Here is a 57,671-nt window from a genome sequence, read left to right on the forward strand (position 1 = left end):
CTCCAAAATAATAAGCAATATCAACCGAAGACCCCACTGATTTTGTGTAGTACGACATTCCTTTTTGAGCCTCATTCAACGTAAAGAACTCTCCATTTATATCAGATAGATTTATTAAAGCATCAACTCCTTTTAGTAACACACCTTCTTTATATTCAAATATATTTAATTCCGGTTTTTTGTTATGTAGAGCTTGGGCAAAAATTAAGAATGGATACATAGCATAACGTTGATAATATGGCCCTTCTGTATAATAACCATCTGGTGAAAATGGTTCATCTAAATTTGCGAAAAAGCCTACTTTTTGACCTTCTGTTTTAATGAACCCACCATCATTATCTTTCATTCCAACTTTAAGATTGTCAATTTTTAAACCATGTAAAGCTGTTTGTAATAAGTTATCGTCTTCCATTACCAGTGCAATCATACCTACTGCTACATTACCCCAAGTACTATGGTTATGTACTCTATTAAAAAATTGTGGGTTATCTATAGATATAAAATCTGCAAAAGGTCTAAATAAATTTGTTTCCAACTGTTCTCTTTCATTTTTACTTAGATATTCGTAAATGCAATCATAAGCCTGACTCGTATATACCAACCAATTTGACTCATTTAAACATTGCCAAAATAATTTACCCCTAGCATACGATCTTGTTTGTGGGTGTAAAGGCAATGTTGGATATAATTTTTCATAAGCAAATAGCATTTCTTTAACATATAAGGCATATTTTTCATTATCTAAAATCTGGTATAAAACACCAGCTTTTTGCATCATCGAATAATTCTTTTTATGACGTTCATGAGTATAACCCCCCGAGAAATCTTTTGGAATTGGCACATCAATTCCAACTAATATTTCAGCATCAATTTCTTCCTTAACTTTCGCTAGCGTTTCATCAAATAACGGAACATTTCCTAAATTTTCTCTAATGTTCTGAACACCTTTTTGAGTTAAAACAAGTTTTGGGTGATTACTATCATCATTTTTATCTGTATACTTAATTGTACTATTTTTACATGAAAACATAGATATTTGTGTAAAAATTAAAATCACAATTAAGAACTTATGTTGAGTTATTTTATACATATTAAATTGGTTAACCAGTTTGGTTTACCAAATATATATATATTTGTGTATTAAACAAAAGTTTTTTCAAAAAATAAAATATGCGTAAATTTGCAATTGAAACAAAAGACAAACTAAAATAGATTAGCATTCCTAGCATTGCAACTTATTTATTTACTAAAGAAGGGTTTATACAGATTACAAAACGAAAGAGGTACAAATAATCTATAATAAATTATCATCATTTAACAAAATGTTAAATGAAATAAAAGGATCAACACAAAATTGAATTATATAGAATGGAAATTTGATTTTTAGCAAAAACTAAGATTACATATATTTAATCAATTAATATCCTATTAAAAACAACTAAAATTCAATAACTCAGATACACCTTTCCCCTTCTAACCTACTATAAACAAAGAGAAATTACTTATTGTATCGGAAAGTAACTGATTATCAAAATTTTATATATCTTTTAACACATAATATTTAAATGTGAAATAAACTCATTATTATGGTTTATATCTTTAGATAAAGTATGCATTGATGCATTGGGAAGGGTTAGCAATGCTTTTCCAAATGTATTTTCTTTACAATTTACCAAATCACACATATCAGTTAAAGCTTCTTTAATTTGATATTCATTATCTAAGGATTTATAATTTGTTCTAGAGATACCAACTCTTCGTTTTCTGACATTACGTTCTATTCCAAGATCTTCAATTAAAAGACTATCAATATCTTCAATTCTAGCTACTATTAAAGGTGGACTTGCAACAAAAAGTCCATAACTTAAATACATTGTAACATATTCATAAAAAAGAAACCTTATAGCTTAACAACTATAAGGTTTCTTTATTAAAAAAATTTACTTTTTACAATTAACAATAGTAATGCTTAAGCAACTAAATACGTTTATAAATTAACTAATAGGAAGGGCAAGTTGTATTATAACTTGCACCTGCATCTTTTATCCATCCAGTATTTGGTGGTGTAAAACCTGCATCAATTTTTATACAAGTTAAGCCCGTATTGATATCCGCCATAAAATCCCATATGTTGGTATTATTTCCATTTGATATATCTAAACTCGTTAAGTTATTATCAAAACATCTAAGACGGGTTAATGCAGTATTATTTGAAACATCTAAACTTGTTAAGTTATTGATAGCACAATACAAAATTGATAATGCTGTATTATTTGATATATCTAAACTTGTTAAGTTATTGTCAGAGACACTCAATGTACTTAACGCTGTGTTTTTTGAGATATCTATACTCGTTAAGTTATTCTGATAAACTCTTAACTCTGTTAACAATGTATTATTTGAAACATCTAAACTTGTTAAACCATTACCATCACACTTCAATCCTGTTAAGTTTGTGTTTTTTGAAATATCAAAACTTGTTAAGTTATTGTTATCACAGTTAAGCGTTGTTAAATTAACAAAAGCTTCAATGCCTGTTAAATCACTGATGCCTTTATTACGAACATATATACTACCCGAAAAAGCAACCGCTTCTGTAAGTTGAATTTCACTATCATTATTTGTATTAATCGCAGTATTGGCTACCAATGCTGCTTTAAAATGAGCATCTGGTATATTAACCGAAACTCCTTCTGCAACATCAGTTACTGTAAGAATTACAATACCTGTAACACTAAAACCTCCATCTGATACCGCTACTGAAATAGAATGAGAGGTAGCAGTTTCATAATCCAGGGTTTTCCCAGGTGCTAAACTTATTTCTCCAGAGTTAGAAATAGTAAACATATCACTATTATTTGCTGCAGTTAAACTAAAGTTCAAGCCATTATTATCTGGGTCAGTAGCTTCTACTGTACCAATAACACTACTCGCTGCAATATCTTCTGCAGCTGTAAAAGATTGAGTTGTTTCTACAAAAACTGGAGCTTCATTAACATTTGTTACATTTATAATAACAGGTGTACTTACATTGTTTAAACCATCAAAAGCAGTGATTTGAATATTGTATTGTGTTTTTGTTTCGAAATCTAAATTACTTGTAGATTTTAAACTGATAGCACCACTATTAGTATCTATTTTAAAAAGACTACTAGAAGAGATAAGAAAATTTAGTGTATCACCATCTGCATCCGTAGCAGACATTGTTCCTATAATTGTTGTTTCATTTGCATCTTCTTCAACTGTAAAAGGTCCTGACTGGGTAAATACTGGGCCTTCAGAATTCACATAAACTACATTAATAGTTACTGTTGCTGAAGCTGTTGATTCCCCATCTGATACCTCAACTGTTATAAGATGACTTGTAGCTGTTTTGTAATCTAAAGAAAATCCAGCTGCAAGTTTTAAATCACCATTACTTGAAATTTCGAATATTAAAGGAGTCTCGGGTTTGGCTAATTGTACTATACTATAACTGAGCTCTGTACTTTCTGCATCTGTAGCAGTTACTTTTCCTATAATACTGCTTGATGTTATATCTTCAAGGGCATTAAAAGATTGTGCTTCAATTTCTGGAGCCGTATTTAGCACCTCATCTTTACTACATGCAAATATGATTAATAACGATAGCATTGTAATAACTTTAAAATAATTTTTCATTGTTTGTTTTTAATATTCTTCAACAAACATATAACACACTACTTGTTATAAAGCAAACCACTTTATGAATAGAAAATTGAGTTTGTGAACGGAATAAGTATTCACTAAATAGTATAAAACTCAGTCATTACAACTGAGCATTTTTTTAAACTAACTATTAAATTGGGAACTATGATCTAACGGTACTCAATTTTAGCATAGAAATTTCTAGAATAATAGTAATATTATTTGACGATTGGTTGTTTACTACTAGACTTATTCATGAATTACTAATATCAACTCCTTTTTCAATAGCTCCAATATCTATGTTTCCATTCGTTCGTAAAGTTCCTGTATCAATTGCTAGTTTTATGGATGGTAATTGGAGTTTGGAAATAGAAATAAATCTTAATTTTAGAAAAATCTAAAACTTTCTTTTAAAAGGCATTGTTACAACTACTTTGGTGCCTTTAGCTACTTCATTTTCATATAAATCAGTAATACTATAACCAATGTGTTCGTTATATTGCTTTTTAAAAATTTCTAATCTTTTTTCTATTGCTCCAAGAGCAAACGATTCGTGATGATTTCCTTGACGATTAGAAATTTCAGATGCCTTACACCTTCCAATTCCATTATCAGTAATTACACATTGCAAACTGTTGTCTATAAAAGTAAATTTAATATTAAGTTCTTTTTCACCTTTTTTATGCAATAAACCATGCACCAAAGCATTTTCAATAAAAGGTTGAATTAATAAGGACGGAATTTCTAAATTTTCTTTTGAACTAAAAGAAATAGTATACTTAAACTCATCTCCAAAACGAAGATTTTCTAATTGTAAATACACTTTTAAGAAATCTAACTCTTTATCTATAGAAATAAAATCTTGACTAGAGTAACTCAACGTGTTTCGTATGAGTTCTGCAAACAACACAATAGAATCATAAGAAGCTTCTGTATCTTGTTTTAATACTAAATCTTGTATAGAGTTTAAGGCATTAAAAATAAAGTGCGGATTCATCTGCGATCTTAATGCTGTTAAATTTATATTTATTAACTCTTTCTCTAAGGATAACTTTTCTAATAGCGCAATTCGTTCTTTTTCTTTGCTTTTTATTTTTTTAATAAAATACCAAATAGTGCTTCCAAAAATTAATATGGAAACACCTAAAATAAACCACCAAGTTTTCCAATATGGTTTATTTATTAAAAACGTAAGTTCAATTATTTTCTTTTTATTATTAGCAGTATTAGTTTGTACTTGAAACGTATAATTACCTGCCGATAAACTATTGTATTTAACAGCGTTTATACCTAAATCCGTAACTAACCAATTATCATTAAGTCCTTTTAATCGATATTTATAGTTCCCTTTTTGGTTATATAAAAAACCATTTACATTAAAACCTATTTTTATTGTATTCTGATTATGGTTCAATTTATAATTAGAGACAATTATGGTATCTTTTTCATTAATTTCTAAGTTATTAAAGTAAATTTCTGGGTTTTGTGTTTTAAACGCTTTTTCTTTATCTACTGAAAACAAACCAACGTTAGACGAGAAAAACACTTTGTTGTTTAATATTTCTATACCAGAAATGTCATAAGATAAAATACCTTCTCTTTTGGTTAATGTTTTTAATTGATCTGTTGTAACATCAAGTACTTGAATACTATTTTCTAAGGAAATCCATAATTCATTTTTGTCTGCTTTAATTTTCCCTATGTAATTAGATGATAAGCCATTTCTTGTTGTATAATGATGTATAACACTATCATTTTTAATTCCAAAAACACCATTTTTAAAAGTTGATACCCAGATAACACCATTAGCTGTTTCAGACATTGAGTTACCGTAAATAGATTTTCCCTCAAATTGAATTTTTTTTGGGTTCCAAATACTATCATATTTAACTAGGTCATCTACATATGCGACATAAACATCATTTTTAGTTTTATTATAATGTGATGCATATGTCCTTTTTCCATTAGAAATAAAAATTTCATCATTATTAATATTAGCATTTTCTAGTTTTATTACCGAACTATAACTCGTAAGAAGTAGGTCATTATTTTTCAGTAATGTTATACTTTTAGCAGTGTTAAATTTCTTTAACTTATTAATTTTACTTAATTGTTGCCTTTTGTAATTATAGGTATAAGATTCTAAATCTTTACTTATAAAAACTATATTTTTTTTTGGGTGATATTTAATTACTGATACTCTATCTTTTGAGGGCAAGACTATGTGCTTTTCTATGTTCGTTGCTACATTATAAAACCCTATACTTCCTGATTTAGTTCCAAAAACTAATGTATTATTATCTATTATATCTAAACTGCTTATGTTTTTGTTTTTTTCTGAAACACTACAAGTTTCAATATTAATATTTGGAATTACATAAACTCCATTGTTTAACGTTGTTAACCAATAGTTATCATCTTTATCTTTTAAAATTTTTGTGATATCTCTACCTTTTAAAATTCGTTTCTTTAAACGAAAATTATTTGATGTAAATTCATACACCCAAACTCCAGAGTTTGTGCCTATCCAAATTTCATTTTCATTTTCATTTTCAAATAAGGTATAAATTCGTTCTTTAGCTAAAGCTTCAAATCCTTTTATTTTGTTGATTTTTTCTTCTGAAATATTAAATTGAAAAAATATATTTATGCCACTTCTTTTCTCTTTTAAGAAAAAAGAGGAGCCTACCTTAAATATTTTAATTTTACCTTGAGATACAGAACGTCCGTTTTTATTTCTAAATAATAAGTTTGACGTCAATAATTTTTTAATATTATTTTCTGGAGTTATATTTAGTATAGAACCTGCATTTGATACATAAATCGTGTTATTTAATTTATATGGAACTCCAAATGATTGTTTGTTATTAAAACATTGTTCTATAATTTTTGTATTTAAATCTATTTTATAAATATGCCTTGAAGATACTACCCATAGATATTTCCTTTTAATTATAAACTCTGCTAACTCTCCTTTTAATAATTTATTTAAATCTGTAAATAAGTGTAATTTTCCGTTATCTGTATAAAAAAATTGACCTGAAATATTATTACACCAAATACGTCCTAAACTATCTTGTTTAGCTCCAAAAACAGATAACCCGCGTTGTTCTTCATTGCTATAATTCTTAAATGTTTTACCATCATATCTAAAGAGTCCTTTAGCTGCAGATAACCAAATAAAACCTTTGTCATCTTCCATGACACCATAAAATTCTTTATCAGGTAATCCATTTCTTTCTAAAATATGTATAGATACAGGCTCTTGTGCTTGTATTAAAAGTGAAGTACAAAAAATGAAAAATAAAAACAGTTTTTTTTTCATTATATTTTTTTTAAAATTTAATTATTCTCTCAAAATCATCAACTCTTGCTCTCGATATTTTAGCTTTTAAAACCCCATTAACAAGAGTAATGGTTAATGCTGTTTTATTTAAAAATTCTATATGTGATAAATTAACTATCCACGCTCTATGAGAACGAAAAAAAGAAGTTTCTTTTGGCAATACATTTTCAAAGTACTTTAAATTTTTACTAGTTGTAATCCTCTTGTTACCTTTTAAGTGTATTGTACTATATGCTCCATCAGCTTCTACTGCAATAATGTCTTCTAAATTAACAATTCTTCTATTACCTATCTCTGGAAGTACTATTTTTTTATAATTCTTATCTTTTATAGATTTTAACAAAGTTTGGTAATCAACTAATGCTAATTGTTTATTTAATTTATCTTCTAATTTTTGTAATGTTAGAGTTAATTTTTTTCTATCAATAGGTTTTACTAAATAATCAATGGCATTTAACTCAAAAGCTTTGATTGCATATTGATCATAAGCTGTCACAAAAATAATTTCAAACTCAATCTTATCGAAGAATTTTATAATTTCATAACCCGCGTAATTAGGCATCTGTACATCTAAAAAAACTACGTTTGGTTTTATTTTTTTAATTTGCTTAACTCCTTCTTCTAAATTATTACAAGTCGCAATAATTTCTATATTAGAAGAACTTCTTTCCAATAAATTGGTCAGTACATTTCTTGCACTTTGTTCATCGTCAATAAGTATTGCTTTAATATTAGTCATGAAAACAAAGGTAACAATAGATTCTTACTTACTGCAAAGAGTTTATGAATGGTAAATTGGGTTTGTAAGTTATAACACAAATATCTAAGAAGACATTCTTCTTAATAAGAAAACTAAGTTGAATATATTCATTTTATTTGATAAGATCAAACAAAAGAAAGAAAAACACTACACTTAGAATTCACATAACCTCTCGGCAACACCCGTTAAATAAAGAAAAGTTACATATTGTATTGGAAAGTGATTAATTATTTAAAACATTTTAATAACAACTCTTATTTTCATGAATTGGCGGGAAAGGTTCAGTACCAAAAGAACAGTACACACAGCAATCACTATCTTTAGTTTTTAAAACTGTTTTACAATTTTTGAATTCATAAAAAAAATATAATATTTTTCATACTAAATATTTAAATATAAATTGTCCATTTACACTTAATTTTGTAAGGTATCTCATTTTATTTTGACATAATATTTATACTAAAATCATTCACTAATGAAATTTAAACTTCCGCTAATAATATTATTATTTTTATCAGTTACAATTGCATCTGCTCAATTTAAAAATCCAAAAAAATTACCTTTTACTTGGAAAACTGACACTATAAATCGCTCTGTTGACCTTTCAGAAATACAGATAGCGCTTCCAAAAGGCTCATTTCCAACACTCGATAAACCAAAATTTGTGAATAAAGCTGAAGGACTAGAAATGTTTTTCCCAAAAGAACCTGTAATAGCGGTCGAAATTAATGGTATTGCAAAAGCATATTCCTTAAATATTTTAACGATGCACGAGATAGCAAATGATGAACTTGAAGGAGTACCAATTTTGGTAACTTACTGTCCATTATGTAATTCAGGAATTGTATATAACCGAAAAATAAACCATCAAGGAGTAAAAGAAATATTAGAATTTGAAGCTTCAGGCATGTTGCGAAATAGTGATATGGTAATGTTAGATAGAAAAACTGAAACTTTATGGCAACAACTATTAGGAGAGGCTATTGTTGGTGATTATAACGGAACTGAATTAGATATTATACCGTCATTAATAATTTCAGTTGAAGAATTTTTTAAACGTTACCCAGAAGGTAAAATACTATCTAAAAAAACTGGATTTGCATCCTCTGAAAAAAATTACGGTCATAATCCTTATAAAAAATATGATGAAAAAGAAAATCCAATTGAGTACTTTTTTAATAGTGACAAAGTAGATAAACGTCTACCGGCAATGGAGCGTATTGTAGATATTGAAAGTGATGGAGAATATAAAGTGTATACTTTTACAAGTGTTGCAAAAAGTGGTGTTATTAATGATACTTTTAAAAATAAAAATGTTGTATTATTTTATAAACATGGAACAATTTCAATTCTAGATGAAAATGATATTTCAGCGTCTAAAGATGTTGGTTCTGTAACTGTTTTTAATGCTATAATTGATAATGAACAATTATCGTTTAAAGGTGAAAATAACGTTTTTATTGACACTAAAACTGAGTCTAAATGGGATATAACTGGTTACTGTTATTCTGGAAAATTAAAAGGAAAACAATTAAAAATTGAACCTCATAGCAATCATTTTGCATTTGCTTGGTTAGCATTTAATCCTGAGAGTGAGATTTATAAAGAATAATTAGCACCGAAATTTAAAAGCTGTAATACTCAAATTTTATTAGTGAATAATTTTAAAAAGTAATTCTTTTAAAATATCGCCACTTGGTAAAGCATTAGCTCCAACTCCTTTGCTTTTCACATCTGCTTCACGCAAATAAGCAATAATTTGAGAAACTTTTCGCATGGGATAATTTTTTGCAGCAGTAATATAATCTGACACAAAAAATGGACTTACTTTTAATGCTCTAGCAACGCTATTTTTAGATTTATCACTTAAACTATGATAAGTAAGTAGTTGAGTAAACAAACTATTTAATAAAGAAATTGTAACAATAATTGGATTAGCTTTCTGGTTTTTAGCAAAATAATTAATTATCATATTTGCTTTGTACACATTACGTTCACCAACGGCTTTACGCAATTCAAAATTATTATAATCTTTACTTATTCCTATATTTTCTTCAATATGACTAGCGGTAATGGTAGAACCTTCAGGTAAAACAACCATTAACTTATCTAATTCGTTACTTATTTTGCTTAAATCGTCTCCCAAAAATTCAACTAGCATTACTGCTGCCTTAGATTCTATTAGATATTTTTTACCAGACAAAACTCGTCTAATCCACTCTCCTATTTGGTTTTCATATAGTTTTTTACTCTCATAAACTACACCACTTTTTTGAAGTGCTTTGTACAGTTTTTTACGTTTATCAATTGTTTTGTACTTATAACAAATAACTAAAACCGTTGATGGTTGTGGATTTTCTACATAAGTTACTAGTTTTTCAATAGATCTAGATAAATCTTGCGCTTCTTTTACAACAATAACTAATCGTTCAGCCATCATTGGAAAACGCTTGGCATTGTCTGAAATTTGTTCAATAGTAACATCTCTTCCATATAAAACTTGCTGATTAAAACCTTTTTCTTCTTCAGAGAGTATATTTTCTTCAATAAATTCTGAAATTTTATCAATATAATAAGGCTCATTGCCCATTAAAAAATAAACAGGTTTTATATTTCCACTTTTAATATCAGAAACTATTTTAGTAACGTCATTCATTTATAAAAAAAAATTAGCATTTTTGTTGAATGCATCCATTGAATTTACCAACATATAAATTCAAAATCAAAAGTAATGAAAATAAGTACTTTATTTTTGATATTGTTAGAAAAAAATATGTGAGTCTTACTCCTGAGGAATGGGTACGTCAACATATAGTCCGTTATTTGGTTGAAGAAAAAAAATATCCAATTTCATTAATCACCATCGAAAAAAAATTAACCATTAACAAGTTAACCAAACGCACAGATATTGTGGTTTTTAATACTGATGGCTTACCACATATTATTGTTGAATGTAAGGCTGCTTCTGTTAATATCAATCAAGATGCATTTGACCAAATTGCACGATACAATTTAAAATTAAAAGCCAATTACTTGTTTGTTAGCAACGGTTTGAATCATTATTATTGTAAAATGGATATTGAAAATGAAACCTATATTTTTTTAGAAACTATCCCAAAATACAATTCGTAAAATGAAAAAAAAATATTTTATTCGAACATTATTTGTGTTATTAATTTTAATAATTGGCAGCTATTTTATACCTGCTCCTCAGGCTGATTTTTTTGATTTATACACAAAAAATGACAAGCCAGCTTTAAGTTTAAAAGAATTTAAAAGTAGAGCAACAAAACAAATTACTGTAAATAATGTTAAATGGAACTATTTAACTAGTGGAAACGGAAAAGAAAGCATTTTATTTTTGCACGGAATGGGTGGTGCATATGATTTATGGTGGCAACAAGTAATTGAGTTTGAAAAAGATTATAAAATAATTACGTACACATTACCTGAAGAAATTAATTCATTGGAAAAAGCATCTGAAGGAATATTAAAAATTTTAGAAACTGAAAATATTAATAAATTCAATGTAGTTGGAACATCAATGGGCGGTTACATTACTCAATATTTAGTTTCTTCAATCCCAAATAGGATTGAAAAAGCTGTTTTTGCAAATACTTTCCCTCCAAATAATTTAATTGAAAAAGTAAACGCAACTAAAAGTAAAGTAATTCCCTATTTACCCGAAATACTACTTTCAAAACTAGGAGAAAAAAAATTAAATAATGAATTAATACCCGCAGCAAAAAACTCTGAATTATTAAACGCTTTTTTACCAAGTTTGCCTTTTAGTAAAAAACAATTTATGAATCGATTTTATGTTGTAATTGATAAATTTACTGCAACACCAGCAAAATATGAAATAAAACGAATTCCGAAATTAATTATTGAATCTGATAACGACCCTTTAATTCAGCCTCAATTAAGAACAAAAATTAAAGAATTGTATTTAGATGCTGAAATTTATACATTTAAAAACGAAGGACATTTTCCATATATAAATGCTTCACAACAATATAATACTGTGCTACGCAATTTTTTAACTAAAGAAAATGAATTTAAAGCCGTAGAAAAGACAATTTATAATTATTTTGAAGGCAGAAAAAATGCAAATTTAGAAATTTTACAAACTGCTTTTTCAAAAAATGCAAGTTTATATACTAGTTTGAACAATACCGAATTAATTATCCCTTTTGAAGCATTTTTAAAAAAAGTAAAAAGTGACGGTGTTCAACAAATTAACACATCAATTTTAAATGGCGATATTGAAGGTGATATTGCTAATTTTAAAACACAGTTTATATATTCTAATGCATCTTATTCAGATTATTTAACATTTCTAAAAGTACAAAAAGAGTGGGAAATTATTAGTAAAACATTTACTCAAAACTATTAATGGTTGCATTTTTTAATTTTTTAACTGTACACGCTACTAAAAGAAATATTAGAATAGGTGTTCTATTAATACTTCTCTTTAATATATTATTATTACCCGAATTTTCAAAATTATTTTCAGAAAACAACATTAAAATTAATGCTATTTTAGATTTAAAATTTTCTTATACAATTAACGAAGCTTACCTTTTAATTGAAAACTTAGGAGAAAACGGAAGAAATACATACAAATACAAAACATTATTTATAGATTTCCCGTACGCGCTTATGTATAGCTTTGTTTATGCATTTATTATTATAATGTTATTAAATACAACTACTTTAAAAAGAATAAACTATGTATGTTTAGCACCTTTTTTTATAAGTTGGTTTGATGTATTAGAAAATTCTGGAATTATTTTAATGCTCCTAAAATATCCAACAAAACTAACTGCTATTTGCAATTTAACTTCTATTTTTACATCTTTAAAATGGATTTTTGCCGCAATTACCTTTTTAATAATTGTAACTTTATTTATAAATTTAATTTATTCAAAAACACTTAAAAAAAATTGAAATTAGCCATTGTTATATTAAATTGGAATGGAAAACATTTACTAGAAAAATTTACACCTTCAATAGTTAAATTTAGTAAGTTGCCCAACGTTGAAATTGTTGTTGCAGATAATGCTTCATCTGATGATTCAATCAATTTTATTCAACAAAAACACCCTGAGATTAAAATTGTTCAAAATAGTGTAAATGGTGGTTATGCAAAAGGTTATAATGATGCTTTACAACATGTAAAAGCAGATATTTACGCTTTGGTAAACTCAGATATTGAAGTAACTGAAGGTTGGTTAAATCCAATTATTAAATTGTTTAAAAATGAACCTGAAACAGCCATTGTTCAACCAAAAATATTAGATTTTAAAAACAAAGATAAGTTTGAATATGCTGGTGCCGCAGGCGGATTTGTTGATAAATACGGTTATCCATATTGCAGAGGAAGAATTTTTGCAAATTTAGAAACTGACACGCAGCAATATAATGATGAAGCAGAGATTTTCTGGGCTTCAGGAGCTTGTTTTTTTATTCGTTCTGAGATTTTTCACAATCTAGATGGTTTTGATGAAGATTATTTTGCACATCAAGAAGAAATTGATTTATGTTGGAGAGCTTTTAATCTTCAAAAAACAATTAAATATGTAGGAACTTCAACAGTATATCATATTGGAGGCGCAACGTTAAAAGAAGCAAGTCCTAAAAAAACTTTTCTAAACTTTAGAAACAGTCTATTTACATTGGTTAAAAATTTACCAAAAAACAGTATCATTCCAATTATATTTTCAAGACTTATTTTAGATGGTATAGCTGGTGTTAAATTTTTAATAGAATTAAAACCAATACACACTTTTGCCATTATAAAAGCACATTTTAGTTTTTATTATTATGTACTAAAAATGATTAAAAAAAGAAAAGTACTTCAACAAAAAAATAACTATTTTTCATTAAAAAGTATCGTTTGGAGCCATTTTATTGAAGGAAAAAACACCTATAAAAAATTATAAAAAATCAATAGTTCCTTTACCTTCACGTATAATTGTAATTTCATCGTCAGATAAATCAATAATTGTAGAAGGAATATTTCCGCCAAAACCACCATCAATAACCGCCTCAACTCTATTTTTCCATTTTTCAAAAATTAATTCAGGATCGGTTGTGTATTCAATTAAATCATCTTCATCATAAATTGATGTTGAAACAATTGGATTTCCTAATTTTTTAACTAACTCTCTAATGATATTGCTATCTGGAATACGAATTCCTACAGTTTTTTTGTTTTTAAATGCTTTCGGCAAGTTATTATTTCCAGGTAAAATGAACGTATATGGCCCCGGAAATGATTTTTTTAAAATTTTATAAGTTGGCGTGTTTATTTGCTTTACATAATCTGAAAGGTTACTTAAATCGTAACATATAAAAGAGAAATTAGCTTTCTCTAATTTTACACCTTTAATTTTAGCCACTTTTTCCATAGCTTTTGCATTGGTTATATCACAACCAATACCATAAACTGTATCTGTAGGATAAATAATTAACCCTCCTTTTTTTAAAATAGCTACAATTTTTTCTATTTCACGCTCGTTAGGATTTTCTTCGTAAATTTTTATTAGCTTAGACATACTACAAATTTTATACAAATGTAGTTTTTAAACCATAAAAAAACCTGCACTAAGCAGGTTTAATTTTTCTTCTTATTTTTCAATAAGCCTAAATCCCTCTCCATGAATATTCAAAATTTCAACATCTTCATCTCTTTTTAAATATTTACGAAGTTTAGCTATATAAACATCCATACTACGTGAAGTAAAATAATTATCGTCTCGCCAAATTTTAGTTAAAGCTAACTCACGAGGCATTAAATCATTTTTATATATAGTAAGTAATTTTAATAATTTACTTTCTTTAGGTGATAATTTTTGAGCTTCACCATCATCAAATGATAAATGACGTAATTTTGAATTAAAATCAAACTTTCCAATTTTAAATTCAAACACTTCTTCTTCAACATCCTGTTCACTTTCTTTTCGCTGCATTATCGCTTTAATTTTATACAATAATACTTCAGAATCAAAAGGTTTATTTAAATAATCATCGGCTCCTGCTTGATAACCTTTCAGTACATCTTCTTTCATAGTTTTTGCCGTAAGAAATATAATTGGTACTTCAGAATTTGTACTTCTTATATCTTTAGCTAATGAAAAACCATCTTTTCTAGGCATCATTACATCTAAAATACATAAATCATAATCATCATTTTTAAACATAATAAGACCTTCCAAGCCATCTTTTGCTAGTGTTACATTATAATCGTTTAATGTAAGATAATCTTTTAAAACAGTTCCAAAATTTGGATCGTCTTCAACTAATAAAATTTTCTTGTTTTCCATATTTTATTTATTTATACCAATGGTAATTTTGCAGTAAAAGTGCTTCCAATTCCTTTTTCACTTTCAACAGAAATTTCCCCTTGATGAATTTCTATTATTTTTTTTACGTATGAAAGTCCTAAACCATGTCCTTTCACATTATGAATATTACCTCTTTCTTCTCTATAAAACTTTTTAAATATATTTTTTTGAACTACTTTACTCATTCCAATACCATTATCAGTTATTTTAACTATAATATTTTTTTCAGTATTACTTGTTGAAATATTAATTTTTGGTATTTCATTAGAATATTTAATTGCATTGTCTAACATATTAACAAAAATGTTGGTTAAATGGAATTGATTCGCTGTAATTTCAGCAAAACTAGCTTTAAAATCAATATTTATATCACCTCCTTTATCGTTAATTAATAATTGAATATGCGTTATAGCTTCCTCTATTATGTCGTGAGTATCAACAACTTCCTTACTAACATCTAATTGATTTTTTTCTAATTTAGATATTCTTAAAACATTTTCAACTTGTGTATGCATTCGCTTGTTTTCCTCCCTAATCATTTTCACATATCTTAACACCTTATCTTTGTCTTCTATAATCTTGGGATTTTTAATAGCATCTAAAGCTAAATTAATTGTTGCAATAGGTGTTTTAAACTCATGTGTCATGTTATTAATAAAATCTGTTTTAATTTCAGGAATTTGTTTTTGCCTAACTAACTGATATAAGGCACTTACAAAAGCAACAATAATAATTAACACAAAAAATGCTGATAAAAACAAAATTTTAAAAATTGAAGAAAGGATGAATTTCTTTTCATCAGGAAACGTAACAAATAATTGAAAGTTACTATTTCCATCAGTATCAGCAAACATTGGCACTTTATAACTTTTTCCAGCTTCTTTTCTAAAATAACCCGATTTTACTTGCGTTGCTAAACCATTACTGTAAATACCATATTTAAAATTGGTTGCAATTCCTCTACGCTCCAATTCATTATTAAGCCTATACGTAATTTCCTCATTACTTACCCTTTTATGTATTGGCATTCTAGAAGTAATTGCATCAAATGCAGGTTCTAATTTAGCTTTAATTGCCTTATCAAATCTACTTACTTTTATGTATTTTTCTTCAGGTGGATTTACTAAACTTCCTGAATTATCAATAATATCACCTTTTACAACTACAATTTCTTCTTTACTATAAATTTCTTTAAAATCAATAGAATCATTTTCAAAGAACTCAGTTGGTACTTTATAATTTTGTTCAATTATACTCTGAGAATATCTAAATCTTTCATTATTAGTTGTATCAATTTTTTCATAAATAAACTTACTAATATCTGAATAATCTAACTTACTACCACTAGGTACTCTTTCAGAAATATCATCATAAAAGTTTTCAAATTCTCTTTCTTTAATATCTTCTGAAACTTTTGCCAGAGCAAATCTCACATTAGAAGTAAACTGTTCTTCTGTAATTTGTATCGTGTTTTTAATCCAAAATACTTGTACCGAAATAATACCAATTAAGGCAATACTCATTAAAATAATAATAAGTACAAATATTCTTTTTCTCATTATTCAAAAATAAACTTTTAACAGTATAAATGTTAAATTTTAACGTAAGTTAACAAAAAATACAATTTTTTAACAATATATTAAGAAATTTTGTAAAGAAATTATTTTTCTACTAGTACTTTATAAAGTTTATCAACTTGTTTTTTTGTAGCTTCTAGTGTAGTATTTGTAATTATGAAATCTGATTTTTCAATTTTTATAACATCTGAAGTTTGATGTTGCATTCTTTCTAAAATTTGCTGTTTAGAAATTTTATCACGCTTAATAATTCTTTCTATTTTATCTTCAAAATTAGCAGTTACGGTTATCACATAATCGCATATTGTATTCGTACCACTTTCAAATAAAATAGCAGATTCATACATCACAACTTTAGTTGTTTGCTTTTCAATAAATTTTTTGAAATGCAATTTAACTTTTGGGTGCACTAATGTATTTAATGCTTTTAATTTTTCTTTATCATTAAAAACAACGTTAGCAATATAATTTCTACTTAGCTTATTATTTACATATGCTTTTTCACCAAAAAGTGTAGTTATATCTTGTATTAGTTGCTTATCAGAATTCATTAACTCTTTAGCTTCAACATCAGCAATATAAACTACAGCACCCAGTTCTTTAAATAACTGTAACACTGTGCTTTTACCGCTTCCAATACCACCTGTTAAACCTACTATTATCATCTTTGAATTAAAAATTCTATTTGACTTGGGTTAATTTTTAGTGTAGAAATAAATTCGCTTTGTTGTTGTATTGTTGGAGTTAAATACTTAATTAATGTATCGTTTTTATACTGATTAAAATCGTACACAATTAAAAAACTATTTTTGGTTATTTTGTTAAAGTTTGAAAGCCCTGCTTGATAAATAACTTCAATTTCTTTTGGAAAAGTGTTAATTTGCATATTCTCAGGCTTATTAATTAAAGTTATTGGTAACATAAATTTTCCTTCAGTAAATTTATCAACCTTACCTGTAACTATTATTTTAGTTGCTGAAAAAGTTAAATGCTCTTTTTGTAATGGAAGTTTTAAAGGTAAATCTTTATGAATAGACTCATAAACATCGCTTAATTTTAATACTGAAGTTGTTAACTCTTTTATTGAATCTACAAACTTTTCAGGACCTGTTATTAAAACAGAATCTGGCTTAATTATTATATTTTCAATAAAATTATAACCTAATTTAAATTTTATATCTAATGATGGGTTTACAGGTATCTTTTTAGATTTATTATTTCCTAACTCAATAAAAATTGTATCATTTAAAACATTCACAACTTCTGTTTCATTAGATAATTGAGCTTTTAAATACGTAATTTGTTGGTTAGGTAACATATAAAAACTTGAACCGTTTTTAATAGTGTTCTTTAAACTTAAAACAACCTTACTTTTTTTTACTTTGTATTTTAACAACGTAAAACCCGGAGCTTTTAAAGCTATTTTAATTTCAGAAACTGGTTGAGATTGTAGTAATTTTCCTGCAGGAATATCTTTATATGTTACTCTAAAAACGGCTAAACTAGTATATGTTTTAGATAATTCAATTAACAACCAAATTATTGAAGTTAATAACAATATAAATAAAAACACTTTAGCTTTTCTTTTATTGTTAATTGATAAGTTTGTTTGTTGTGTAGCTGTTTTCATTTACTAATAATAAGATTTAAATATACAAAAAAAGTGAGTTTAAAAACTCACTTTTAATTAAATATGTATTATTTCTTATTTAGCTACTTTTGGTGCTTGTAACTTTTTACTAAGTTCCATTGAAATTGATGAACGTTCAAATTTCATTTTTCCGGCTCCAGTTTCAATAATAACAGTATTGTCACTATCAACAATATCTAAAATTTTACCGTGAATACCACTTGTTGTTATTATTTTATTTCCTTTTGCAATTGATGCCTGAAAAGATTTTTCATTCTTTTGACGTTTCATTTGTGGACGAATCATAAAAAAATAAATGACTACAAACATTAGCAAAAATGGTAACATTCCTTGTAATGTGCTTGTTCCTACTTGTAAAAATATTGATGTGTACATTAATTATATTTTAAATTATTAATTTTCTTTTAAATTATTTTTTAAATGATGGCTTTTTAGTAGAACCATCTTTACCAATTACAATTCCTGAAATACGCAACATCTCAGTTCCTTTTTCAGTATTTGTTTTAAGTGTAATTGATTTACTTTGTTTACCTGTTCTTCCTCTTGAATTAAATGAGAATTTTAACTCAGCTGACTCACCTGGTTTAATAGCTTCTTTTGGCCATTCAGGTACTGTACAACCGCATGATGCTTTTGCATTTGTAATTATTAAATCTACTTTCCCTGTATTTGATATATTAAAAATACCTTCTATAACATCTCCTTCTTTAATATCACCAAAATTATATTCAGTTTTATCAAATTCAATAATTGGGGCTCCTAAATTAATGATTGCATCTCTTTCTTTTGCTGTTTCTAAATTTGTTTCTTTTATTTTAGAAGCTGCATTTTCTTTACAAGAAACTATTACTAAACTTAGGATAGCAATATAAATAATTTGAATTTTTTTCATTTTTAAAAGTTTTGTTTTATACTATTAAAGTAGTCCTCTTCCAATTTTATTCAACCTTTTTGAAGCTGTAAAATCTTTTAAAATTTTATCTAAAACTCCGTTAATAAAAAAGCTACTTTTATTGGTTGAATAATCTTTAGAAATCTCTATATATTCATTTATTGTAACGCGCGTTGGCATAGATGGGAATTTTAAAAATTCACAAATAGCCATTTTTATTAAAATCATATCTATATCTGCAATTCGTTCAGAATCCCAGTTAGGTGTTTTATCAATAATATCTTTTTCAAACTCCGTATGGTTTAACACTACTTTTCTAAATAAATCAACAACAAACTGTTTGTCATCAATATCTTTATACAAGTTCCCTAAATGAAAAGCATTATTTGGTTTTAATTGATTTAATGTTTTAACAACCCAAGTATTTACAAACGGAATATCATCAACCCAACTAATACTTTTATCTTCAAAATATTCAGAAAGTTTTTCATTTGGAGCAATAATTTCTTTAAATAGAGCTACTAAAAACTCTTTTTCTTCTTGAAATGAAGATTTTTCTGAACTCATAAACGCTTTATAAAGCTCACTTTCTTTAGTTAACTTTAGTATTTCATGAATATATTCATTGTCTAAAGTCCAATAATTTAATTTGTTAGTTTCTAAATGCGTATTTAATGAAACGCTTTCATCTAACAATTTAAAAATTTCAAGATCAATAAATTTACTGCTTGGTTTTAATTCTTCGGCAGTTGCCAAATGTTTCTTTTGAGAAATTCCAATATGCTTCTTTTCTAGATTTTTTACTTCAACAAACAAACGAAGTGTTAATGCATATAAATCATACATTTTATCTATACTTCCATATAAGAATTTTTCTTCCTTTGTTAAATTGTCACTTTTAGATTGTAATAACGCATATACAGATTGCATTACTTTAACTCTAATATGTCTTCTATTTATCATTTAAAGAACTTTGAAATTTTTAGTGTTTTAAAGCTGCAAAAATACTACTATTTTTTATAAATTTAATAGTGTTTTTTAATTTTTTAATCAAAGTTAAAACTATCATAAACAAATTAAAATAAAATTTAATTCATGTATCTTCGTGCTTTCAAAATTGAAGTACCCTTATTTTTTTTATGAAAGCATTACAATATTTAAATAAATACTTTTTTAAATACAAGTTTAGATTGCTTGTAGGGATTGTAATTACTATTTTTTCTAAAGTATTAATATTACAAGTTCCTCAACTTGTAGAAGAATCTATAAATTTAGCTGAAGATTATAAAAACGGACTTATTTATGATTTTGAATTTGTAAAATCTTCACTGCTTAACAATATACTTCTTATAATTGGTGTGGCTTTACTTTCTGGTTTTTTCACTTTTTTAATGAGACAAACCATTATTGTAACTTCTAGATTAATTGAATTTGATTTAAAAAATGAAATTTATCAACAATACCAGCGTCTTTCACTAAATTTTTACAAAAAAAACAAAACCGGTGATTTAATGAACCGAATTAGTGAAGATGTAAGTAAAGTTAGAATGTATGTTGGGCCGGCTGTTATGTATACTATGAATATGTTAGTGTTATTTGTAGTTGCAATTATAAAAATGTACGATATAGATCCTTTATTAACAAATTACACCTTATTACCACTACCCTTTTTATCTATCTCTATTTATTTTTTAAGTAGAATTATAAATAAACGAAGTACCATTGTACAGCAATATTTATCAAATTTAACAGCAAATGCACAAGAAACTTTTTCAGGAATTAGTATTTTAAAATCTTATGGCATTGAGCACAAAACAAGTGTTGAGTTTGAAGAGCTTGCTAATACTTCAAAAGAAAAAAATATAGATTTATTTAAAGCACAAGCTTTATTTTTTCCATTAATGATTTTATTAATAGGTTTAAGTAATATTTTAGTTATTTATATTGGAGGTTTAAGATATATTGAAGGCTCAATTACTTTAGGTGTTATTGCACAATTTATTATGTACGTAAATATGTTAACGTGGCCTGTTGCAGTAGTTGGCTGGGTAACATCAATGATACAACAAGCTGAGGCTTCTCAAAAGCGTATCAATGAATTTTTAAAACATCAACCAGAAATTGTTAATAACAACCAAAATTCCTCAAAAATTAATGGAGAAATTGAATTTAAAAACATTTCGTTTACTTATGATGATACAAATATTACAGCCTTAAAAAATGTAAGTTTTAAACTGGAAAAAGGAAAAACTTTAGCTATTTTAGGAAATACTGGTTCAGGAAAATCAACAATTATAAATTTAATTGCTCGTTTATACGATACTAATTTGGGTGAAATTTTAATTGATGGAACTACGATCAAACAACTTAATTTAAATAATTTAAGACAAAGTATTGGATTTGTACCACAAGAAGCTTTCTTGTTTTCAGATACTATAAAAAACAATATTAAATTTGGTGATGAAACTGCCTCAGACAGCAAAATAGAACAAGCTGCAAAAGATGCATATATCCATCATAATATTATTAATTTTAATGACGGCTACAATACTTATGTAGGTGAAAGAGGTGTTACCCTTTCTGGAGGTCAAAAACAACGAATATCTATTGCTAGAGCAATTATTAAAGATCCAAATATTTTAATTTTTGACGATTGTCTATCAGCTGTAGATACTGAAACTGAAGAGATAATTTTAAATAACTTATACAAAGTTAGTAAAAACAAAACAACCATTATTGTAAGCCATAGAATTTCATCAATTAAAAATGCTGACACTATAATTGTACTTGAAAATGGCGAAATAATTCAACAAGGATCACATTCTAAGTTGGTTCATATTAATGGGTATTATAAAGAACTATTTGAACAACAACTTTTAGAAAAAGAAATATAAAAATAGTGATATAAGTCAATTATTTTTATAGATTTGTGTAGAAATCTAATTATAGGATTAATTAAAAATAGAGAGTTAATTATGGAAAAAGAACATTTAGAGCAAGAGGAAATATTCTCACAGGTTCTGAGAGCAGGAAGAAGAACTTACTTTTTTGATGTAAGAGCTACGAAAGCTGAAGATTATTACTTAACAGTTACGGAAAGTAAAAAATTCACACACGATGATGGATCATTCCATTACAAAAAACACAAAATTTATTTATACAAAGAAGATTTTTCTGAATTTAATGAGATGCTAAAAGCAGCAACTGATTATATTTTAACTGAAAAAGGTGATGAAGTAATTTCTGAACGTCATCAAAAGGATTTTAAAAAACCTTCTGAATTAAAAAGTGAAACTGAAGAAGTTACAAGTACTGAAAGTTTTACTGATGTAAATTTTGAAGATATTTAAAATTACATCCATCTAAATTAAAAACACTTCTTTCGAAGTGTTTTTTTTTGCATAAAAAAAACCGACTTTATAAGTCGGTTTTTTAATTTTATAATTTAAGTTTTTTTAACTCGCTAAAACTTCTTTTACTTTATCTGCAGCTTCCTGAAATTCAGTAGCTGAAATTACATCTAATCCACTAGCGTCAATTAATTGTTTAGCCTCAATTGCGTTTGTACCTTGTAAACGTACAATAATTGGTACTTTAATAGCATCTCCCATATTAATAAAAGCATCAATAATACCTTGTGCTACTCTATCACAACGTACAATACCACCAAAAATATTAACTAAAATAGCTTTTACGTTATCATCTTGTAAAATAATTCTAAAAGCTGTTTCAACACGTTTAGCATCAGCGGTACCACCAACATCTAAAAAGTTAGCAGGCTCACCTCCAGATTGTTTAATTAAATCCATAGTACTCATTGCTAAACCAGCACCATTTACCATACATCCAACATTACCATCTAAATCTACATAATTTAAACCTGCAGCATTTGCTTCAACTTCAATATCGTTTTCTTCACGTAAATCACGTAATGCAGCTAAATCTTTATGACGGAACAACGCATTGTCATCTAAAGTTACTTTAGAATCAACAGCTAAAATTTTATCATCTGATGTTTTTAAAACAGGATTTATTTCAAATAACGAAGCATCCGATTTTACGAAAGCAGTATATAAAGAAGTAACAAATTTTATCATTTCTTTCAATGCTCCACCTGATAAACCTAAGTTAAAAGCAACTTTACGTGCTTGAAAAGGTTGTAATCCTATTAATGGATCTATTTCTTCAGTAAAAATTAAATGTGGTGTTTTTTCAGCAACAGCTTCAATATCCATTCCACCTTCAGTAGAATACATAATCATATTTTTACCTGTAGCTCTATTTAATAAAACAGACATGTAATATTCATCTGGTTCATTTTCACCTGGGTAATATACATCTTCAGCAACTAATACTTGGTGCACTTTTTTACCTTCAGCAGAAGTTTGTGGTGTTTTTAACATCATTCCAATCATGCTTTCAGAAATAGTTTCAATTTCAGCTAAACTTTTTGCAAGTTTAACTCCTCCACCTTTTCCACGACCACCTGCGTGAATTTGTGCTTTTACAACCCACCAACCTGTACCGGTTTCAGTAGCTAATTGTTTTGCAGCTTCCACTGCTTTTTTATGATTATCTGCAACAATTCCACGTTGTATTCTAACGCCAAAACTGTTTAATAATTCTTTTCCTTGATATTCGTGTAAATTCATTAGAAATAAAGGTTTTATTAAATATGGACAAATGTAATAATCATAACTTGAATTTTATGTTGAATTGCAAAAAAGTTTTTCGTTGTGTAACATAATGTTTTTTTTAAGGTCTTTAATATTATTAACATTTATTTAAGAGGGTATATTTTATAACTTAAATAATTTAGCGGCATCCTAAAAGCCTTAAAAAAACATGAAAACGTATTTCATCATATTTTGTTTATTAATAGTCTCCTATTCATATTCACAGTCTAGTGTTAAATCTATAAATGCTGTACGAGTCTCAAATTCACCTACTATTGATGGTGTTTTGGATGATGAAGCTTGGATTAATGCTGAAATAGCTAAAGATTTTACAATGTTTAGACCAGGTTCTGGAGATAAAGAACCTGAAAACAAAAAAACAGAGGTAAAAGTTATTTATGATGATGAAGCAATTTATTTTGGTGCTTTTTTATATGATGATGATGTTAATAGCATCCCCAAAGAATCTGCAACAAGAGATAATTTTGCACAAACAGATTGGTTTGGAGTTATTATAAATACACTTAATGATGGTCAAAACGATACTGAATTTTTTGTGCAAGTAACAGGAAACCAAGCTGATGCAAAAGTAAGTATTAACAATGAAGATTTTAGTTGGAATGCCGTATGGACTAGCGCAGCTAAAATTAATAGTAAAGGATGGGTAGCTGAAATTAAAATTCCCTATTCAGCATTACGATTTTCTAATGGAAATGTACAAACTTGGGGATTAAATTTTCACAGAAGAATTCAAAATAAAAAAGAACAATATACTTGGAATTTTATTGATAAAACGAACGGTAGTCTTGGTCAATACTCTGGAATTTTAGAAGGTTTAAAAAACATACAGCCTCCTACTCGTTTAAGTTTTTATCCGTATGCTTCTTCTTCATATGTAACATTTGATGGCAATAATGAATTTAATACCAATTATGGAGTTGATGTAAAATATGGAATTAATGAAAGTTTTACATTAGATGCTACTTTAATACCAGATTTTGGACAAACTGCCTTTGATGATGTCACCTTAAATTTAGGCCCTTTTGAACAACATTTTTCTGAAAAAAGATCGTTTTTCACTGAAGGAACAGAACTTTTTAGTAAAGGTGATTTATTTTATTCAAGAAGAATTGGAAATGCACCTACAGCCTATTATGACGAAGAAAATTTAGGTGAAAATGAAGAAATTATTGACAATCCTACAAGTGTAAATATGCTAAATGCTATTAAAATTTCTGGTAGAACAAAAAAAGGATTGGGAATAGGTGTTTTTAATGCAATTACAGAAAAAACTGAAGCTACAATTAAAAAAAATGAAATTGACCCTGTCTCATTTGAAGAAATAATTTCTTTTAGAAAAGTAGTTACAGAACCTTTTGCAAATTATAGTGTTGTTGTACTTGATCAACAATTTAACAAAAATTCATCAGTAAGTTTTGTAAATACAAATGTACTAAGAAATGGTTCTTTCAGAGACGCAAATGTTTCTGGACTGCTTTTTAATTTATCTAATAAAACTAATAAATATAATGTAAATGGTGGTGTTGGAATGAGCACTATTAATGAATTTGGAGAAAAATCTACCGGGTATATTTCAAGCATTGAAATAGGAAAAGTAAGTGGACACTGGCAATATGAAATAGAACATAACCTACAAGATACCAAGTTTGATAAAAACGATTTAGGGTTTCAAAGAAGAAATAATTTTAGCAATTTTGAAGGTAAAATATCATATCGCATCTTTGAACCTACCGAAAAGTTTGATGATTATAGAATTACTTTTTGGGGTGGTTTAAACTATCTCTATAAACCCAATACATACACAGGTAATTATATGGGTCTCAATTACTTTTTTCAAACTAAGAAAACGAAGACCGCTTTTGGTGGAAATGTTCAAAGTAATATTGGAAATCAATTTGATTATTATGAACCAAGGGTTGAAGGAAGATATTTTAAACAAGGAGGAAGGTTATCTTCTAACCAATGGTTTTCTACAGATTATAGAAAGAAATTTGCAATAGATGCTAATATATTCTACGCCAAAAGGTTGAATGATGACAATCATTTTATATTTACTGAAATAGCTCCAAGATATAGAGTGAATGATAATTTATCTTTTATATATAGTTTAAGATATACTAAAGACACAAATGATAAAGGTTATGTAAATGAATTAGAAAACGGTGCTATAATTTTTGGAAATAGAGATGCTAAATCTGTTACAAATTCAATTTCTGGAAAATATAATTTTAGCACAAAAGCTGCACTTTCACTTACCTTCAGACAATATTGGTCACCTGTTAAATATGACGATCAATATTATGTATTAAATAATGATGGTACATTATCTGAAGATAGCTATACAGCAAATCATGATATTAATTTCAACACTTGGAATTTCGACCTTAATTTCACGTGGGAATTTGCACCTGGAAGTCAATTAATTGCGCTGTACAGAAACTCTCTTTTTAATGAAGATGAATTTTCTGACTTAAACTTTAAAGACAATCTAAGCAACTTATTTAAAGAGCCAATGCTCCATAATTTTTCAGTTAGAATGGTTTATTATATAGACTATAACAATGCGAAAAAATGGTTTAGAAAAAGCTGATAATAATAATTAGGTATTTATTTTAACTTTTAGCTGTTTAACTTTATTATTTATTTATTTTTGAATTATGATAAAGGCAAAAAATATACATAAATTTTACGGTACTTTAGAAGTATTAAAGGATGTAAGTTTAACTATTAAAAAAGGAGAAATAGTTGCTATAGTTGGCCCTTCAGGAGCTGGTAAAACAACACTTTTACAATTATTAGGTACTTTAGATAAGCCTGCTGAAGTTATTGGCGCTGAAATAAAAATTAATAGTACCAACGTATTAACTTTAAAAGACACTTCTTTATCCAAATTTAGAAATCAACATATTGGATTTATTTTTCAATTTCATCAATTATTACCTGAGTTTACCGCAATTGAAAACGTGTGCATCCCTGCTTTTATAGGAAATACTTCAAAAAAAGAAGCCGAAAAAAAAGCTTCTGATTTACTAGATTTCTTAGGTCTTTCTGACAGAAAACAACATAAACCAAATGAACTTTCTGGTGGTGAACAACAACGTGTTGCTGTTGCAAGAGCATTAATTAACAATCCTGATGTTATTTTTGCCGATGAACCAAGTGGTAATTTAGATTCAGCCTCAGCAAAAAAACTACATGAATTATTTTTTGAACTTCGAAATAAATTTAACCAAACGTTTGTAATAGTAACGCATAATGAAGAATTAGCTGATATGGCAGATAGAAAATTAGAAATGAAAGATGGTGAAATTATCAACTAAACTACTTATAAAATGATTGGTATTATTAGTGCAATGCAAGAAGAAATGCAAGCCTTATTAAATGAACTTAAAAATGTTTCAACCTCTGAAAAAGGTATGAGAACTTATTACTCAGGTACTTTATTTAATAAAAATGTTGTACTTGTTTTTTCTCGTTGGGGAAAAGTAGCTTCGGCTGTTACCACTACTCAATTAATAAACGATTTTAATGTTAGTGAAATTATTTTTACAGGCGTTGCTGGTGGAATTATTAACGAACTTAATATTGGAGATATTGTTATTGGAAAAAATATGTATCAACACGATTTAAATGCGAGTCCGTTTTACGAGAAACTAGAAATTCCAATTCTAAAAAAGAAATTTTTAAAAACTACTGATGCTACAAAACTTTTAGAAGCTACTACTTCATTTTTATCCACCTATAACAAGTACATAGAAAACGCTGATGCTCAATTATTTGAAATAACAAACCCAAAAGTGATTTTTGGTGATATTGCTAGCGGTGATCAATTTATATCTAGTTTAAAAAAGATTAAAAAACTAAATAAATTAATACCAACTGCTACTTGTGTAGAAATGGAAGGAGCTTCAGTTGCGCAAGTTTGTTTTGAATATGATATGCCTTTTTCAATTATTAGAATTATTTCAGATAAAGCAAATGATAATGCAACTATTGATTTTCCAAAATTTGCAAATTCAATTGCAAGTAATTATGCTTTAGGAATTTTAAAAAACTATTTTGCATAAATACTATTGATTTTAATATCTTTGAAAAATCCTTTTAAACAATGCAATTTAAGCATCCTGAAATTTTATATGCACTTCTACTACTTATCATCCCGATATTAGTTCATTTATTTCAGTTACAACGTTTTATAAAAATACCTTTTACCAATGTTAAAATTTTAAAAACTATTGAAAAACAAACACGCAAAAGTGCACGTTTAAAAAAGTGGTTGGTGCTAATTACTAGATTATTAATTTTTACTTGTTTAATTATTGCTTTTTCTCAACCTTATTTTTCTAAAAATAGCATACACCAAAATTTTAATACTACTGTCTATTTAGACAACTCCTTTAGTATGCAGGCAAAAGGAAAAAGTGGAGAATTGTTAAAAAGTGCTGCACAAGAATTAATTGAAAATTATACAAATTCTAATCACTCAATTTCGTTACTAACAAATAACCAAAGTTTCAAAAATTTAACTCCTGAAGCTTTTAAAAATGAGCTAATAAAAGTTAAGTACCATCCAAATAAATTAGATTTAAACAGTATCTTATTAAAAGCTCAAAATTTAGAGTCAACTAAAGAAAATACCTTAAATAATTTAATAGTAATATCTGATTTTCAAGATTTTACAAACAATACTATTGTTAATTTTGAAACTTCTAAAGCTATCATTAACTTAGTTAAAGTAACGGCAAACAACACTCTAAATAGTTTTATTGATAGTGTTTTTATTGAAGACAATTCTTCAACTGAAATAACTATTCATGCCATTATTAAAACCGCTAAAAACACAACTTCAACAATTCCTATTTCGTTATTTAATAATGAAATTTTAATTGGAAAAACCACTTCAAAATTTAAAGATTCTAAGATTCATACTCTACAATTTACGATTCCAAAATCAACAAATTTTAACGGTAAAATATTATTAATTGATGATAGTTTAGAGTTTGATAACACCTTTTATTTTTCAATTTCAAAACCAGAGAAAATTAATGTATTAAGTATTGGAAGTACCGCTAAATTTCTAAACAAAATTTACACTAAAACTGAATTTAATTACACTACTACTCTACTTCAAAATTTAAATTACAACAATCTTCAAAATCAACATTTAATAGTACTAAATGAACTTAAAAAAATACCAACTGAACTTATAAATAGTTTACAAGATTTCACAAAAAAAGGAGGTAATTTAGTTATTATTCCTTCAGTAAATACTCATTTAGATTCTTATAATTTGCTTTTCAGAACTTTAGATTTAGAAAAAATTATTAATAAAATTGAAAGTGAACACAAAATTATGACGATTAATTATGAGCATCCTCTTTTAAATGATGTTTTTGAAAAAAGAGTAAATAATTTTCAATACCCAAAAACAACCACTTATTTTCAAACTAAAAATAGTGCAAACACTTCCATCATAAAATTAGACAATAATCAACCTTTTATTTCTTCAAAAGAAACAAGAAATGGAACTATCTATTTTATCTCTTCACCATTAAATCAAGAAATATCAGATTTCACACAATCGCCTTTAGTAGTTCCTGTCTTTTATAATTTTGCTAAAAACAGTTTAAAAACTTCTCAATTATACTATACCATAGCTAAAAACACGAATCTTGAAATTTCAACTTCTCTAGAAAAAGATCAAGTTTTAAAAATTTCAGCTAAAAATATTGAGTTTATTCCTTTGCAAACTAGTTCTCAAAATAGCGTATTACTAAACATACAAAATCAACTATTAGAAAGCGGTTTTTATACTATTTTAAATGGCAATACAAAAATTAAAACAGTAGCATTTAATTATAACAGAGAAGAAAGTAAGCAACAAATAGTAGATCTTAAAAGCCTTTTTGAAACAAAAAATAATATTTCTATTTCAACTTCAATTGCTGAATCTCTAGGTAAAATAAACAACCAACAAAAAATCAATTGGCTTTTTAAATGGTTTTTAGCATTTTCTGTACTATTTTTGTTAATTGAAATGCTGATACTAAAATATTTCAATAAATGACAATACTTCTAAAATCTGCAATAATTATTGATAATTCAAGTCCGTTTCATCTTCAAAAAAAGGATTTATTGATAAAAAACGGGATTATCACGAAAATTGCTAGTTCAATTAAAAATGATGATTCTATAAAAGAAATTAAACTTAAAAATCTACATATATCTCAAGGTTGGTTTGATACAAGTGTGTGTTTTGGTGAACCTGGTTTTGAAGAACGTGAAACTATAGAAAATGGTTTAATTACAGCAGCTAAAAGTGGCTTTACGGCAGTTGCAGTAAATCCAAATACATATCCAGTTGCTGACAATAAATCCGCTATTGAGTATCTTAAAAATAAAGCAAACGGTTTTGCTACTTCTTTATATCCAATAGGTAATCTAACAAAAAAAGGAGAAAGTAAAGATATTGCAGAACTATTTGATATGCAAAACTCTGGAGCAATTGCTTTTGGAGATTATAACAAACCTATAAGCAATGCCAATTTATTGAAAATTGGATTGTTATATGCTCAAAATTTTGATGGACTTGTTTTAAGTTTTCCTCAAGACAGTGCAATTGCTAGTAGTGGTTTAGTAAATGAAGAAAAAATTAGCACAAAATTAGGTTTAAAAGGAATTCCTGCGATGGCGGAAGAGCTACAAATTGTAAGAGATTTATTTATATTAGAATATACTGGTGGAAAATTACACATCCCTACAATTTCAACTCAAAAATCAGTTAAACTAATTAAAGAAGCCAAAAAGAAAGGCTTAAATGTAACGTGTAGCGTTGCTGCACATCATTTAGTGCTAACAGATGATGAATTAACAAAATTTGATTCAAACACAAAAATTTTACCACCTTTACGTACTTTGAAAGATACAAAAGCATTAATAAAAGGTTTAAATGAAGGCGTAATTGATATGATTACAAGTGACCATAACCCAATTGATATTGAACACAAAAAAGTTGAATATCAAAATGCAAAATTTGGAACAATTGGTTTAGAAAGCCTGTTTGGTGCTTTAAATAAAGTTGTTGAAACTGAAACATTAATTACTTGTTTAACAACAAATCCTAGAAATAGGTTTAATATTGAAAAAGTTTCAATTAATGAAGGTAAAAAAGCAAGTTTAACACTTTTTAATCCTGATTTTGAATATACATTTGCTGAAAACAACATTTATTCAACTTCAAAAAATTCGGTATTTCTAAATAAAAAATTAAATGGAAAAGTATATGGCATTATTGCAAATAACAACATTGAAATTTAATTAAACACACTACAACTAAAATCTAAATTTATGGAAAATCAAACAGTAACCGAAGGAAAAACAATAGCAATTATTAGTTATATTACTTGGTTTGGAACATTAATTGCTTTTATAATAAATAATGACAAAAGAAATTCATTTGCCGCTTTTCATATTAGACAAATGGTAGGTTTATCATTATTCTCATTAGCAAATATATTTGTAGTTGGGCTTTATGTTAATAGTGGTATTTCTGGTTTAATTAGCCTTATACTTTTTGTATTCTGGATTATTGGCTTTATTGGAGCTATACAAGGTGAAGAAAAAAAGATTCCTTTATTGGGAGACTTATTTCAAGAATGGTTTAAAGGAATTGCTTAATAATTATTAAAATAACACTTTTAAAGTCGTGCCTTAAAGCGCGACTTTTATTTTATACATATGAAAGAATTATCATTAAAATACATTGTAAGAGAACCAAATCAACAAACTGAAAATACTTCATTATTAATATTATTACACGGCTACGGTAGCAATGAAGAAGATTTATTCTCATTTGCAACTGAATTACCTGACAATTTATTAATTATAAGTGCAAGAGCACCACAAAGCCTAGGTTTTGGAAGTTACGCTTGGTACAGCATTAATTTTACAGCTGATGAAGGAAAATTCTCTGACATACCGGAAGCTATTGAAGCAAGAGAAACTATAGCTACTTTTATTGATGAAATTCAAGAAAAATATAAAATAGCACCAAATAAAACATTTTTATTAGGATTTAGTCAAGGAACAATTTTAAGTTATTCGGTAGCACTTAATTATCCTGAAAAAATTCAAAAAATTATTGCTTTAAGCGGCTATATAAATCCTGAATTATTATCTGAAAATTTAAAGAATAAAGATTATTCTAAGTTAGATTTCTTTATCTCACATGGAAGCGTAGATCAAGTAATTCCTGCAGATTGGGCTAAAAAAGCACCACTGTTTTTAGATCATATAAATGTTAAAAATTCATATAAAGAATATGGAGTTGGCCATGGTGTTGCACCTCAAAATTTTTTCGACTTTAAAAAATGGATTGAAGAGAGAATGTAAATTAACACCTAAACTGCTTTACTCTATTCATAATGAGAATTTTAAAAAAATATTTTTAATTAATGATTTATATCATTAATTTTCAATGAAGCAAGTTTTACCTTTAACATATAATTACCAAAAAGCTTTAGCTCTGATTATCCTAAGGCATTAGAACTAAACTTAAAAAGTAATTTAGCCACCTCAAAATTTGAGGTGGTTTTTTTATTATACTATAGTTATATTAAAAAAAAACAATAAAAGTAACAACTATCATTTTATATGTAATATATTTTCTATAACATTGTTCTTTTAAAACTTAAAATTTCATTTATAGAATATGGAAATACTAGGAATTGATGTTGGAGGAACTGGAATAAAAGGCGCATTAGTAAATGTAGAATCTGGAGTATTAACCACCGAAAGACATAGAATACCAACACCAAAACCTGCTACACCCGAAGCTGTTGCAGATACCATTCAACAATTAGTAAACCATTTTAATTGGAAAGGTTTAGTAGGCTGTGGTTTCCCAACTCCTTTACAACATGGAAAATGTTTAACAGGTGGAAATTTGCATGAAGATTGGAAAGGAACTCAAGTAGATAAATTATTTAAATCTAAAACTGGAAACGATTTTTCAATAGTAAATGATGCTGATGCTGCCGGGCTTGCTGAAATTAATTTTGGAGCTGGAAAAGGTGTAAAAGGAACCGTAATTATGATTACTTTAGGTACTGGAATTGGTTCTGGTTTATTTTTAGACGGTAAATTGTTACCAAACACTGAATTTGGGCATGTACTTTATAAAAATGGAGAAATTTTTGAAAAATATGCCTCAGACTCAGCAAGAAAAAGAGATGATTTAAGTCGTAAAGCTTGGGGAAAAAGATTACATAAATATTTTAAACATATTAATTTATTACTATCTCCCGATTTAATTATTATTGGTGGTGGAGCAAGTAAAAAGTTTGATAAATTTGAAGCAAAAATTGATATTGATGTGCCTATAATCCCTGCTGAAGCTGAAAATGAAGCTGGAATAATTGGTGCTGCAATGGCTGCTAAATATCAAATTAAATAAATCCTTTAGCTTTAAATTCTAGGTATTTATTAATCACATTTACAGTAAGTTTTTGTGGCTTTGTTAAAATTCCGTAAATACCTTTACTCTCTAATTCTTTAACTATTAATCTTTTTTCGTAGGCGAATTTTTCAGCAATTGTTTTATGATAAATAGTTTGTAAATCTTCTGCATTTTCATTTATTAAATCATCTAACTCAGTATTTTCAAAAAATACCACAACTAATAAATGCTGCTTTGCAATAGCCTTTAAAAATGGTATCTGACGCTTTAACGATGAAATATGCTCAAAATTTGTATATAAAATAAGTAAACTTCTTTGTGTAATTTTTCTTTTTATAAAGGCATATAAAAATCCATAATCAGAATCAGAATACTGAGTAGAAATTGAGTATAACGCTTCATTTATAGTATTTAAATGCGTTTTTTTATTACTTGCAGCAACTACTGTATCAACCTTTTTTGAAAAAGTTAACAAACCAGCTTTATCATTTTTACGAAGTGCAATATTTGAAAATGCTAACGTAGCATTTATTGAGTAATCCAATAATTTTAACTCTTCAAAAGGCATTTTCATGACTCTTCCTGTATCTATAATAGAATAGATTGGTTGCGATTTTTCATCTTGATATTGATTTACCATTAATTGTGAACGCTTTGCAGTAGCTTTCCAATTTATAGTTCGTACATCATCACCAATTATGTAATTTTTAATTTGTTCAAATTCTAACGTATGTCCAATTCTTCTAATTTTTTTTAACCCAAATTCAGTTAAGCGATTGCTCATTGCTAAAAATTCATACTTTTTCATTTGAATGTATGAAGGATAGACAGCAACCTTTTCATTCTCTTGAAATTGATACCTTTTTGAAACAATTTTTAAAAACGTTGAAACATACACATTCAATTTTCCAAAGTAATATTCGCCTCGTTCCACAGGTTTAACTGTATATTCAAATTCCCAAACATTTGAAGGATTAATAGATGAAACTTGTTCAAAATCTCTTTTTTGAAATTGCTCAGGTAATTCATCAATTACTTTAACTTCAATTTTAAAATTATAGTTATTTTTAATTGTTATTGGAATTGGGTTATTATCTGAATTTGAAAATTTTTGAGTTAAAATTCTTCTTGCAGAAATACCTTTTTTATCTTTAAAAAGTAAAAACACATCACTAACAAATAACACACCTAAAATTATAACTAAATACCAGGCTATAACATATAAAATTGGAAACCAAAAAGAAACCAAAAATGTTGCAGCAATAATAGTTATGTATGCATAAAAACGTTCGTGTATGTATAATTTTTTAATAAAATTCATTAAATATGATTTTATCTTGGAATTTCAACAGATTGCACAATAATATCAATCACTTTATCAGCTGTCATGCCTTCCATTTCACGTTCAGGAGTTACAATTATTCGATGTCTTAACACAGGTGAAATTACTTTTTTAATATCTTCTGGAACTACAAAATCACGACCATTAATTGCAGCAAAAGCTTTTGACGCATTTAAAACTGCAATACTCGCTCTTGGAGAACCTCCTAAATATAAATGCGGATGGTTTCTAGTTTTAGTGATTAATTGAGCAATGTATTTCATTATTTTTTCTTCAACTAAAACATCAAAAATTTTATTTTTATATGTTAGTAAATCTGCTTCAGAAATTAATGCTGAAATTAACGTTTGTGGTAAAACTCCTTTTCTTTCTTGATGTGTTTTTATAATTAAAATTTCTTCTTCTAAATTAGGGTAACCAACATCAATTTTAAATAAAAAACGATCTAATTGTGCTTCTGGCAATGCGTACGTTCCCTCCTGTTCTATTGGGTTTTGAGTTGCTAAAACCATAAACGGAGGTTTCATTTTGTACGTGCTACCATCAATTGTTATTTGACGTTCTTCCATCACTTCAAACAAAGCAGCTTGTGTTTTCGCTGGTGCTCGGTTAATCTCATCAATTAAAACTAAGTTTGAAAAAATAGGCCCTTTTTTAAATTCAAACTCTGAAGTTTTCATATTTAAAATTGAAGTTCCTAGAACATCACTTGGCATTAAATCTGGTGTAAATTGAAGTCTGCTAAAACCTGTATCAATTGTTTTAGACAATAATTTGGCTGTAATTGTTTTTGCAACACCTGGCACACCTTCAATTAATACATGTCCGTCAGCTAATAATGCAACAAGTAGTAAGTCAATAAAATTTTCTTGACCAACTATTATTTTTCCCAACTCAGTTTTTATTTGAGTTACAGCATTTTTCAAATTATCGAGATTCACTCTAGTATCAAAATTCAAATCGTTATTTTCCATATTGAATTGTTTTTTTAAAATTTTCTATCATTGAATTTAATTGCATAAGTTCATTCGTTGTTACGTCATTTTTTAAATGAATTTCATCACAATATTGAAATAATTTTTCAACACTTTCTAAAGAATTCCCACTTCTAGATGAAACATATTTATAAAAAGTAGTGTCTATGGTTGTTGTAGGGATATTCAATTTAGTTCTAATAAACGCCAATAAATAATTTATTTTATGTTCTGCAATATTTTTATGCTCTTGTTTTTCAAAATACATATTTGCTATAGTGCGTGTAAAAGCAACTGTTTGATTTTTTAAAGGTGTTAACACTGTAATTTTACGCTGCTTTCGTTTTCCTTCAAAAATAATAAAGAAAAATACGCCTATTAACACCATATAATAAGCCCATTTTAAGTATTTATTATTTAGCAAATAATAAATTGGAGATGTTATTTTACTTTTTCCTGTTTTATAATATGAATCCCACAAAATGGGTAAATCATCTCTTAAATAGGATAAAACATTTGCTGCGTGTTGATGATTTGAAGGTTTTAGTATTGAATAATTTGTAAAGACTTCAGGAAATGTATGAAAATAAAAATCGCCTTTCCCATAGGTAAACTTTACAAAATTCACACCTTCTTCTGTTCTTTCTTCATTATCATTTACATATCCTGTAATGCCCAAAATAGTTGAATTTAAAGTGTCTATTTTTGTAAAAACCTGATTTACAAAAGGTCTATCATAAGAATATTCTTTTCCTTTAAATACGTTGTTTTTAAATTTAAAAGTAACTTTTTCATCTAAATTTTTACTTACTAATTGTTTTGTCTCAAAATTTAAGGTGTCAATATTCATTCCATGAGTTGAAATAAAAACAGTATTGCCTCTTTCAACAAATTTCATTAAACGTAAAAACTCAGCATTTCCAAAATTTAAAGTTTCATCAACAAAAAAGTAAGTTCCAGCACGTGTAGTATCTTCCAAATAAATATAAGGTGGTATTTTTATAGTTGTTATTTCTTCAGAAGGAAATAAATTGAATAGTTCTTCTCGTAACACAAAAGTTCCATAAGGTATTTTATGTTTTGCAACATAACTTGGAAACCAATTTACAGGTGTTTTTTTAGTAGTTTCAAGGTAAATAAGCCCAAAAACTAACACTAAAAAAGCAATGCTGTATATAATTTTTTTTGTGTTCAACTTATTTTTTTTGAATTAAATGAGTTATTTGTGAAAAATCTGATGCTACTCGCATAAACTCGGTTTCGTTAATTGTGAAATTTCCGTACCAAATAAAATCGTACAGTCGTGTTAAACTCACAAAAGATTTTTGAATTACTTTAGGTTCAATTTCTTTGCTATAATCTTCATTTGTTTTTTGCTGTTCCCAAGTTATTAACCTCTTACTTTCAAGCTCTTTTAACATATTAATATAATAATAACGAACTGCTAAACGGTAGTTTTTTTGCGATATTGCCTTTTGAATTAGCATCAAAATATCTTTTGTTTTAATTAACTCTTCTTCTTCAGTAATTAAAACAACTGGTTTATTTTTTGCTGTTGTTATTATTGAATTTGAATTTACTTTTAAGAAAAATTTAAACAACAGAAACAGTACAATTCCTGCAATTATGTAAGGCAACGCTGTAAGAATATTTGCTAAAATTCCTTTTGCATATTTTACACCAAAAATCCATTCTAACAAACGAGAAAGCTGACGAATTATCCAATTAAAAACACGCTCAAAAAAAGATGGTTCAGCTTTCGCAGTATCTTTTTCATATATAAAATCTTTATTAGATTTGTAGTTCTCTAAATTGTTGGTGTTGAACTTTTTTTGTTGAATAGTACTTTTATCATTTTTCACCTTCAATGAATCAGTCTGCGCTAAAACACTAACTGAGAATAGTATAAAAAAGAAAAATAATAGTGTACGCATTGCTATTTACAAAGTTTTAATCGTTTCCTATATTTTCAATTTTTTCAAAAGTACCTGTAAAGTTTTTCTGCTCATTTAAATCAAAATAAATAAATGCTGAAGAAACTAAAGTAACTGAATAAAACAAAAACTTACCCAAATACGCTAACAAATTAAGGACTAGATAAATAGGATCTTCCAAAATTCCCAATATAGCTGTTGGATCTTCATTCATCATAGAAGTTCCCATAGAAACTAATTGATAGATTAATGATGGTATCGAAAAAATAAAACCTAACATGGCAACCAATAAGCCTATTACAAAAACAACTCCAAAAGTATTCCACCATTCATTTTTAATTAATGTAAAACAATGAGAAATAGTGTCACCTACACTTTTGTTTTCAAAAACCATAATTGGCATTGCTAGTGTTAGCACAATTGAAATATAAATAACTGGAAAAAAACAAAGTACGTAAGCTACAATCATCATTAAAATTGCTAACATTCCTAACCCTAAAAATTTCCAAACATTTGCATAGGTTTTTTCTTTAACTTCATCAAAATTAGCAACTCCATTATTTTTTATATAGGACTGAACATAATACAAAGAAACTTCAGCTAATAATGTATAAACAATACCAAAAACAGCAAACATTGCTAAAAGCCAACCAAACATACCAAACATATTTCCAAATACTGCTGAAGGATCTGGAGCAGATTGATTTACATTTACAATTCCTTTAATGGCACCTGAATAAGAAATCATTGCAAAAACCAATAGTGCAGCACCAATTAATAATACGGGTCCAATAATTTTAAATACCGTTAAAAAGTAATCTTTCCAATTTTCACGTATAAAAGTAAAAGTATCTGTTATAATTGCTCCTAAATCACGTTCTTTTTTAAATTCAATGAAATTGCTCATCTTTTTGTTGTTTAAGTTTGGTTAATTTTATGGGGTATATTACATAATAATATACAATTGAAATAAATGATGTTATTATAATAAATAATGCCAACCAATTTGGCATTTCTGTATGACGCGTTATAAATCCTTCTAAAAACCCTGCAATTATAAAAAAAGGTATGGTACTCACCATAATTTTTAAACCGGCTTTAAAACTATTTGTGAAAGATGTTAATCGTGAATATGTTTTAGGGAATAACAGTCCATTACCTAACACTAAACCTGCACAACCTGCAATTATTATTACAGAAATTTCTATAGTTCCGTGTATCCAAATGGTTCTAGACGATTCCCAAAGCAATCCTTTTTCATAAAAAAAGTATAAAAACGAGCCTAACATAATTCCGTTACGCATCATTATAAATAAGGTGCCAACTGAAAAAAGCATGCCAAAAACAAAAGCTGTCATAGCTACTTTAATATTATTTAAAGTAATTAAAATAAACATATTTGTTTCGTCCATTTTTTTGTAAACCGCCATTGGATCACCCTTTTCAATGTTTTCTAAAGTTGTGTTTACATAATCATCACCTAAAATTAAACGAACAAAATCTCCATCATTAGCGGCTGAATAAGCGCCAATTATTGTGAAAAATAAAAAAGTTAGAAACGCAATACCCAATTGTTTATGGTATTGAGCAAATTGCAATGGAAATTCTGTTTTAAAAAAAGTAAGTAATCTATTTTTACTTTCTTTTTTGGTTTTATAAATTTTTTGATGTGCTTTTGAAGCTATAGAATTTAAATATTTTTCGGTATTACTTTTAGCATAAAAAGTTTTAGCATAACTTAAATCATCGGTAATTTCAATGTATAAATCAGATAGCTTATCTGGTGAAACTTGTTCTTTATTATCAAGAACATTTTCAAATAACAGCCACTTATTTTTATTTCTTTTTACAAATGAAGCTTCACGCATTTTTTTTACTTTTGTCTTTTCAATAGTTTTACAACTATTCTCAACATTCAAGTGAACGAATGTAAAAAATCAAATTGTATCAGCCAAAAAAAGAACGTATATAAAATGGATAATTTTCATATAGAAACCGCACAAAATGTAACAATTCATCAAAATGTTGCACCACTGAGTACTCGCATTGGTGCTTTTTTAGTTGACATGCTAATTATTGCAGGTTATTATCTAATAATATATTTAATACTTAACGCGCTTGGACTTCGTTTAAATGAGTCTTTATATGTTTTTTATGTACTTTTAAGTTTGCCTGTATTTTTTTACAGTTTACTTTTTGAAACTTTAATGAACGGACAAACACCGGGCAAATATGTTGGTAAAATTAGAGTTACAAAACTTGATGGTTCTAAACCAACATTTGGTAGTTATTTAATTCGTTGGGTTTTACGATTAATTGATATCAGCTTAGCTTCAGGTTCTGTAGCACTTCTCACTATTTTATTAAATGGAAAAGGACAACGTTTAGGCGATTTGGCTGCCGGAACAACTGTAATTTCAGAAAAAAATACTATTTCAATTTCTGACACTTTATTAGTTGATATTCCTGATGAATACAAACCTACTTTCCCTCAAGTTACTTTGTTAAATGATAAAGACATTCAAACTATCAAAGAATTATACTTAAAAGCTAAAAGAAATGGAAATCATAATACAATTTTAAAGCTTTATCAAAAAATTATTGATATTACTGAAATTACGACTGAAATGCCTCCTATCAATTTTATTGATGTAGTTATTAAAGATTATAACTATTTTACACAACGCTAATTATAGTTTTAATATGATTAGCTATGGCAATTTTCAATTACCTTTATCTTATTCAAAAAAATAATGAATTTCACTCATTTTAAAAAGCATATATCAACTTTAAAACAACATTCAATTGGTGGTTTAGATGCACAATTTAGTTTAGCTCCAAAATTAAGGTTACGCTATTCTGAAGAAAAAATTAATGCCTTAAATCCTAAAAAAGCTGCTGTAGTTGCATTATTTTACCCAAATAACAAAAATGAAACTTGCTTTTTATTAACATTACGTGCAAATTATAATGGAACTCATTCTTCTCAAATAAGTTTTCCTGGCGGAAAAATTGAATTAAAAGATACTTCACTTAAAAATACTGCCTTACGTGAAACCAATGAAGAAGTAGGGGTTTTAGAAGATAATATTGTTGTTTTTAAACAAATGACAGATGTGTTTATTCCTCCAAGCAATTTTGTAGTAACACCATTTTTAGGGTATTTAGATGCAATTCCAACTTTCGAAAAAAATCATGAAGTTGCTGAAATCATCTCAGTGACTGTTCATGATTTACTAAATGAAAAATCAATAACAACAACTACCTTATCAACTTCATACGCTAAAAATATTAAGGTACCATGCTTTGTATTAAACAATTACATTGTTTGGGGTGCAACCGCAATGATGCTGAATGAAATCAAAGAATTATTAAAAAAAATATAAACTATTTTTTGCTTAGATTTGTAACTCATTCAAAACCAAACCAACCATAATGCCAATATTTAAAAGAAACCCTTTTGGACATATTTTATTTTTAAAAAGATGGCTTGTACGTATTTTCGGAGTTGTTTCTCACGGAAGATATAGACGATTTAACCGACTTCAAATTGAAGGCTCAGAAATTATTAGAGAATTACAAGATTCAAATGTATTATTTGTTTCAAATCATCAAACATATTTTGCTGATGTAGCCGCAATGTTTCATGTTTTTAATGCTTCACTAAAAGGAAGAGTAGATTCTTTAAAAAATATTGGTTATATATGGAACCCTAAGTTAAACATATACTATGTTGCTGCTGCAGAAACCATGAAATCTGGTTTATTACCTAAAATATTTGCATATATAGGCTCCGTTTCTATTGATAGAACTTGGAGAAGTGCTGGTCAAAATGTAAACAGACAAGTAAAACAATCTGATATTAGTAACATTGGAAAAGCTTTAGATGATGGTTGGGTTATTACATTTCCACAAGGAACAACAAAACCTTTTAAACCTATTAGAAGAGGAACAGCTCATATTATTAAAACTTATAAACCTGTAGTAATTCCTATTGTAATTGATGGTTTTAGAAGGTCTTTTGATAAAAAAGGATTAATGATTAAGAAAAGAAATGTACTGCAAACTATGGTTATTAAAAAACCTATGGAAATTGATTATGAAAATGATACTATTGATGAAATTGTTAAAAGAATAGAAATAGAGATAGAACAACATCCCTCTTTTTTAAAAGTAACACCTCCTGAAGAATATAAAAAATCTGAAGAAGAATTAAACAAAAAAAGAACTTTTTGGGATGTATATTAAAACAAACACAGCTTTTAGATTTTAAAAGCTGTGTTTGTTTTCAATTAAACTTAATTATTATTTCAGCCACGCATTTAACATCCAAATTGTTTTTTCTTGCTCTGCAATAAAATCACTCATCATTGAGTTTGTTCCTTCATCATTAGCATCGTCAGATTCATTTAAAATATGTCTTTCAATTTTTAATAATTCTGATAAAGAGTTTACAACTAGTTCAACTCCATCAACATCCTTACTAATATTTTTACCAACTTTTACTTTTGACAGTTCTGAATATTCAGAAAAAGTGTGCAATGGTGTACCTTCTAATGTTAATATGCGCTCAGCAATCATATCAATTTTTTCTTGAGAATCTGTATAAAACTCTTCAAATTTAATATGTAATTCAAAAAATGATTTTCCTTTAATATTCCAATGTAATCCTCTTAAATTTTGGTAATACACTTGAAAATTTGCTAGTAAGTTATTTAAATTAATTACTACATTTTTTGTCTTTTTACTGTCTAATCCTAAAATTGTTGTATTCATATTTTTGCGTTTTTTATGTTATTTTTATTTCTATTACAAATTTATTCAAAAATAAACTCAATAACATATAGTTAATATTGATAGTTTTAATATCTTTATCAAAAATATTTATACAAATGACTATTACACAACTTAAATACGTATTAGCAGTTGCTGAACATCAAAATTTCACCATTGCATCTGAGCATTGTTTTGTTACGCAGCCAACATTAAGTATGCAAATTCAAAAGCTTGAAGAAGAATTAAACACTCAAATTTTTAACAGAAAGAAAAAACCCATTCAGTTAACCGAAATTGGTAATAAAATTATTGAACAAGCAAAAATTATTGTTGATGAAAGCAATAGAATTACTGATATTGTAGATCAACAAAAAGGCTATATTGGTGGTGATTTTAGGTTAGGGATTATTCCTACTATTATGCCAACATTATTACCTTTATTTTTAAAATCTTTTATTAAAAAGTATCCTAAAGTCAATTTAAAAATTGAAGAATTAACGACTGAAGATATTGTAAAAAAATTAGCTGACGGACACATTGATGTTGCAATTGCAGCAACACCTCTAGAGAACGAGGCGATTAAGGAACGTATACTTTACTACGAACCTTTTGTTGGTTTTGTTCCTACAGAGCATCGCTTATTTAGCAATTCTAAAATTGAAGTAGATGATTTAAATATAGAAGATATTTTATTATTAGAAGATGGCCATTGTTTTAAAGAAAGTATTCTTAATTTGTGTAGCACTTTTGGAAAAGCAAATCAATCTTTTCAATTGCATAGTGGTAGTTTTAATACTTTAATTAAACTTTCTAAAGAAGGTTTAGGTATGACTTTACTACCATATTTACAAACGTTAGATACAAGCCAAGAAGACAAAAAATATTTACGTGAATTTAATGAGCCTGTACCTGCAAGAGAGGTAAGTCTTATTTATCACAAATCTCAATTAAAAATTCAGCTTATTGAAGCCTTAAAAAATGCGATAGATGGAATTATTAGAGGCGTTATTGCTTTTAACGATGTTAAAATAATAAGTCCTATTCAACAAAAAAGAGGAGTCTTGTAAGACTCCTCTTTTTTTTAATTTTTAACTAAAGCTAAACAAGTATGTAGGTCTGGTTTATTTACCGTAAACTCTCTTAGCCAAAAATATAATTCTTTTATTTCAAAAGGTAGTAACCTATTTATTGCTTTTTCCAATTCTTTTTTAAATAAGTCTTTATTGAAACTAACTTTTTCAAGTACTGTCTTAGTGTACTCAAACATTGCTCTTGCCATATTTTAAAAGATTTTAGTTGGTTAAACTTAAAACGCTAAATTAATTTTTTTAGTACATAAATATACAAAAAAAAATAACACAAACAACTACTAATCACCGTTCACTTGCGAAAACTTACAATTTATTTATTTTTTCAAGCAGTTTATTAGCATTTTTCTCAAGTTCTAAATTTAAACTTTTAAAATGTGCTTTCTTGCTTTCAACATTTTTTATGTGAACTTTTTCAATTAATGCATCAAAAGTTACTATTGCTTCATCTATAATAGCTTCAGTACCTTTTGTAGTTGCTTTTGGGTTTAATAATTCCCAAGCATAACACTCTTCAATTATATCACCTAATACGTAATTAATATCTTTTTTTAAATTTTTAATACTTGCCATATTTCTTTCTATTTTTTACATTGCAAATTTACGAGATTTTGATGAATTTAGCCACAAAAACATCAAAAATTAACTATAATTTACGTACAAATTGTTTAAATAATGGTTTTAGTTAACTTTAGTTAAACTGTTTAAAATATTTAATGAATTTTCAATGTGCTTTTCTGCTCCAAACTGGCTATTAAAAATATATTGTACAATGCCACTTTTATCTATCACGTAAGTTACACGTCCGGGCAAAAAGACCATACTTTTTTTAACTCCAAACAGTTTTCTTACTTCATTATTAATATCAGCTAATAACGTAAATGGTAAATTATATTTCTCTTCAAATTTCTTGTGAGACTCTACATTATCAGCGCTAATTCCAATAACTAAGGCTTCAAGTTTTAAAAAATCTTCAAAGTCATCTCTAAACTTACAAGCTTCTTTTACACAACCTGGTGTATCATCTTTTGGATAAAAATAAATAACCATTGGCTTTCCAATTAAACTATTAACTGTAAACGCATTTCCATTTTGATCATTTAGCTTAAATGACGGTACTTTATCTCCAACTTCAAGTTTTTTCATACTATTATCATTCATTTTAAAGCTTAAAAAAATTAAGCTTACAACTATAATTACTACAGCTATAATTTTTTTCATCTATAAGTTTTTAACAAATATCAATTAATTTATTTAAATGATTAATTTTGCAGTATGAAATATGATTAAGACATTGTTTCTACACAAACTAAATACATGTAATTATAATTACATTTTACCATATAAAAAAAAGAATACAAATGAAAAATTTTATTGAAAACTTACCAAAAGCTGAATTACATTTACATATTGAAGGGTCTTTTGAACCTAAATTAATGTTTGAAATTGCAAAAAGAAATAATATTACTATTCCATACAATTCAGTTGAAGAAATTGAAGAAGCCTATAAATTTGATTGTTTACAAGACTTTTTAGATATTTATTATCAAGGAGCTGGTGTTTTAATTAACGAGCAAGATTTTTACGACTTAACCTATAGTTATTTACAAAAATGTGCGTCTCAAAATGTACGTCATACTGAAATTATGTTTGACCCACAAACACATACTGAGCGTGGTATTTCATTTGAAACCGTTATAAATGGAATTTCTAAAGCTTGTGATGACGCTGAAGAAAAACTAGGAGTTACTTCTTTATTAATTATGAGTTATTTACGCCATTTAAGCGAAGATGATGCCTTTAAAACATTAAAGCAATCAATACCTTTTAAAGATAAAATTACTGCTGTAGGTTTAGATTCTTCTGAAAAAGGAAATCCTCCTTCAAAATTTAAAAATGTATATGAAGCTTCCGTTAATGAAGGTTATATTCCTGTTGCACACGCTGGTGAAGAAGGCTCAGCAGATTATGTTTGGGAGGCTATTGATATTTTAGGAATTAAGCGTATTGACCACGGTAACAATTCACTTCAAGATGAAAAATTAGTTGAAGAAATAGTAAAACGAGATATGGCTTTAACTGTTTGCCCATTATCTAATACGGCATTACAAGTTGTTGATGATTTAAAAAATCATCCGCTAAAAAAAATGATGGATTTAGGTTTAAAAGTTACCATAAATTCTGATGATCCTGCTTATTTTGGTGGGCAAGTAAATAAAAACTACTTAGAAATTCAAAAAGCATTAAATTTATCAAAAGAAGAAATTTACAATCTTGCTAAAAATTCTTTTCAATATTCATTGTTAGATACTACAAAAAAACAATTGTATTTAAATGAATTAGAAGTATATTACACTAACAATAAGTAAATTTAAACTTCGTTACTTTTAAATAACTAACAAACTATGAGAAATAAAATTAACATTGCTATTGTACTATTTATTATTACTACAAGTGCCTTTAGCCAAGCAAACAAAGTTTATATTGATACTGGTTCTGTAAAAAATCAATTTGACTATTTAATTGATAAATCGTATTCATATAAAGATTATAAGAATATAAAACTTAACTGGTTAGTTACGTTAAAAAACAATGTTTCTGATACTTTAGCTGTATCAAAAAAAGAAATTTTAACAAATTACAAAACTATCAATTCTCAAAAAACCACCATAGATAGTTTAAGAGATTCATTGGTTATTTCAAAAAAAAACACAACTGTTTTAAGTAACGAAAAACAAAGTATTTCTTTCTTAGGTATTCAGTTTAGCAAGTCATTTTTTAAAACACTCATGGTTTTAATTATTTGTGGTTTAGCAGCTTTACTTACTTTCTTTATTATACAATACAAACAAAGTTATAGTATTATAAAGCAAGCCGAATCAAATTTAAAAGAAACAGAAGAAGAGTTTGAAACTCACAGAAAAAGAGCTTTAGAACGTGAGCAAAAAGTAATGCGTAAATTACAAGATGAATTAAATAAACAGAAAAAAGAATAATTATAAATGAATGTAGATGAATTAATTAAAACAGAACTTTCATTTTTAGGAAGTTCATTATTGAATGATATTTTAGCATCATCTACAACAATGCAGTTTAAAAAAGACACGGAATTACTTCGCGAAGGTCAATTTGTAAAAGTAATTCCAATAGTATTAAATGGCTTAATAAAAGTATTTTCTAGATACGAAGACAAAGAACTATTATTGTACTACATAAAACCGGCCGAAAGTTGCGTAATGTCGTTCTCAGCAAGTTTAAAAAATACACCAAGCCAAGTATTTGCAATTACTGAGGAAGATACCACTGTTTTATTATTACCCGTTAATAAAGTTGATAATTGGGCTAAAAACTTTCCTAATTTCAACCAATTATTTTTTGAACAATACAATGTTAGATACAATGAATTGTTAAAAACAATCAATCATCTTTTGTTTGATAAATTAGATGTAAGACTCTATACTTATTTAGTTGAGAAAAAGGACATTACCCAAAAAAATCCTATTAAAATTTCACACAGACAAATTGCGAATGAATTAGGTACTGCTCGTGAAGTTATTAGCCGACTTATAAAAAAATTAGAAGGAGAAAACAAAGTGAAACAACTCACAAATAAAATTGAAATTTTGTAGAGTGGTGACTACAGTCACTGCTAATTACTTATATTTAGAATAATTTTGAATTAAATTTTAAACTAAACCTTTTTTATTATGAAAAAAAACATGGGAAACATTGACAAGATGTTAAGAGTATTAATAGCTGTTATAATTGCTGTATTATATTTTGCTACAGATTTAATTCCAGGAACTTTAGGTATTGTTCTTTTAGCATTAGCTGGCGTTTTTGTACTTACAAGCTTTATAAGTTTTTGTCCGTTATACGCTCCTTTTGGATTAAGCACTTGCAAAAAAGAGTAATAATATCATAAAAAAAGAAGCTTTTAAAAGCTTCTTTTTTTATTCACCACAATAGGTTACAAAATTTCTTGGAGTTTCGTAAAGTGTAATTGAAAGTTCTAAGTTTTCATCAATTTTTAAGCGAAGTTTATTCCAAATTACCACTGATATATTTTCAGCAGTTGGGTTTAAAGTTTTAAAAGCCTCAACTTCTTCATTTAAATTTTTATGATCGAATTTCTCTTCAATTTCAACATCAATCAATTCTTTTAACACCTTCATATCCATCACAAAACCAGTTTCTGGATGAATTTCACCTTTCACAGAAACAATTAACTCATAATTATGCCCATGATAATTTGGATTTGCGCATTTACCAAATACAGTTGCGTTTCTCGCATCTGTCCAATCTGCGTTGTATAATCTATGAGCAGCATTAAAATGTGCTTTTCTATTTACGGTTACTTTCATTTATAATTTTTATTTACTGATAAAACTATAATATTTTTCAAAAATTATTTTAAACCATTCAGTATAAATTTCAGTGTGCAATAACATATCATTTTTCACTTCTTCAACAGTCATCCATTTAAAACTTTCAACCTCTTCCCTATTAATTATTGGGTTTTCGCTATAATACCCAATCATAATATGGTCTAATTCGTGTTCAGTTAAACCATTGTCAAACGGTGCTTTATAAATAAATGATGTTACTTCTTTCAACTCACAAACAAAACCCATTTCTTCTTGCAAACGACGTTTACCCGCTTCTAAATTACTTTCTCCATTTCGCTGATGACTACAACAAGAATTTGTCCATAACAAAGGTGAATGGTATTTATCAGCTGCACGTTGCTGCAACATTAACTCGCTTTTATCATTAAAAATAAATACTGAAAATGCTCTGTGCAATACAGCTTTTTCATGCGCCTCCATTTTTGGCATTAAACCAATCTGTTCGTCTTTTTCGTTTACTAAAATTACCTGTTCTTCTTTCATTATCTTTTGAATTGCAACAAATTTACAATTTTCAATTGAAAGATTAAATAATTGAATGACTGAAATAAGCTAACATTTAATCTTTTATATTTCAATCTTTAATCTTTAAATTCCTAAATTTGCACCTCAAAATTTGAATATGAGTTTTTTAGAAGAAATAGAACGCAGACGTACATTTGGAATTATATCTCACCCTGATGCTGGTAAAACAACATTAACCGAAAAATTGTTATTATTTGGTGGTGCAATTCAAGAAGCTGGTGCAGTAAAAAACAACAAAATAAAAAAAGGTGCCACTTCCGATTTTATGGAAATTGAGCGTCAACGTGGTATTTCTGTAGCTACTTCAGTACTTGCTTTTATTTACAAAGACAAAAAAATAAATATTTTAGATACGCCTGGGCATAAAGATTTTGCTGAAGATACCTTTAGAACTTTAACTGCAGTAGATAGTGTAATTGTTGTAATTGATGTTGCAAAAGGTGTTGAAGAACAAACTGAAAAACTGGTTGAAGTTTGCAGAATGCGTAAAATTCCAATAATTGTATTTATCAATAAATTAGATCGTGAAGGAAAAGATGCGTTTGATTTATTAGATGAAGTTGAACAAAAATTGGGATTACGAGTTACACCTTTAAGTTTCCCTATTGGAATGGGGTATGATTTTAAAGGAATTTATGATGTGTATGGAAAGAAAATAAATCTATTTTCTGGAGATAATAAACAAACCATATCAGAAGGTGTAGAATTTACTGATATTTCTACTCCTGAATTAGATGAAATTATTGGAGAAACTCCAGCTGAAACATTAAGAGAAGAATTAGAATTAGTTACTGAAGTTTACCCACCTTTTAACAAAGAAGAGTATTTAAACGGGGATTTACAGCCTGTATTTTTTGGTTCAGCTTTAAATAATTTTGGAGTTAAAGAGTTATTAGAATGTTTTATTGAAATTGCTCCTTCACCACAACCCAAAAATTCTGAAGAGCGTTTAATAGATTCAAAAGAAGAAAAAATGACTGGTTTTGTGTTTAAAATCCACGCAAATATGGATCCAAATCACAGAAATCGTTTAGCTTTTATAAAAATTGTTTCAGGAACTTTTAAACGAAATGTACCTTATTTACATGTTCGAAATAATAAAAAAATGAAATTTTCTAGTCCAAATGCCTTTTTTGCTGAAAAAAAGGAAATTGTTGATGAATCTTTCCCTGGTGATATTGTTGGTTTACAAGATACAGGAAACTTTAAAATTGGCGATACGTTAACCGAAGGTGAAAATCTAAACTTTAAAGGTGTTCCAAGTTTTTCACCTGAACATTTTAGATATGTTAATAATGCCGACCCTTTAAAATCTAAACAATTAGCCAAAGGTTTAGATCAACTTATGGATGAAGGTGTTGCCCAATTATTCACCTTAGATTTAAACGGTAGAAAAATAATTGGTACTGTTGGTGCTTTACAATATGAAGTTATCCAATACCGTTTAGAGCACGAATATGGCGCAACTTGTAGTTACGAAAACTTACCCTTACATAAAGTCTGCTGGGTTGAACCTGAGGACATTAAAAATGATGAATTTAAAGAATTTAAACGTATTAAACAGCGTTTTTTAGCTAAAGACAAACAAGGACAATTAGTGTTTTTAGCAGATTCAGCATTTACAATTCAAATGACACAAAGTAAATATCCAACGGTTAAATTACACTTTACTAGTGAGTTTCAATAACACTAAATTGTAATTGCAACGGCTGTAAAGTATTTAATAGCATAGGTATAAATTCAGTTCCAAGTTCTAAATATATTTCAGAAAAGTTACGTATACGTTCTTCCAAATTTTGATTTGGAAATAGCTCATTTTGTAGCTTTGTAATTCTTTCAACAACATCAGAAAGTTTACGTTTTTGTGCTTTTAACAATCGTTTTTCTAAATTAGAAATTCCGTTTAGCTGCTTTTTTTCTTGTGCATTTACAGCACCTAAAAAAGAAATATCAGTTTGTTTAGCTAGTTCTTTTAAATTGATAAATTGCTGCTCTAGATGTTTCTTTTGTTCAGAAAAATCTATTTCAATTTTAGAAATTTCTTTTACTTTTTTGGCAATTAAATATTCTTGTTTAACAAACAATTCTTCCAAAGAAATATTCAAATTAGCACTTTTTATTAATTGTTTTTCTGAAGCTAACAATACAGAATTTCGTAACAATAAAATTGGAAAAGGTGTTTTTACAGCATTAAAGTAATTTTTTAATTGAAACCAATAAGCCAATTCTCCACCTCCACCAATATAACATATGTTTGGTAAAATTATCTCTTGAAACAATGGTCGCATAATTACATTTGGACTAAAACGTTCTGGATAATTTGTGACTTCTTCCAACAATTCATCTTTAGAAAATGCAATTGTTGTATTATTAACCTTAAAACTATTGTCTTCAAAAATTATGCGTTCTCTTAAGTCCTTTTTTAAATAAAATAAGTTAATCTCTCTAGGGTTTACTTGTATTTTGTAGTTTTTACCTAATTCATTATTTGTCTTAGAAACTTCTTTAAATGACCTATTATTCAACAACTCATCTTTAATAATTGGTGTAAATTGTTGTTTTAATTGTACGTCATCACCATCAATAATTACCAAACCATATTCCCCAAAAAGTTCATTTACTAAATAACGAGTAGCAGCAGTTAAATTATTATGTTTTAAATATGAGTTTTTAAATAATTCTTTTAAATAATTTGCATTTTTTGTAGTTCCAATCAATTTTGAGAACTCTTCAAAAACAGTATCAAAATCGTTTGTTTTTAACCTACCAACTGCTCCACTGCTTTGTCGGTTCCAAGCAATTTTTTTATTTTTTAAATTGAAAAAATTTATTTCCTCAAAATCGTGATCTTCAGTTGCCATCCAGTAAATTGGCACAAAATTCTGATGAGGAAATTCCTTTTTTAAGTGCTTTGCTAAGTTTATAGTATTTACTATTTTATATAAAAAATACAACGGGCCTGTAAATATATTTAACTGATGGCCAGTTGTAATAGTAAAGGTATTTTCTTCTGAAAGCAGTTCAATATTTTGATGTGTTTTTTGAGAAGTTTTAGTAGTTTTATATTGATGTGTTAATGCTTCAACCAAAACCTTTCTTGAATTGGGTTGAAATGATTCTTTTTTAAGTTTTAGCTGTTTTTTAAATCCTGCTAAATCAGGAAAATTGCCATAAAATGAAGATAATTTAGGATTCTTGTCTAAATAGTCACAAATTATAGGCGAAAAGTAGCCTGTTTTTTGAAATGGAATATGATGTACTTTCATTAAATTTAAACTGTTCTTTGAAATAAAGTATATACATATTCTCTTAAACCACCCGAAGGTTGTGTATACGTGTAATTAAACGACTTTAATAACTTAAAATCAGTACCTAAACGTTCTTGTAACATAGCTTCGTTATAATTAAACACATCTAAACCGCTACATTTTTTTGCACCTTCTAAATTAAATTCGGCCAAAATTACATATCCTTTTAAACGTATAACTTTTTTAATTAAATCAAAATAAGCTTTTTGTTGTTCTTCAGTAGTAAAAAAATGTAATACAGCTCTATCATGCCATACATCAACATTTTTTAATTTTAGTAATTCTGATGGATTTGTTAAGTCATCGACAATAAATTTAACCTCAGCATTCTTATATTCTGTTAAATTATTTTTCAATTCAGTTAATGCTGAAGCTGCAATATCATTTACAACAATATTTGAATATCCTTTATTTAATAATAATTCTATTAATGTTGCTGCACCAACACCGGCATTAAAAATTAAAGCATCTTTTGGTAAATTACACTCTGAAATTAATTGCAGGGAAGGAATTGGATCTTCTTCATACCAACCTAAACTATCAGCAGGTGTTTTTTGATACGCATTATTCCAGTGCTTTTCAAAGTCGTAATTTGGTACTAAATTATCTTCCATTAGTAAATCTATTTATTTTGATAAAAGTAAACAATTTTGACTGTTTGTCGAAATTGAATAAAATAGCTAACAAATATTTAACATTTTATTCTTTAAAAGATAAAAATGAGAATCGTAGAACGCTTCATCAATAAACTTTAAGACCTTAAAATAATTGATCAACCCTGATATTTATCACTCCTTTTTAGTGGATTAATAATAATTTTGCAAAATATTATATCAAAATCCTATTCAAACTACTCCAAACCAACATGAACCATTTACCAAAAATCATAGTAATTATTTTTCTTTCTTTCATTTCTATGAACACGTATTCACAAGCCAACACTAAAAAATTAAAACTTTATGGAGATGTGCGTTTTAGAACTGAAATGGATAGAAATTCTGACAAAACAGATGGTACAACAAGAGATGACAGAGATCGATTACGTTATCGTTTAAGATTTGGATTTAACTATACATTAATCAAAAATATTGAATTTGGCGGGCGTGTTCGTTCAGGAAACCCTGCAAATCAACAATCACCACATGTTACGCTAGGAAAAGAATTTCATAGTGATGATTTTTCAATAGATAAAGCATTTCTAAAATTAAAATCTAACAAAGGACTTTGGGCTTGGGCTGGTAAAAACAGCATGCCTTTTTGGGAACAAAATGAATTTCTTTGGGATGGAGATGTAAATCCAGAGGGAATTGCTTTTGGAGGAAGTTTTAATTTAAGTGAAAAATCTAAATTAACACCTGTTTTGGGTCATTTTATTGTTGGCCACTCAGGTGAAAACTTTAGTGATGATACTAGTTTATCTATCATTCAATTAAAATTAAATACTACTATTGGAGAGAATAATTTAACACTATCAAGTGGTTTTATTAAAGGAAATGACATTCCTGATAAACCAGACGGAACACATACTTTCTTAATAGATTATAAAATTTGGGCTACAAGTTTACAATACAAATTCAACAAAATTGGTTTGGTACTTGGTTTAGATTATTTTGAAAATTTATCTGATTATAAAAACAACTCTGATATTGCTGATGTTTTTGAAGATCAAACAACTGGTTACGTAGGAAGTTTATTGTATAGCATTAAGAAATTTCAATTTGGATATTATTATGCACATGTTGAAAAATATGCTTTAGTTGATTTTTTTGCTCAAGATGATTGGGTGCGTTGGGGAACTAGTGACTACACACGTTCTAGTAATTTTGATGGACACGAATTCAGAATTAAATATAAAATTAACAAACAATTCAATACTGTTTTAAGAACTTATTTTGTGGAAGGACTAGAAACCACAGGAACAACACTTGAAACTGGAACAAGAATTCGTTTAGATTTAAATATTAAATTTTAGAAGTCATCTAATTTAATTAAAACAGCCTTAATTCTTAAACTTTACAAAACAACTAACCATAAAATTGTTCAAAAAGACAATCTAACTTATTTTATTTAGTTGCCAATGCCAATCCTTCTAATGCTGATACATCATTTGGTTTATTTAATAGTGCTTTTTGAAATAACACTTTTGCTTCTTTCTTTTTACCCAGTTGCAAATTTGTCCAGCCATACATTAATAAACCATCATAATCAAAAGGATATAAATCTACTATTTGTTTATAATACATTTGAGCTTTGTCAAATTGTGAACGATTGTAATAAATAGTTCCTAAATAATACATTGCTTTGGTATTATGTGGCGAATTTTCTAAAATACTTTTATATATAATTATTACTTCTTCCCAATTACCTATGGCAGCTAATGGAAAAATAGTTCCAAATTTTGGTTCATCAGCATAAGGCATCAATTCACTTGCTTTATTATAAAAAATAATAGATTCGGTAAAATTTCCGGCCATATAGTTTAACCAACCTAAACGTAAATTGGTTTCATAGGAGTTTTCATCGTATAAACCTTTTAACTCATCTGCGGCTAATTTATAATCCCCATCTGCTTCAAATGAATAACTTTTACTAAATGCTTCTTGTAAATTTGTAAAATTTACTTGTGCAAATACTACGGGTTTCACACATAAAATAAACAATCCTATAATACTTATCTTTCTTAAAATTTCCATGTAATTCCTGCTGTTATATTTTGTTGGTTAAATGTAAATACTTTTGATGTGCTATCTAAATTTTCAGTATAATAATTATCTTCTAGCTCCATAAAAGAATAACCTACTTTTATAGTTGAACTTTTAGTAAAAAATTGGACTACTGCTCCAAATTCATTCAATGCTGTTGCAGCTTGATTGTAAAGTACTGCTCCATTATTAGCTGTAAAGTTATGCATATCACCAACAGTTCCGTAACCAACAATTGAAAACTTTTCGGTGTTAACAGATAAACCTCCTGTAAAAATCGTGCTTGAATCTGGATCTTCATTTTGATATTGAAGACCTCCAAATGGCACAAATAAAGTGCTTCCTAAAGGGTATAAAGCCATATTATAACCTGCTTGAAATTGGTTGTAACCATTTAAATTAGAAACCGAAACATTTATGGTATTTCTCATAAAGTATGAAGCTTTTGACAATGAACCACCAAAAACAATATCGCTATAATTTATAGTTGAAGATGATGAAGTTGATCTTCCTGGTCCTCCAACAGGAATTGTAGTATCTACATTTAAATTATCATAATCTCCATAAACAACATGTATAAATGTATCTAAATACCATCTATTTCCTAAAGCAACAGTTACATCTGCATAATAGCGTGTTTCGCTTCCTTTATATGTCTGGTTTTCAAGTAAATCTCCGCTATTTCCTTGCTGAACTGATGTAGTTGACATTACTGAAAGCTGATGAAATAAATTTACTCGTTTTGACAAAGGATGGCTAAGCCCTAATGAATACAACTGATAATTTTCAGGAAATAAACGTATATCTCCATCTTCTGAATTTGTATCGGCTTTTAATAAAGCATCATAATCTACATTGTTAGTTGCCAATACATTTAAACTTAAAGAACTTACAAAGGGATATTCCAAATTAATGGATTCTTTTAACTTCTTATTCATTTTATCATAAAATAAACGTGATTCTAATAACAAACCACTATAACGATATGACCAATATAAATATTCTTGCACTACAACATCATACGTATCAACCGCATATGCTTCTTCTAATAATTGAATGGCATTTAACATTTTATTTTCTTTAAAATAGGCAATTCCCATACGAACTTTCAAATAATAAAAATCAATTCCTGCAGCTCTAGATTCTTTCCCTAAAGCTAATAAAGGCTTCCAATCCTGTTTTAAATAAAGTGCATACGTTGTGCTATCTACTTGTTTAAATGATAAGGATGCTTTTTGTGCATTGGCAGCAGTTACCAACCACAAAACCAATATTACTGTAAGTTGTTTTCCCATTTTAATTTAATTTTTGAATTTTTTGAGGTTTTACATTCAATATGTATCGTCTTATTTTTAAATACTACACTGTTAGCTGAAAATAGTACGCGATTTTTATTTCCTTCAATTTTAGATTGAAGTTCCATATTTTGAGGACTAAACGTTTGCTCCGTTTCTTTATAAGAAAGTTGATATTTACCTTTTAAAAATAGGACTAAAGGAACTAAAAAATCTTGAATTGTTAATAAAGGAAATCGGTATAAATGATGTACAGGAAACCTTGTTTTTATCAACAAATTAGTTTGATCGCTTAACACTACTTTATAAAAAGAACGATAAAAATAAAACAACGCACTTCTTTTAGAACCCAAATAATTTAAGCTAGAAAACGTTTTGCCATTATTTTCATAATACAGTTTTGCATTTGTTTTTAAGCAGTGCAAATAAGACTGGTTATAACTATCAACCTCATTTATAATTGAATAACTAACTTCTTTCTCAGCATCTTTCATTATTCTTAGCTCAAATTCATCACCAGGATTCCATTTAAAAGCATTTTGCAATAAAGTAACTGTAGAAATAGTAGCTATAGTTTCTCCTTCCTTCGGAATTCCTTTTTCTACCAAATTTAATGATGAGTTATCATCTTTCACAATATATTCAAACAATGGCCAAAACGTAGTTTGATCACCAATTTTTGAAGTAGATTGCAATTGAAAATGTAAATGTGGGTATGGAGAACGACCAGAATTACCACATTTTCCAATTCCCTGACCTTCAACAACAACATCACCAATATGTACGGTAATTGAACCTTTTTTTAAATGACTTACTTTTGAAAACAAATACATATCGTGTTGTATTACAACTGTATTTCCCCAATTTTGAAGTGTATTTGCAACACCTATTTCATTATCTTCAATAGTATTAACAACTGCCACAACAGTTCCCATTGCAGGAGCAATTACTGGTTTATCAAAACAATAATAATCACTTGTTAATAGTCCTTCTCCTTGAAATTCTTTTCCTGAAATAGCATCTTTAATAATAAAATCCCAAGCATATTTAAAAAAAAATTTGTGTGTATAAGCACCATCATGACCTTGATTTACTGTCCATTGTCCCATAAATGGCAAACGAATAGGGATTGTAAAAGCGGCATATTCCTTTGCTGAATGACTATCGAATAAATACGCATTAGTTTCAGGATTTTTTTGCTGAATTAAGGTTAAAATTGGTGATTTTGCTTGATTGTAACGTATTTTAAACGCGTATAAAACTCCTATAACAATCATATTAAAAGGCAAAGAGAAAGCCGATAATTCAAAAGAAGCAAAAAGCCTATCTGAACCTATTGTTGTTACTACTAATACAGGAATTAACACTAAACTCCATACAAATGAAGCTTTTGATGGAATTAAAAAATAACCACCAATGGCAATGGCTGACAATATAAAGTTAAAACCATAGTATGTATAATTTAACGAACCCGTGTACATTCCTAAAAATGAGTAAAACCAATACGCTACAAAAAAACCAACCAATGATAATAAAAAATTAACTCGAGAATGAATTAACAAACCAATTGAGATAAGCACTCCTGCCAAAATATTAAATTGAAAAAAAATTGCGCCTAATGATAAAAAATAGGTGTCAAAACCAGTATCAGCAAAAAAAGTAGTAAGTGTATCAACAATTACAACAAGTGTATTTCCGCCTAATTTAAAAAACATATTAGAAGGATACAAAGCTTCTGTATTTAACGCTATTTTAGAAAATGAAGGAAACGCTAACAGCATTAACCACATTCCAAACAAAAATGGAATACTTAAAAATGGGAGTTTATATTTTGCAAACAATCCCATAATAACTATTGTGCTAAAAAAAGCGATAGTACCGCCAACAATAATTAATAACAATACTTCTAAACTTGGTAAAAAA

58 protein-coding genes (1 of these 58 running past the window's edge) are annotated in these 57,671 nt (G+C 27.6%); 25 read left to right on the plus strand and 33 right to left on the minus strand.

Translation table 11 applies throughout. The annotated features are described in order from the left end of the window. From GQ540_RS02435 to GQ540_RS02460, 6 genes are all read right to left on the minus strand, one after another. Positions 1–1,090, minus strand: a 1,090-nt coding sequence (locus GQ540_RS02435) for an alginate lyase family protein (protein WP_291796797.1), incomplete at its 3' end; no start/stop codon positions are given. 457 nt (positions 1,091–1,547) lie between these two features. Beyond that, positions 1,548–1,874, minus strand: coding sequence for a hypothetical protein (locus GQ540_RS02440; RefSeq protein WP_291796800.1), 327 nt, complete (start codon positions 1,872–1,874; stop codon positions 1,548–1,550). Positions 1,875–1,998: 124 nt separating this feature from the next. After that, the gene (locus GQ540_RS02445) at positions 1,999–3,660 is read right to left on the minus strand and encodes a leucine-rich repeat domain-containing protein (protein WP_291796802.1); all 1,662 of its coding nucleotides are present in this window, start codon (positions 3,658–3,660) and stop codon (positions 1,999–2,001) included. 403 nt (positions 3,661–4,063) lie between these two features. Continuing rightward, positions 4,064–6,991 (minus strand): histidine kinase, encoded by a 2,928-nt coding sequence (locus tag GQ540_RS02450; RefSeq protein ID WP_291796807.1) that lies wholly within the window; start codon positions 6,989–6,991, stop codon positions 4,064–4,066. Between the two features lie 10 nt (positions 6,992–7,001). After that, positions 7,002–7,751 (minus strand): response regulator, encoded by a 750-nt coding sequence (locus GQ540_RS02455; protein ID WP_291796810.1) that lies wholly within the window; start codon positions 7,749–7,751, stop codon positions 7,002–7,004. Between the two features lie 262 nt (positions 7,752–8,013). Next, positions 8,014–8,145 carry a GDCCVxC domain-containing (seleno)protein gene (locus GQ540_RS02460; RefSeq protein ID WP_291796981.1) on the minus strand — a complete coding sequence of 44 codons (132 nt, stop codon included), beginning with the start codon at positions 8,143–8,145 and terminating at the stop codon, positions 8,014–8,016. A gap of 102 nt (positions 8,146–8,247) precedes the next feature. Here GQ540_RS02460 and GQ540_RS02465 point away from each other — a divergent pair, with 102 nt between their 5' ends. Next, positions 8,248–9,384 (plus strand): DUF3179 domain-containing protein, encoded by a 1,137-nt coding sequence (locus GQ540_RS02465; RefSeq protein WP_291796813.1) that lies wholly within the window; start codon positions 8,248–8,250, stop codon positions 9,382–9,384. A 39-nt stretch (positions 9,385–9,423) separates the two neighbouring features. Here GQ540_RS02465 and holA read toward each other — a convergent pair whose 3' ends face one another. Further along, on the minus strand, positions 9,424–10,428 hold the full coding sequence (gene holA / locus GQ540_RS02470; protein WP_291796816.1) for a DNA polymerase III subunit delta: 1,005 nt from the start codon (positions 10,426–10,428) through the stop codon (positions 9,424–9,426). Positions 10,429–10,457: 29 nt separating this feature from the next. Here holA and GQ540_RS02475 point away from each other — a divergent pair, with 29 nt between their 5' ends. The 4 genes from GQ540_RS02475 to GQ540_RS02490 are packed head-to-tail and all read left to right on the plus strand — an operon-like array spanning position 10,458 to position 13,717. Continuing rightward, entirely contained in the window at positions 10,458–10,904 is a 447-nt protein-coding gene (locus tag GQ540_RS02475) for a type I restriction enzyme HsdR N-terminal domain-containing protein (protein ID WP_291796819.1), read from the plus strand. Position 10,905: 1 nt separating this feature from the next. Then, entirely contained in the window at positions 10,906–12,168 is a 1,263-nt protein-coding gene (locus GQ540_RS02480) for an alpha/beta fold hydrolase (RefSeq protein WP_291796822.1), read from the plus strand. Further along, positions 12,168–12,722 carry a hypothetical protein gene (locus GQ540_RS02485; RefSeq protein ID WP_291796825.1) on the plus strand — a complete coding sequence of 185 codons (555 nt, stop codon included), beginning with the start codon at positions 12,168–12,170 and terminating at the stop codon, positions 12,720–12,722. The genes GQ540_RS02480 and GQ540_RS02485 overlap by 1 nt, the downstream gene beginning before the upstream one ends. After that, the gene (locus tag GQ540_RS02490) at positions 12,719–13,717 is read left to right on the plus strand and encodes a glycosyltransferase family 2 protein (protein ID WP_291796827.1); all 999 of its coding nucleotides are present in this window, start codon (positions 12,719–12,721) and stop codon (positions 13,715–13,717) included. The genes GQ540_RS02485 and GQ540_RS02490 overlap by 4 nt, the downstream gene beginning before the upstream one ends. On the opposite strand, the gene GQ540_RS02495 is transcribed toward GQ540_RS02490, so the two are convergent. From GQ540_RS02495 to nusB, 8 genes are all read right to left on the minus strand, one after another. Continuing rightward, positions 13,712–14,332: an L-threonylcarbamoyladenylate synthase gene (locus GQ540_RS02495; RefSeq protein ID WP_291796830.1), complete on the minus strand. Its 621-nt coding sequence runs from the start codon at positions 14,330–14,332 to the stop codon at positions 13,712–13,714. The genes GQ540_RS02490 and GQ540_RS02495 overlap by 6 nt on opposite strands. A 72-nt stretch (positions 14,333–14,404) precedes the next feature. Further along, on the minus strand, positions 14,405–15,100 hold the full coding sequence (locus GQ540_RS02500) for a response regulator transcription factor (RefSeq protein WP_291796832.1): 696 nt from the start codon (positions 15,098–15,100) through the stop codon (positions 14,405–14,407). A gap of 11 nt (positions 15,101–15,111) precedes the next feature. Further along, the gene (locus GQ540_RS02505) at positions 15,112–16,680 is read right to left on the minus strand and encodes a sensor histidine kinase KdpD (RefSeq protein ID WP_291796835.1); all 1,569 of its coding nucleotides are present in this window, start codon (positions 16,678–16,680) and stop codon (positions 15,112–15,114) included. Between the two features lie 101 nt (positions 16,681–16,781). After that, complete coding sequence (gene coaE, locus GQ540_RS02510) at positions 16,782–17,363, minus strand: dephospho-CoA kinase (RefSeq protein ID WP_291796838.1); 582 nt, start codon at positions 17,361–17,363, stop codon at positions 16,782–16,784. Beyond that, positions 17,360–18,328 carry a YbbR-like domain-containing protein gene (locus GQ540_RS02515; RefSeq protein WP_291796841.1) on the minus strand — a complete coding sequence of 323 codons (969 nt, stop codon included), beginning with the start codon at positions 18,326–18,328 and terminating at the stop codon, positions 17,360–17,362. The genes coaE and GQ540_RS02515 overlap by 4 nt, the downstream gene beginning before the upstream one ends. Positions 18,329–18,403: 75 nt before the next feature. Then, positions 18,404–18,724, minus strand: coding sequence for a preprotein translocase subunit YajC (gene yajC / locus GQ540_RS02520; protein ID WP_291796844.1), 321 nt, complete (start codon positions 18,722–18,724; stop codon positions 18,404–18,406). 34 nt (positions 18,725–18,758) lie between these two features. After that, complete coding sequence (locus GQ540_RS02525; RefSeq protein WP_291796846.1) at positions 18,759–19,241, minus strand: DUF1573 domain-containing protein; 483 nt, start codon at positions 19,239–19,241, stop codon at positions 18,759–18,761. Between the two features lie 24 nt (positions 19,242–19,265). Then, the gene (gene nusB, locus GQ540_RS02530; protein WP_291796849.1) at positions 19,266–20,204 is read right to left on the minus strand and encodes a transcription antitermination factor NusB; all 939 of its coding nucleotides are present in this window, start codon (positions 20,202–20,204) and stop codon (positions 19,266–19,268) included. A gap of 176 nt (positions 20,205–20,380) precedes the next feature. Between nusB and GQ540_RS02535 the strand changes: the two genes are divergently transcribed. After that, the gene (locus GQ540_RS02535) at positions 20,381–22,135 is read left to right on the plus strand and encodes an ABC transporter ATP-binding protein (RefSeq protein ID WP_291796852.1); all 1,755 of its coding nucleotides are present in this window, start codon (positions 20,381–20,383) and stop codon (positions 22,133–22,135) included. A gap of 81 nt (positions 22,136–22,216) precedes the next feature. Continuing rightward, complete coding sequence (locus GQ540_RS02540) at positions 22,217–22,591, plus strand: PUR family DNA/RNA-binding protein (RefSeq protein ID WP_291796855.1); 375 nt, start codon at positions 22,217–22,219, stop codon at positions 22,589–22,591. Between the two features lie 105 nt (positions 22,592–22,696). Here the strand turns inward: GQ540_RS02540 and sucC are convergent, their stop codons facing one another. After that, positions 22,697–23,893 (minus strand): ADP-forming succinate--CoA ligase subunit beta, encoded by a 1,197-nt coding sequence (sucC, locus tag GQ540_RS02545; protein WP_291796857.1) that lies wholly within the window; start codon positions 23,891–23,893, stop codon positions 22,697–22,699. 193 nt (positions 23,894–24,086) lie between these two features. Between sucC and GQ540_RS02550 the strand changes: the two genes are divergently transcribed. From GQ540_RS02550 to ppgK, 8 genes are all read left to right on the plus strand, one after another. Beyond that, entirely contained in the window at positions 24,087–26,528 is a 2,442-nt protein-coding gene (locus tag GQ540_RS02550) for a DUF5916 domain-containing protein (RefSeq protein ID WP_291796860.1), read from the plus strand. 67 nt (positions 26,529–26,595) lie between these two features. Then, a complete protein-coding gene (locus GQ540_RS02555; RefSeq protein WP_291796862.1) occupies positions 26,596–27,258 on the plus strand; it encodes an ABC transporter ATP-binding protein in 663 nt (220 codons plus the stop codon). Between the two features lie 12 nt (positions 27,259–27,270). Then, on the plus strand, positions 27,271–28,005 hold the full coding sequence (locus GQ540_RS02560; RefSeq protein ID WP_291796864.1) for a 5'-methylthioadenosine/adenosylhomocysteine nucleosidase: 735 nt from the start codon (positions 27,271–27,273) through the stop codon (positions 28,003–28,005). Positions 28,006–28,046: 41 nt separating this feature from the next. Beyond that, positions 28,047–30,005, plus strand: a complete 1,959-nt coding sequence (locus GQ540_RS02565) for a BatA domain-containing protein (RefSeq protein WP_291796867.1) — start codon at positions 28,047–28,049, stop codon at positions 30,003–30,005. Next, positions 30,002–31,255, plus strand: coding sequence for a dihydroorotase family protein (locus GQ540_RS02570; protein WP_291796874.1), 1,254 nt, complete (start codon positions 30,002–30,004; stop codon positions 31,253–31,255). Before GQ540_RS02565 ends, GQ540_RS02570 begins: the two co-directional genes overlap by 4 nt. A 30-nt stretch (positions 31,256–31,285) precedes the next feature. Further along, positions 31,286–31,615, plus strand: coding sequence for a hypothetical protein (locus GQ540_RS02575; protein ID WP_291796877.1), 330 nt, complete (start codon positions 31,286–31,288; stop codon positions 31,613–31,615). Between the two features lie 60 nt (positions 31,616–31,675). Then, entirely contained in the window at positions 31,676–32,329 is a 654-nt protein-coding gene (locus tag GQ540_RS02580; RefSeq protein WP_291796880.1) for an alpha/beta hydrolase, read from the plus strand. A gap of 319 nt (positions 32,330–32,648) precedes the next feature. Beyond that, positions 32,649–33,392: a polyphosphate--glucose phosphotransferase gene (gene ppgK / locus GQ540_RS02585; protein ID WP_291796884.1), complete on the plus strand. Its 744-nt coding sequence runs from the start codon at positions 32,649–32,651 to the stop codon at positions 33,390–33,392. Here ppgK and GQ540_RS02590 read toward each other — a convergent pair. The 6 genes from GQ540_RS02590 to GQ540_RS02615 are packed head-to-tail and all read right to left on the minus strand — an operon-like array spanning position 33,385 to position 39,513. Then, positions 33,385–34,716 (minus strand): DUF58 domain-containing protein, encoded by a 1,332-nt coding sequence (locus GQ540_RS02590; protein ID WP_291796887.1) that lies wholly within the window; start codon positions 34,714–34,716, stop codon positions 33,385–33,387. The genes ppgK and GQ540_RS02590 overlap by 8 nt on opposite strands. Positions 34,717–34,727: 11 nt before the next feature. Further along, on the minus strand, positions 34,728–35,711 hold the full coding sequence (locus GQ540_RS02595) for a MoxR family ATPase (RefSeq protein WP_291796891.1): 984 nt from the start codon (positions 35,709–35,711) through the stop codon (positions 34,728–34,730). After that, complete coding sequence (locus tag GQ540_RS02600) at positions 35,701–36,906, minus strand: DUF4350 domain-containing protein (protein ID WP_291796894.1); 1,206 nt, start codon at positions 36,904–36,906, stop codon at positions 35,701–35,703. The genes GQ540_RS02595 and GQ540_RS02600 overlap by 11 nt, the downstream gene beginning before the upstream one ends. A 1-nt stretch (position 36,907) precedes the next feature. Beyond that, positions 36,908–37,645 carry a DUF4129 domain-containing protein gene (locus GQ540_RS02605; RefSeq protein WP_291796897.1) on the minus strand — a complete coding sequence of 246 codons (738 nt, stop codon included), beginning with the start codon at positions 37,643–37,645 and terminating at the stop codon, positions 36,908–36,910. 16 nt (positions 37,646–37,661) lie between these two features. After that, positions 37,662–38,552 carry a glycerophosphoryl diester phosphodiesterase membrane domain-containing protein gene (locus tag GQ540_RS02610; protein WP_291796900.1) on the minus strand — a complete coding sequence of 297 codons (891 nt, stop codon included), beginning with the start codon at positions 38,550–38,552 and terminating at the stop codon, positions 37,662–37,664. Next, on the minus strand, positions 38,536–39,513 hold the full coding sequence (locus tag GQ540_RS02615; RefSeq protein WP_291796984.1) for a stage II sporulation protein M: 978 nt from the start codon (positions 39,511–39,513) through the stop codon (positions 38,536–38,538). Before GQ540_RS02615 ends, GQ540_RS02610 begins: the two co-directional genes overlap by 17 nt. A gap of 105 nt (positions 39,514–39,618) precedes the next feature. Between GQ540_RS02615 and GQ540_RS02620 the strand changes: the two genes are divergently transcribed. The 3 genes from GQ540_RS02620 to GQ540_RS02630 all read left to right on the plus strand — a co-directional run bounded on the left by GQ540_RS02620 (position 39,619) and on the right by GQ540_RS02630 (position 41,893). Further along, positions 39,619–40,335, plus strand: coding sequence for an RDD family protein (locus GQ540_RS02620; RefSeq protein ID WP_291796903.1), 717 nt, complete (start codon positions 39,619–39,621; stop codon positions 40,333–40,335). Positions 40,336–40,398: 63 nt separating this feature from the next. Continuing rightward, positions 40,399–41,031, plus strand: coding sequence for a CoA pyrophosphatase (locus GQ540_RS02625; protein ID WP_291796906.1), 633 nt, complete (start codon positions 40,399–40,401; stop codon positions 41,029–41,031). 49 nt (positions 41,032–41,080) lie between these two features. Further along, complete coding sequence (locus GQ540_RS02630; RefSeq protein ID WP_291796909.1) at positions 41,081–41,893, plus strand: 1-acyl-sn-glycerol-3-phosphate acyltransferase; 813 nt, start codon at positions 41,081–41,083, stop codon at positions 41,891–41,893. Between the two features lie 57 nt (positions 41,894–41,950). Here the strand turns inward: GQ540_RS02630 and GQ540_RS02635 are convergent, their stop codons facing one another. After that, entirely contained in the window at positions 41,951–42,421 is a 471-nt protein-coding gene (locus tag GQ540_RS02635; protein ID WP_291796912.1) for a Dps family protein, read from the minus strand. Between the two features lie 116 nt (positions 42,422–42,537). Here GQ540_RS02635 and GQ540_RS02640 point away from each other — a divergent pair, with 116 nt between their 5' ends. Continuing rightward, complete coding sequence (locus tag GQ540_RS02640) at positions 42,538–43,488, plus strand: hydrogen peroxide-inducible genes activator (RefSeq protein WP_291796914.1); 951 nt, start codon at positions 42,538–42,540, stop codon at positions 43,486–43,488. A gap of 14 nt (positions 43,489–43,502) precedes the next feature. Here the strand turns inward: GQ540_RS02640 and GQ540_RS02645 are convergent, their stop codons facing one another. From GQ540_RS02645 to GQ540_RS02655, 3 genes are all read right to left on the minus strand, one after another. After that, entirely contained in the window at positions 43,503–43,700 is a 198-nt protein-coding gene (locus GQ540_RS02645) for a hypothetical protein (RefSeq protein WP_291796916.1), read from the minus strand. A gap of 115 nt (positions 43,701–43,815) precedes the next feature. After that, positions 43,816–44,082 (minus strand): hypothetical protein, encoded by a 267-nt coding sequence (locus GQ540_RS02650; protein ID WP_291796919.1) that lies wholly within the window; start codon positions 44,080–44,082, stop codon positions 43,816–43,818. A gap of 108 nt (positions 44,083–44,190) precedes the next feature. After that, on the minus strand, positions 44,191–44,730 hold the full coding sequence (locus tag GQ540_RS02655; protein ID WP_367205897.1) for a peroxiredoxin: 540 nt from the start codon (positions 44,728–44,730) through the stop codon (positions 44,191–44,193). 140 nt (positions 44,731–44,870) lie between these two features. Here GQ540_RS02655 and GQ540_RS02660 point away from each other — a divergent pair, with 140 nt between their 5' ends. The 4 genes from GQ540_RS02660 (at position 44,871) to GQ540_RS02675 (ending at position 47,423) form a co-directional block, all read left to right on the plus strand. After that, positions 44,871–45,878 (plus strand): adenosine deaminase, encoded by a 1,008-nt coding sequence (locus tag GQ540_RS02660; RefSeq protein ID WP_291796921.1) that lies wholly within the window; start codon positions 44,871–44,873, stop codon positions 45,876–45,878. A 36-nt stretch (positions 45,879–45,914) separates the two neighbouring features. After that, a complete protein-coding gene (locus tag GQ540_RS02665; protein WP_291796924.1) occupies positions 45,915–46,505 on the plus strand; it encodes a hypothetical protein in 591 nt (196 codons plus the stop codon). 6 nt (positions 46,506–46,511) lie between these two features. After that, a complete protein-coding gene (locus tag GQ540_RS02670) occupies positions 46,512–47,138 on the plus strand; it encodes a Crp/Fnr family transcriptional regulator (protein WP_291796927.1) in 627 nt (208 codons plus the stop codon). Between the two features lie 78 nt (positions 47,139–47,216). Beyond that, the gene (locus GQ540_RS02675) at positions 47,217–47,423 is read left to right on the plus strand and encodes a DUF2892 domain-containing protein (RefSeq protein ID WP_291796930.1); all 207 of its coding nucleotides are present in this window, start codon (positions 47,217–47,219) and stop codon (positions 47,421–47,423) included. A 39-nt stretch (positions 47,424–47,462) separates the two neighbouring features. Here the strand turns inward: GQ540_RS02675 and GQ540_RS02680 are convergent, their stop codons facing one another. Continuing rightward, the gene (locus tag GQ540_RS02680; protein WP_291796933.1) at positions 47,463–47,873 is read right to left on the minus strand and encodes a 6-carboxytetrahydropterin synthase; all 411 of its coding nucleotides are present in this window, start codon (positions 47,871–47,873) and stop codon (positions 47,463–47,465) included. Positions 47,874–47,882: 9 nt separating this feature from the next. Continuing rightward, positions 47,883–48,401, minus strand: coding sequence for an isopentenyl-diphosphate Delta-isomerase (gene idi, locus GQ540_RS02685; RefSeq protein WP_291796936.1), 519 nt, complete (start codon positions 48,399–48,401; stop codon positions 47,883–47,885). 139 nt (positions 48,402–48,540) lie between these two features. Between idi and GQ540_RS02690 the strand changes: the two genes are divergently transcribed. Further along, complete coding sequence (locus GQ540_RS02690; protein ID WP_291796939.1) at positions 48,541–50,130, plus strand: peptide chain release factor 3; 1,590 nt, start codon at positions 48,541–48,543, stop codon at positions 50,128–50,130. On the opposite strand, the gene bshC is transcribed toward GQ540_RS02690, so the two are convergent. Together bshC and GQ540_RS02700 are read right to left on the minus strand one after the other, a co-directional pair. Then, positions 50,114–51,709: a bacillithiol biosynthesis cysteine-adding enzyme BshC gene (gene bshC, locus GQ540_RS02695; protein ID WP_291796941.1), complete on the minus strand. Its 1,596-nt coding sequence runs from the start codon at positions 51,707–51,709 to the stop codon at positions 50,114–50,116. The two genes, GQ540_RS02690 and bshC, sit on opposite strands and share 17 nt — an antisense overlap. A gap of 5 nt (positions 51,710–51,714) precedes the next feature. Continuing rightward, positions 51,715–52,365 (minus strand): methyltransferase domain-containing protein, encoded by a 651-nt coding sequence (locus GQ540_RS02700; RefSeq protein WP_291796945.1) that lies wholly within the window; start codon positions 52,363–52,365, stop codon positions 51,715–51,717. Between the two features lie 302 nt (positions 52,366–52,667). On the opposite strand from GQ540_RS02700, the gene GQ540_RS02705 reads away from it, so the two are divergent. Further along, positions 52,668–53,723: a putative porin gene (locus tag GQ540_RS02705; RefSeq protein WP_291796948.1), complete on the plus strand. Its 1,056-nt coding sequence runs from the start codon at positions 52,668–52,670 to the stop codon at positions 53,721–53,723. Between the two features lie 91 nt (positions 53,724–53,814). Here GQ540_RS02705 and GQ540_RS02710 read toward each other — a convergent pair whose 3' ends face one another. The 3 genes in view from GQ540_RS02710 to GQ540_RS02720 are tightly spaced (each overlapping or abutting the next) and all read right to left on the minus strand, a layout consistent with a single transcriptional unit that may run on beyond the window. Continuing rightward, entirely contained in the window at positions 53,815–54,444 is a 630-nt protein-coding gene (locus tag GQ540_RS02710; protein ID WP_291796951.1) for a tetratricopeptide repeat protein, read from the minus strand. Continuing rightward, positions 54,432–55,748 carry a hypothetical protein gene (locus GQ540_RS02715; protein WP_291796953.1) on the minus strand — a complete coding sequence of 439 codons (1,317 nt, stop codon included), beginning with the start codon at positions 55,746–55,748 and terminating at the stop codon, positions 54,432–54,434. Before GQ540_RS02715 ends, GQ540_RS02710 begins: the two co-directional genes overlap by 13 nt. Continuing rightward, on the minus strand, positions 55,727–57,671 hold the 3' portion of the coding sequence (locus tag GQ540_RS02720) for an urea transporter (protein ID WP_291796955.1). Its footprint extends 266 nt past the window's final position; the window shows 1,945 of its 2,211 coding nt (coding positions 267–2,211); its start codon lies off the right edge, out of view; the stop codon is at positions 55,727–55,729. The genes GQ540_RS02715 and GQ540_RS02720 overlap by 22 nt, the downstream gene beginning before the upstream one ends.

Source organism: Lutibacter sp., from assembly GCF_013139515.1.
GTDB lineage: Bacteria > Bacteroidota > Bacteroidia > Flavobacteriales > Flavobacteriaceae > Lutibacter.

Excerpts from the sequence above, each read along its gene's own strand:
- GQ540_RS02595 (WP_291796891.1), bottom strand. The coding sequence starts at position 35,711 with ATGGAAAATAACGATTTGAATTTTGATACTAGAGTGAATCTCGATAAT.
- GQ540_RS02620 (WP_291796903.1), top strand. The coding sequence starts at position 39,619 with ATGGATAATTTTCATATAGAAACCGCACAAAATGTAACAATTCATCAA.
- GQ540_RS02610 (WP_291796900.1), bottom strand. The coding sequence starts at position 38,552 with ATGAGCAATTTCATTGAATTTAAAAAAGAACGTGATTTAGGAGCAATT.
- GQ540_RS02645 (WP_291796916.1), bottom strand. The coding sequence starts at position 43,700 with ATGGCAAGAGCAATGTTTGAGTACACTAAGACAGTACTTGAAAAAGTT.
- GQ540_RS02535 (WP_291796852.1), top strand. The coding sequence starts at position 20,381 with ATGAAAGCATTACAATATTTAAATAAATACTTTTTTAAATACAAGTTT.
- GQ540_RS02540 (WP_291796855.1), top strand. The coding sequence starts at position 22,217 with ATGGAAAAAGAACATTTAGAGCAAGAGGAAATATTCTCACAGGTTCTG.
- GQ540_RS02450 (WP_291796807.1), bottom strand. The coding sequence starts at position 6,991 with ATGAAAAAAAAACTGTTTTTATTTTTCATTTTTTGTACTTCACTTTTA.
- GQ540_RS02635 (WP_291796912.1), bottom strand. The coding sequence starts at position 42,421 with ATGAATACAACAATTTTAGGATTAGACAGTAAAAAGACAAAAAATGTA.
- holA (WP_291796816.1), bottom strand. The coding sequence starts at position 10,428 with ATGAATGACGTTACTAAAATAGTTTCTGATATTAAAAGTGGAAATATA.
- ppgK (WP_291796884.1), top strand. The coding sequence starts at position 32,649 with ATGGAAATACTAGGAATTGATGTTGGAGGAACTGGAATAAAAGGCGCA.
- GQ540_RS02700 (WP_291796945.1), bottom strand. The coding sequence starts at position 52,365 with ATGGAAGATAATTTAGTACCAAATTACGACTTTGAAAAGCACTGGAAT.
- GQ540_RS02505 (WP_291796835.1), bottom strand. The coding sequence starts at position 16,680 with ATGAGAAAAAGAATATTTGTACTTATTATTATTTTAATGAGTATTGCC.
- sucC (WP_291796857.1), bottom strand. The coding sequence starts at position 23,893 with ATGAATTTACACGAATATCAAGGAAAAGAATTATTAAACAGTTTTGGC.
- GQ540_RS02580 (WP_291796880.1), top strand. The coding sequence starts at position 31,676 with ATGAAAGAATTATCATTAAAATACATTGTAAGAGAACCAAATCAACAA.
- GQ540_RS02680 (WP_291796933.1), bottom strand. The coding sequence starts at position 47,873 with ATGAAAGTAACCGTAAATAGAAAAGCACATTTTAATGCTGCTCATAGA.
- GQ540_RS02575 (WP_291796877.1), top strand. The coding sequence starts at position 31,286 with ATGGAAAATCAAACAGTAACCGAAGGAAAAACAATAGCAATTATTAGT.
- GQ540_RS02715 (WP_291796953.1), bottom strand. The coding sequence starts at position 55,748 with ATGGGAAAACAACTTACAGTAATATTGGTTTTGTGGTTGGTAACTGCT.
- GQ540_RS02465 (WP_291796813.1), top strand. The coding sequence starts at position 8,248 with ATGAAATTTAAACTTCCGCTAATAATATTATTATTTTTATCAGTTACA.
- GQ540_RS02625 (WP_291796906.1), top strand. The coding sequence starts at position 40,399 with ATGAATTTCACTCATTTTAAAAAGCATATATCAACTTTAAAACAACAT.
- GQ540_RS02655 (WP_367205897.1), bottom strand. The coding sequence starts at position 44,730 with ATGAAAAAAATTATAGCTGTAGTAATTATAGTTGTAAGCTTAATTTTT.
- GQ540_RS02660 (WP_291796921.1), top strand. The coding sequence starts at position 44,871 with ATGAAAAATTTTATTGAAAACTTACCAAAAGCTGAATTACATTTACAT.
- GQ540_RS02515 (WP_291796841.1), bottom strand. The coding sequence starts at position 18,328 with ATGAAAACAGCTACACAACAAACAAACTTATCAATTAACAATAAAAGA.
- GQ540_RS02480 (WP_291796822.1), top strand. The coding sequence starts at position 10,906 with ATGAAAAAAAAATATTTTATTCGAACATTATTTGTGTTATTAATTTTA.
- idi (WP_291796936.1), bottom strand. The coding sequence starts at position 48,401 with ATGAAAGAAGAACAGGTAATTTTAGTAAACGAAAAAGACGAACAGATT.
- GQ540_RS02500 (WP_291796832.1), bottom strand. The coding sequence starts at position 15,100 with ATGGAAAACAAGAAAATTTTATTAGTTGAAGACGATCCAAATTTTGGA.
- GQ540_RS02550 (WP_291796860.1), top strand. The coding sequence starts at position 24,087 with ATGAAAACGTATTTCATCATATTTTGTTTATTAATAGTCTCCTATTCA.
- GQ540_RS02445 (WP_291796802.1), bottom strand. The coding sequence starts at position 3,660 with ATGAAAAATTATTTTAAAGTTATTACAATGCTATCGTTATTAATCATA.
- GQ540_RS02570 (WP_291796874.1), top strand. The coding sequence starts at position 30,002 with ATGACAATACTTCTAAAATCTGCAATAATTATTGATAATTCAAGTCCG.
- GQ540_RS02640 (WP_291796914.1), top strand. The coding sequence starts at position 42,538 with ATGACTATTACACAACTTAAATACGTATTAGCAGTTGCTGAACATCAA.
- coaE (WP_291796838.1), bottom strand. The coding sequence starts at position 17,363 with ATGATAATAGTAGGTTTAACAGGTGGTATTGGAAGCGGTAAAAGCACA.
- GQ540_RS02455 (WP_291796810.1), bottom strand. The coding sequence starts at position 7,751 with ATGACTAATATTAAAGCAATACTTATTGACGATGAACAAAGTGCAAGA.
- GQ540_RS02565 (WP_291796867.1), top strand. The coding sequence starts at position 28,047 with ATGCAATTTAAGCATCCTGAAATTTTATATGCACTTCTACTACTTATC.
- bshC (WP_291796941.1), bottom strand. The coding sequence starts at position 51,709 with ATGAAAGTACATCATATTCCATTTCAAAAAACAGGCTACTTTTCGCCT.
- GQ540_RS02555 (WP_291796862.1), top strand. The coding sequence starts at position 26,596 with ATGATAAAGGCAAAAAATATACATAAATTTTACGGTACTTTAGAAGTA.
- GQ540_RS02630 (WP_291796909.1), top strand. The coding sequence starts at position 41,081 with ATGCCAATATTTAAAAGAAACCCTTTTGGACATATTTTATTTTTAAAA.
- GQ540_RS02665 (WP_291796924.1), top strand. The coding sequence starts at position 45,915 with ATGAGAAATAAAATTAACATTGCTATTGTACTATTTATTATTACTACA.
- GQ540_RS02560 (WP_291796864.1), top strand. The coding sequence starts at position 27,271 with ATGATTGGTATTATTAGTGCAATGCAAGAAGAAATGCAAGCCTTATTA.
- nusB (WP_291796849.1), bottom strand. The coding sequence starts at position 20,204 with ATGATAAATAGAAGACATATTAGAGTTAAAGTAATGCAATCTGTATAT.
- GQ540_RS02495 (WP_291796830.1), bottom strand. The coding sequence starts at position 14,332 with ATGTCTAAGCTAATAAAAATTTACGAAGAAAATCCTAACGAGCGTGAA.
- GQ540_RS02650 (WP_291796919.1), bottom strand. The coding sequence starts at position 44,082 with ATGGCAAGTATTAAAAATTTAAAAAAAGATATTAATTACGTATTAGGT.
- GQ540_RS02690 (WP_291796939.1), top strand. The coding sequence starts at position 48,541 with ATGAGTTTTTTAGAAGAAATAGAACGCAGACGTACATTTGGAATTATA.
- GQ540_RS02670 (WP_291796927.1), top strand. The coding sequence starts at position 46,512 with ATGAATGTAGATGAATTAATTAAAACAGAACTTTCATTTTTAGGAAGT.
- GQ540_RS02475 (WP_291796819.1), top strand. The coding sequence starts at position 10,458 with ATGCATCCATTGAATTTACCAACATATAAATTCAAAATCAAAAGTAAT.
- GQ540_RS02705 (WP_291796948.1), top strand. The coding sequence starts at position 52,668 with ATGAACACGTATTCACAAGCCAACACTAAAAAATTAAAACTTTATGGA.
- GQ540_RS02675 (WP_291796930.1), top strand. The coding sequence starts at position 47,217 with ATGAAAAAAAACATGGGAAACATTGACAAGATGTTAAGAGTATTAATA.
- GQ540_RS02525 (WP_291796846.1), bottom strand. The coding sequence starts at position 19,241 with ATGAAAAAAATTCAAATTATTTATATTGCTATCCTAAGTTTAGTAATA.
- GQ540_RS02440 (WP_291796800.1), bottom strand. The coding sequence starts at position 1,874 with ATGTATTTAAGTTATGGACTTTTTGTTGCAAGTCCACCTTTAATAGTA.
- GQ540_RS02590 (WP_291796887.1), bottom strand. The coding sequence starts at position 34,716 with ATGAATTTTATTAAAAAATTATACATACACGAACGTTTTTATGCATAC.
- GQ540_RS02615 (WP_291796984.1), bottom strand. The coding sequence starts at position 39,513 with ATGCGTGAAGCTTCATTTGTAAAAAGAAATAAAAATAAGTGGCTGTTA.
- GQ540_RS02605 (WP_291796897.1), bottom strand. The coding sequence starts at position 37,645 with ATGCGTACACTATTATTTTTCTTTTTTATACTATTCTCAGTTAGTGTT.
- GQ540_RS02710 (WP_291796951.1), bottom strand. The coding sequence starts at position 54,444 with ATGGAAATTTTAAGAAAGATAAGTATTATAGGATTGTTTATTTTATGT.
- GQ540_RS02485 (WP_291796825.1), top strand. The coding sequence starts at position 12,168 with ATGGTTGCATTTTTTAATTTTTTAACTGTACACGCTACTAAAAGAAAT.
- yajC (WP_291796844.1), bottom strand. The coding sequence starts at position 18,724 with ATGTACACATCAATATTTTTACAAGTAGGAACAAGCACATTACAAGGA.